Raw genomic sequence first — 56,360 nt, 5'->3', positions numbered from 1 at the left:
GAGAACGACCAGGCCGTGCAGATCATCCGCGGGGTGGACCGGGACTGGCTGAACTACGAGTTCTGCTTCCCCCACGCCTATCACCTGGGCCGCGGCGCCCGGGATGTGCGGGAGATGATGGATTACGCGGGCGACCGCCTGCAGCACCTGCACGTCGCGGACGTCTTCGACCACACCGCGAACGTCGGCAACCGCTACATCATGAACCCGCCCGGGGTGGATGCCCGCATCCACCAGCACAACGAGATCGGCAACGGCGAGATCGACTGGGACGACGCGTTCAGCTACCTGCGCGAGCGCGAGTACGACGGCACGGTGACGGTGTGCGTGTTCGGCTGGGAGGAAGAGGCCGATGCGATCAACGTGCGCATGCGCGAGCGGATCCTCGCCGAGCTCGGTGGGCGGTGAGGGAACCGGATGAGCATGCGTGACCTCGCAGTGGCCGTCGTCGGCCTGGGCTGGATGGGTCGTCTGCATTCGACCTCCTACCAGCGCATCCCCTCTCGGTACCCCGAGCTCGGCCTCCGCCCGCGCCTGGTCGCCGTCGCGGACCCGGTGCCCGCGAACCGGGCCGCCGCCCTCGAGCAGTTCGGGGCCGCCCGGGCCGTGGACTCGATCGACGAGGTGCTCGCCGATCCCGAGGTCGAGGCCGTCTCGATCTGCTCGCCGAACTTCCTGCACCGGGATCTGGCCATGGCGGCGGCCCGGGCCGGCAAGCCGTTCTGGATCGAGAAGCCGATGGGGGTCTCGGCGCAGCAGTCCCGCGAGATCCACGATGCCGCCGCCGCGGCGGGCGTCGCCACGGCCGTGGGCTTCAACTACCGCCACGCCCCCGCCGTCCAGCACCTGCGCGAGCTGGTCTCCTCGGGACGGCTGGGGCGGATCACGAACCTGCGCTGCTGGCTGATCGCCGACTACGCTTCCTCCCCCGACGGACCGCTGACCTGGCGCTACGACCGGGACAAGGCAGGCAGCGGAGTGATCGGGGATCTCCTCTCGCACGGCGCCGACCTCGTCCAGTACGTCACCGGCCAGCACATCGCCGAGGTCAGCGCCGTCAGCGACGTGTTCATCCCCGAGCGCCCGATCCCCACCTCGGCGGGCGTGGGCCACAGCGGCATCGAGGTCGGCAGCGAGCGCGGCCCGGTCCGGAACGAGGACTGGGTGGCGGCGATGGCGCGGCTCGACGGCGGCGCGCACGCGACCCTGGAGTCCTCTCGGGTGGCCCGCGGACACCGCAGCGACTACGCGCTCGAGCTGTTCGGCACCGAGGGCTCGGCCCGCTGGTCCTTCACCCGGATGAACGAGTTCGAGGTGATGCTCGAGGACGGCGGCACCGAGCACGGGTACACGACGGTGCTGGCCGGGCCCGGTCACGGCGACTACGCCCGCTTCCAGCCGGGGCCCGGCATCCCCATGAGCTTCGACGACCTCAAGACGATCGAGGCCGCCGCGTTCCTCTCCGACGTCGCCGGCGGCACGCATCTCGCCCCGAGCGCGGCCGACGGGCTCGAGGCCGCCGAGGTGTGCGAGGCCGTGGTGCGCTCCGCGGCGAGCCGGGCATGGGAGGCCGTGGCGCGCTGAGCCGAGGCCCTCAGCTCCGCGCGTGCCAGCACGGCGTGCCTGGCCCCGGCGTGCCTGGCCCCAGCGTGCCTCACCCGGATGCGTCACCCCGGCGTATCTCCTCGGCGTGCGTCACGATGGTCAGTTACTGGCGCGTCAGCATGCGCACTGGTGATATCGCCAGAGCACATGCCCACGCGCCAGTACTCGACCATCACTCCGACAGATACGCCACCACCCGACCGGCTCACCATCACCCGACCGGCCCGCCCCCACCGAGACAGATGCGCCATCACCCGATGGTCAGTTACTGGCGCGTCAGCATACGCACTGGTGATATCGCCAGAGCACATGCCCACGCGCCAGTACTCGACCATCACTCCAACAGATACGCCATCACCCGACCGGCCCGCCATCACCCACCGGCACGGGCCGGCTTCGGGGCCCAACTCCGCGGCGGTGCGGTCCATGCCCCGAAAAGTGCCACCTCAGCGGTACCTTCCGCGTCGCAGCTGGTCGCGAGGTCGAGGGGCGGAGTCAGCGCCCCGCGACGGCGGTGGTGAGGCGATCGACCACGTCGGCCAGCGCCTGCTCGCCGCCCACATTGCCGGGGAAGACGACGTAGGGAACGCCCAGCACCTCCTCGGGAGCCTCCTGCGCCGAGAACATCGAGACCTGGCCGGGCCAGAACTGCCCCGCCACCCGGGCCCGGCGGATCCCGAGACCGTTCGCGGCCACCTCGTGGGAGGTGATCCCGCCCTTGGCAACGACCCAGGCCGGCCGTGCCGCGCGCACCCGCCGGACCACCTCGACCACGGCGTCGGAGACGCTGCGGGCGATGGCGAGGGATTCGGCGGGGTCGTCGGTGCGGACCAAGTCGCGACTGGTGTAGAGCACGCAGTCGTCGGCCTGGAGCGCCTCGCGCACGCAAGCGGCCACCTCCTCCAGGTGCTGCTCGCGCCGCTCGTCGAGCAGGGAGGGCACGTCGAGCTCCACCTCGACGAGGGTGCCGCGGTCCTGGACGGCGCGCAGCTGCGTGGTGGTGAGCCCGACGTGGGAGCCGACGACGACGAGGCCGTGGTCCAGGCGCCCGTCGGGGATCGAGATCGACTCCGGCCCCACCACCTGTGCGCCGCTCTGGCCGGCGAGGGGCCGTACGAAGGAGGGCCCGCAGCGGGTGATGAGCGTGCGGCCATCGGCCTCGCGCCGAGCCACGGCGGCCGCGACGACCTCCATGTCGGAGTACTCGGTGGCGTTGACGACGACCCAGCGCCGGTCCCGGGCCCCGGCGAGGATCTCCTCGACGCGGTCCACCCCGCCGGTCCGGATGTCCTCGAGGCCGATGCTCAGCACGTCGGCCGCCCGCACCGCTCCCCCGGACCGCTCCTCGAGGAACTCCCGCAGGTCGGAATGAGCAAAGCCGAAGGTGGCGTCGCGGGCGAAGTCGGTGTCCTCGACGCGGAGGGCCCGGCCGTCGACGACCGCGTAGTGCACGTCGCCCTCGGTGAAGCGACCGGCCTCGAGCATGGCCGGGACCAGCAGGATCGCGTCGACCTTGTGGCCGTGGGCGGCGAGCTCCTCGGCGATGGCGGTCGGTTCGGCGATCACGTGGCCGCGCAGCGTAGAGTCCGAGCGGGAGACGACGTGCAGACCCTCCGGGGCGCCGGGCCCGGCGAGCACACCGGCGAGGATCCGGCGGTTCAGGGACACGGCCTCCGCCTCCCCCAGGGCGCGGGTGTTGGTGAGCACGAAGCAGGTGGCCCCGGGCTCGGCCAGGACGCCACGAGGGATCTCCGGGTCCAGGTCGAAGGCGACGTCGACGTGGGCGACGCACTGCGAGCCGGTGGGGTCGTCGTCGAGGACGAGCAGACGGCGGTCGGCGTTCTCGGGCACAGGGACCAACTTCCGGGTTCGAGGGACTGACGTCGTTCGGGTTCCGGGCCAATCCTCGCGCAGTCGCGGCCCGGAACTCGACCGTCGCCGGTGTGGCGGGGTCCGCTCTCAGGCGGCGAGGACGAAGACGACCGCCGACAGCGCGAACGCGACCAGCGAGATCGTGGTGCCGACCACCGACCAGGTCTTGAAGGTGGTCGCCGTGTCGAAGCCGCAGAACTTGCCGATCAGCCAGAAGCCGGAGTCGTTCACGTGCGACCAGCCGATCGAGGCCGCGCCGATGGTGATCACCATGGCGGAGACGGCGATCGAGTTGAAGTCGCCGCCGAGAATCGCCGGTGCCATGATCGAGGCGCCGGTGGTGGCGGCGACCGTGGCCGAGCCCTGCGCGATGCGCATCGCCATGGTGACCAGGTAGGCGGCGACGATGAGCGGGAGCCCCATCGCGTCGAGACCGTTCGCGACCTCCTCGCCGATACCGGTCTCGGTGAGGATCGCTCCGAAGGCGCCGCCCGCACCGGTGATCAGGATGATCGAGCAGACAGGTGAGAGGGCGTCGTCCACGAGCTCCTCGAGGACCCCGCCGGTCTCCTCGCCCCGACGACGTCGAGGGATCACGTAGAGCACGAGCATCGCGAGCAGCGCGGAGAGCGCGAGGGCTACAGGGGTCTCCCCGATCAGGCGGGACACCTGGTAGAAGACGTTGTCCGCGCTCACCGCGCCGGACTGCTCGGCCGTGGAGAAGGCGGTGTTGAAGAAGATCAGCACAAGCGGGAGCAGCAGCACGATCACGATCGCGCCGAACTTGGGACGCTCGTCGACCGGCACGTCGCGGGGCTCGCCGAGCAGGGCCGGGACCGGGGTGTCGGGGAAGCGCTTGGAGATCGCGCGTGCCACCAGGTAACCGCCGAAGTACCAGGTGGGCAGGCCGATGAGCAGTCCCATCAGCACGACCAGGCCGATGTCGGCGCCCATCACGGTGGCTGCGGCCGTGGGCCCGGGGTGCGGGGGAAGCAGCGCGTGCATCATCATGAACGACGCGATCGAGGGCAGTGCGTAGAGCATGAACGAGCCGCCGAGGCGGCGGGCCACGGTGTAGATGACTGGCAGCATGACGATGAAGCCGGCATCCAGGAAGATCGGGAACGCGTAGAACAGCGACGCGACCGAGAGCGCGAGCGGCGCCCGCGCCTCCCCGAAGGTGTTGAGCATCTTGTCGGCGAGCACCTGGGCGCCGCCGGTGACCTCGATGAGTCTGCCCAGCACGGCACCGAAGCCGACCAGGAGGGCGACGGTGCCTACCGTGGAGCTGAAGCCGTCGATCACCACCTCGATGACGTCGCCGACGCCGATGCCGGCGGCGAGGCCGGTGGCCACGGCGACGATCAGCAGGGAGAAGAAGGCGTGCAGTCGGGCCTTGATGATGAGGACCAGCAGGACGGTGATCGCGACGACGGCGATCGACAGGAGCAGCCAGACGGGCCGGTCCGCGAGGACGAGTTCTTCCACGGGGTGGATCTCCAGTGATCTGTGTGGTGCCCGCGACGGGCGCGGTCAGGGGTGTAAGGACCCGGGACCCTGCGCGCAGGCACAGGGTCCCGGTCCGGGAGGGCGCCGAGCGTCGGGCCCGGCGGGAGGTCAGTCGGCCTGCGGGGCGGCCTTCGGCGCCGGGCCGAGCTCGGCGAGCAGCTGCGACATCTTCGCGTAGGCCTTGTTGCGGTAGGCGATCAGCTCGGCGGAGGCGTTCTCGTCGTAGTCGCCCAGCAGGCCCTTGCCGTTCTTGACGCCCTTGCGGTCCCCGGCGACGGCGTCGGTGAGGAGCTGCGGGGTCGCCAGTCGCTCCCCGAAGGCGTCCTCGAAGGTCACGAAGCAGTTCGCGTAGACGTCCAGCCCCGCCTGGTCGGCGATCGCGAAGGGCCCGAAGAAACCCAGGCGGAAGCCGAAGGTGGTGCGCACGATGGTGTCGACGTCCTCGGCGGTCGCGACGCCCTCCTCGACGACGGAGGTGGCTTCCTTCAGCAGCGCGTACTGGAGGCGGTTGAGCACCATGCCGGGAGTGTCGGCGACCTGGGCACCCTGGTTGCCGGACGTCGCCAGCAGCTCCTTGACGGCCTCGACGGCCTCCGCGGTGGTGGAGGCCCCGGCCACGAGCTCGACGCCGGGGATGAAGGGCGCCGGGTTGGAGAAGTGGACGGTGAGGAACCGCTCGGGATGCTGCACGGCGCTCTCGAGCTCCTTGACCGGGATGGTCGAGGTGTTGGTGCCGATGATGGCGTCGGGCCGGGCGTGCTGGGAGATGGTCGCGAGCACGTCGCGCTTGACGTCGAGGCGCTCGAAGACGGCCTCCTCGATGAAGTCGACCTCGGCGACCGCTTCCGCGAGAGGCTTGCCGGCGGAGATGTTCTTCGCGACGAGGTCCGCGCTGCCCGGCGAGTACAGGCCCTGCTCCTCGAAGTCGCGCGCCTCCTTCTGGAGGCGCTCGAGGGAGGCGTTGGCGGTCTCGACGCTGACATCGGCGATGGTCACGTCGAAGCCGGCGATGGCGAGCACCTGGGCGATGCCGCCGCCCATGTAGCCGGCGCCGACGATGGTCACGGTGGAGATGGTCATGGAGAACTCCTTCGTCCGAGCTGTGCGCCGCCACGGAGGAGGGCGCCTGTGCCGCCAAGGGCCGCTCCGGGGCATCCCGGGCGGCCACCTGGCCCTGCTGATGTCTCACAATCCTATTGGATATTGCCGAGCGGTGCGAGAGGGTCAGTCCCAGCCGGGCGCTCCCGACCGGTCGGCCCCGACCGACGGCGGGCCGTCCGCGCAGCAAGCCGTCATCCTCCATTCTGCCACCACTCCCCTCGCGTCGACGAGGACACTCGAGCGCACGACGGAGAGGCACCTCTCGTCAGGGCCTCGGTGCCACGCGTCATCTCTTCCGAAGGTCGGACGCAGCTCTCGCGACCTTGCTCGATCCACGATCCTGTAGGAACTGGTTGACACGGGCCGCTGCACGGCCTAGGTTCGCCACGAATGTGAGCCAGGTTTCACCTGGCTGGAGCGAGGGCGCTTCCGGATGACACCGGGGACGGGCCGCACGATCGTGGCGCGTCCCGGCCGACGACAGCGCTCTCCCCCGGAGACATCCGACGACTGGCCCAAAGGAGGACCAGCTGACATGACCACAGGACAGCCTGAGAAGCTCGGGCTCGGGGAGCTGCGCTTCCCCGAGGCGGACCCCCGACTGAAGAAATGGAGCTTCGGGAACCTGCTGGCCTTCACCGGGCCCGGCATGATCCTCGCCTCCGTCACCATCGGCAACGGCGAGGTGTTCTCCGCCTCCCGCGGCGGCGCCGTCTTCGGCGTGGCCATCATCTGGACCTTCGTGCTCTGCGCGATCATGAAGGCCGCCATCGTCTATTCCGGCGCCCGCTACATCACCCTCACCGGCGAGCACCCGTTCCAGCGCTGGGCCCAGATCATCCCCGGGCCCCGGAACTGGCTGGCCTTGCTGCTCGGAGTCCTCGCCGTGGCCTGCTTCCCCTCCTGGGCCGTGGCCTACTTCAAGGGGCTCGGACAGTGGTCGAACTGGACCTTCCACACCGACATCGATCCCATGATCTGGGGAATGATCTGGGGTGTCATCGGCTTCGTCACCGTGTTCGTGCGCAGCTTCAAGATCGTCGAGAACTTCCAGACGGTCGTGGTGGGACTCATGATCGTCTTCGCCTTCGTCGCGGTCTTCGTCTCCAACCCGCCGTGGGTCGAGGCCCTGCACGGGCTGATCCCGAACATTCCCAGCGAGTATCCGGCGTGGGTGCGGGAGGGCTATCCCGACGTCGCGGCCCGGCCGATCCCGCTCGAGATCATCGCCTACCTCGGCGCCCTCGGCGGCGGCAGCTACGACTACATCGGCTACGTCGGCTCGCTGCGCGCGAAGCGCTGGGGCATGCTCGGCACCCCGAATCATGCCGAGCTCGAGGAGAAGCTCAACCGCCTGGACACCGACCAGGCCCGCATCCCGCTGGCCGAGGACGCGGAGAACGTGGACAACGGCCGCGCCTGGCTGCGCGCCGTCAAGCTCGACGTGCTCGCCTCCTTCGTCTCCGTGACGATCCTGGCGCTGACCTTCATCATCCTGGGCGACATCGTGCTGGGCACCGGTGCAGGCCAGGAGGTCCCCGCCGACGACAACATCCTCACCAACCAGGCGGCCTTCTTCTCCGTCATCTCCCCGGTGCTGGTGTACCTCTACCAGCTCGCGATCTGGGCGGCGTTCTTCGGCTCGCTGCAGGCCCTGTTCTCGACGATCTACCCGTACACGGTCCGTGAGGCCTTCGCCCCATCGTTCAAGTTCCTGCGCGAGGAGAAGCACTGGCACCGGATCCGCATCGCGGTCGCCACGTACACCTTCGTCGGAGCGACCTTCCTGCTGTTCAGCGGCGTCAGCTACACCGCGGTGATCTCCTTCGCCGGCATCCTCGGCGGCGTGCTCTCGCTGGGCGTGTGGGGCTTCGCGCAGCTGTGGACGGAGCACAAGGTGCTCCCGAAGCCCTACCGGATGCATGTGGTGCTGCGGGTGATCGTGCTGATCAGCTCGATCTTCCTGTTCGCCGCCGGGGCGCTCGCGCTGGTCCAGTTCTTCGTGAACTTCCTGGGATGAGCACGATGACCGCCCCCGCCGCCGTGAGAGGATCCGGGACCATGCGGACCCCTGTGTACCTGATCGCGATCGGGTCGTGCCTCGTGCTGTCGTGGCTCTTCGCCTCGCGGGAGAACTGGCTCGGCTTCGCGCTGGTGCTGGTCGCCGCCGTGGCGTATGCGGCACGCCTGGTCATCACCACGCGCGCCGATCGGAGGGCCTCCGCCGAGGCCGCCCGCGGACCGCGGGCCGAGACCTCCGCGGAGCAGGCGCAGCTGAAGGCGGAGCTGAGCGAGATGCGCGAGGCCTACGAGCGCAGTCGCCGGGTGATGCTGCTGCTGACCGTGATCATCGCAGGGCTGGCCGCCGTGGCCTGGCCCTGGAACCCGGCCCTGGCGCTGGCTCTGCTGATCTTCTCGGTCCCCACGCTGGTGCTCGCCTGGCGCAGCACCAGGGCCATCCGGAAGATCGACGGCGGTCTCGCCTCCGCCCGCTGATCCCCCTCGTGCCGGCGCCCCGGCAGCCGATCGGCTGCCGGGGCGCCGGCCGGTCCGCGGGTTCGGCTCAGGCGCGCTGGACGAACCGCTGACGCTGCTCGCCGAGACCCTCGATGCCCAGCTCCACCACGTCGCCGTCGGCGAGGTACGGGAAGCGACCGGACAGGCCCACGCCCTGCGGGGTGCCGGTGTTGATCAGGTCGCCGGGCGAGAGCACCATGTACTGCGAGAGGTGATGGACCAGCTGGGCGACGGTGAAAACCATGTCGGCCGTGGTGGAGCCCTGCCGGGCCTCGCCGTTCACGCTGGACCACAGCCGCAGCCGCTGCTGCTCGATCTCGGCGGCCGGCACCAGGGCGGGGCCGACCGGGTTGAAGTTCTCCGCGCACTTGCCCTTGGACCACTGCCCGCCGGACTCGGCGATCTGGAAGTCGCGCTCGGAGACGTCGTGGCTGGTCACATAGCCGGCGATGGCGTCGAGCGCGGTGTCCTCGTCCTCCAGGTACGAGGCACGCTTCCCGATCACCACGCCGAGCTCGACCTCCCAGTCGACCTTGGTGGCGCGCGGCGGGATCGGGACCTCGTCATGCGGCCCGACCACCGTGTTGGGGTGCTTGAAGAAGACGATCGGGGTGGTGGGCGGCTCGGCGCCGGACTCCGCGGCGTGCGCGGCGTAGTTCTGGCCGATGCAGATCACTGCTTCGGGACGCGCGATAGGGGCGCCGATGCGCTCGGCCTCCGCCCCCTCCCAGACCGGCAGCTCGCCGGCGGCCAGCGCCGCGGCGGCCCTCCCGATCCCGTCGTCGGCCAGGAAGGCCCCGGTGACGTCGTCGGTGACCGCCTCGAGGCGGTAGGTGACGCCGTCGCTGACGAGGGCGGGCTTCTCCTGGCCGCTCGGGCCGAGTCGTCGCAGCTGCATGGTTCTCCTTCGAAGGGGTGGGGCGGGCCGCGATCCCGCCGACGGCGGCGGGTCGGTCGATGGCGGACGCCGAGGCGCCCTGGACGCGTCGTCCACCCCCACTGTGCCAGGATCCGAGGCCTTCCGATCTTCGGGACCGCACCGTGATACCTCCGATGTCTCGGGGCGGAGTGGGGCGGGCAGTGGGCGCGGGTCCGGGGCTCAGTGGGGGAAGGGGCGCTCCCGGGGGATCTCGGGGTTGAACTCGACGCCGAAGCCCGGGGTGTCCGGGACCCGGATCCTGCCGTCCTCCGGCACCGGCTCGCCGAGCAGCATCGGGGAGAACATCGGGACGATCTCCTCGGCGCTCGGGTGCATCATGAGGAACTCGCTGAAGGGACTGTTCGTCCTGGTGAGGACGAAGTGGTAGGAGTACACGGAGGAGCCGTGCGGGACCACCATCGCCCCGTGGGCGTCGGCGAGCGCGGAGATCTTCAGCAGCTCGGTGATGCCGCCGCACCAGCCGACGTCGGGCTGGATGATGTCGGCCGCACCCATCTCGAGCAGCTGCCGGAATCCCCAGCGGGTGGCCTCGTGCTCGCCGGTGGTGATCAGCATGCCCGGCGGCGCATTCCTCCGCAACTGCTGGTAGCCCCAGTAGTCGTCGGGGATCAGCGCCTCCTCGAGCCAGCGCAGCCCGTACTCGTGGGCGCGGTGGGCGAGACGGGTCGCGTAGTCCACGTCCAGCGACATCCAGCAGTCGTACATGAGCCAGAAGTCGGCCCCGACCCTCTCGCGCATCTCGGCGAGGAGGGCGATGTTCTTCTCCATCCCCTCCTCTGCGTCGGCCGGGCCGTGGTGCAGGGGCATCTTCCCGCCGAGGAAGCCCAGCTGCTTCGCGACGTCGGGCCGCGCGCCGGTCGCGTACATGGTCAGCTCATCGCGCACGGGCCCGCCGAGCAGGGCGTACACCGGCTCCTGGCGGAGACGCCCCAGCAGGTCGTAGAGGGCGAGGTCGAGGGCGCTGATCGTGTTCAGCACGATGCCGCGGCGGCCGTAGAAGAGGGTCGAGCGGTACATCTGGTCCCAGATCCGCTCGATGTCGCTCACCCGCGCCCCCTCGAGGAAGCGCACCAGGTGCTTCTCGACGATCCAGGCGCCGAGCTCGCCGCCGGTGGAGACGGCGAAGCCGACGGTGCCGTCGTCGGCCTCGATCTCGACCATCAGCGTGCCCAGCACGTTGAGGCCGAAGGACTGCCGGGAGTCGGCGTATCCGGGGTATCCGGACATCGGGGTGGCGATGTGGTCGTCGATCCAGTGGTCCGCGCCCTGGTCGTGGTAGTCGGCGCCGCCGCCGGAGACGGTGTAGGCCCGGACGTGGGCGATGGTGCGGTGGTGGGTGTTCATGCGCCGAGCTCCTCCTGGTCGAAGCGGACGAGGATCTTGCCGGCAGGGCCCTGTCCGGCCGCGAGCGCGGTGAAGGCCTCATGGGCCTGCGCGGGATCGATGACACTGCTGACCAGCGGGGTGGCCTGCTCCACGTGCTCGCCGATCCAGGTGGCGGCCGCGGCGAAGTCACGCGCGGAATAGGTGAAGGAGCCGATGATCGCACGCTCCTCGGTGCTGATCGCGAAGGCCGGCAGCTCGAGCCGGGGCGAGCCCATGCCGACGAGCACCACGCGGCCGCCGAGCGCGGTCGAGGCGAGGGCATCGCTCATGGTGGGGCTGAGGCCGACGGCGTCGATCGCGAGATCAGCCGCGCCGCCGAGCACCTCGCCGACCTGCTCCGCGAGGGGCCCGGCCGACGGGTCGAGCGCGGTGACGCCGAGGGCCTCGACCAGCTCCCGGCGGCTCGGATCCCGCTCGGACAGCACGATGTCCCGAACGCCGGCGCGCTGCAGCGCGAGCACGACGCTCTGCCCGATCGGACCGCCGCCGACGACCAGGACCGTCTCGTCGGTCCGGGGGCGGGCCAGGCCCACGGCGTGCACCGCGACGGCGAGCGGCTCGATGAGGGCGCCGAGGTGCAGCGGCATCGCCGCATCCAGCAGCAGCACGTTGCGCGCCGGCACCATGACGTAGTCGGCGAAGGAGGCCTGGACCTGCTGGGCGACTCCGATGACCTGCTTGCCCGGGGCGTGCTGCTCCCGATCGCGGTACCGCTCGAGAAGTTCCTCGGGCACCACGACGGGATTGAAGGTGGCCGGGGCTCCGAGCGGCAGGACCGAGGCGTCGACCCCGTCCCCGAGGGCGGCGATCGTGCCGGAGGATTCGTGGCCCATGACCTGCCCGGGGGCTCGCCGGCCGTTGTCCCCGGTGAAGCCGTGGACGTCGGAGCCGCAGATGCCGGTGGCGCAGACGCGCAGCAACACCTCGCCGGGGCCGGGCTCGGGACGCCAGGTCTCGACGAGGTCGAGCTGGTGGAAGTCGGTCAGGACGAGTGCTCGCACGAAAGCTCCTCCAAGATGGGGTGGTGGAGAGACGGGGCGATCCGGCCGCGACGCGGGTCGGCACATTCCGTGCCCGAGCCATCACGACCACGAGACATCGGAGGTCAGAGCGCCCGCAGTCCTCGCGCACGCCTTTCGTATCGCCTGCTCCGAACGCTATCAACGCCGCGGAGCTCAGGTCCCCTGCGCGCGATCCGCGTTCCGGGATCCCCGTATCCGATTTCGGCAACGTCTTTTCCCGACGCCTCTCACCGGCAGCGATGCCTCTCCCTGCCGCCCCGACTTCCCATGGCGACCAGGGACCCGGCACTGACGACGACGCGCGTGGCGGGCGCCCCGACACGCTCGACGCCCGGTCCCATATCCTGCAGGGAAGACGACTCGACGAGGAGAACACCCCATGACTGCAGCGACGGATGCTGAATTCGCCGGACTCACAGCCCTGATCACCGGGGGCGGCGCAGGCATCGGCGCGGCCACGATCCGTGCCCTCCAGGCCCGCGGCGCGGCGACCGCGGCCCTCGATCTCGACCCCTCCGACGCCCCCGAGGGCGCGATCCGGATCCAGGTCGACGTCACCGACACCGCCGCCGTGCAGGCCGCGGTGGACCGTGCTGCCGAGGAGCTGGGCGGGATCGACATCGTCATCAACAACGCCGGCATCGGCGCCCAGGGCCAGGTCGAGACGAACGACGACGCCGAGTGGCACCGCGTGCTCGACGTCAACGTGGTCTCCGTGGCTCGCGTGACCAGCGCGGCCCTCCCCCACCTGCGCCGCTCCGAGGCCGCCGTGGTGGTCAACACCGCCTCGATCGCATCGATGCTGGGCCTTCCCGACCGTGTGCTCTACGGCGCCTCCAAGGGCGCGGTGCAGGCGATGACCCTGGCCATGGCCGCGGACTGGGTGGCCAAGGGCATCCGGGTCAATGCCGTGGTGCCGGGCACCGCGAACACCCCGTGGATCGGCCGGCTGATGGAGAAGGCCGAGGATCCCGCGGCCGAGCGCGCCGCGCTGAACGCGCGCCAGCCCCACGGCCGCCTGGTGGAGCCCGAGGAGGTCGCCGAGGCGCACTGCTATCTCGCCTCTCCTCGCAACCGCTCCACGACCGGGGTGCTGCTGCCGATCGACGGCGGCATGACGACTCTGCGCACCCGGTCCTGAGGCCGCAACGGACCCCGGGGGCCCGCCCCGGTGGCCCCAAAGGACGGAGGACGCGATGGCGCGGATAGAGCAGACGGACTGGCTGGAGACCTTCGTGGCGGTCATCGACCACGGCAGCTTCTCCGCCGGCGCCCGTGCCCTGCACCGGGCACAGTCCCGGGTCAGCACGCACGTCGCCGCGCTGGAGCGGACGCTGGGCGGAACCCTCGTCGATCGCAGCCATCGCCCGATCGGGCCGACGGAGCTGGGCACCGCCTTCCTCCCCCACGCCCGCGCCGTGCTCGAGGCGCTGGAGAAGGGCGCGGAGGCCGTCGACGCCCACACCGGGACGCCGCGCGGACGGGTCGTGATCGGCTGCCATCCCAGCGTCAGCGCCGGCTTCCTGCCCGGGGTGCTGGCCGCGGTCCACGCCGAGCACCCTTTCCTGCGGGTCGAGCTCACCGAGCACACCACCGGGGACCTGGTCTCCGGGATCGTCTCCGGCCGCTTCCACATCGCGATCCATTCCCTCGCGGCCGATCCCCCGTCGGAGGATCTCCGCAGCGTCCACCTGTGGACCGAGCGCTACGTCGCGATCGTCCCGCCGGCACACCCCGTGCTGGTCGAGGGCGACGCCGCGAGCGGCGGGCTGTCTCCGCACGCGCTCCAGGCGCACCCCCTCATCGCCGTCGCCCAGCCCGGTGCCGCCGTCGACCCCGACACCGGCAGCGCACTGCAGGCCTGGGCGCTCGAGATCCCGCTGGCCTGGCAGTCCGAGCAGCCGCAGACCGTCGTGAACCTGGCCCGGGCCGGATTGGGCGTCGGGCTGCTGAACGCGCTCGCGGCGACCATCTGCGACACCGCCGGGACGGTGGTGGTGCCGGTGGGCACGGCGGCGGAGGGACGGCAGGTCGCGGCCACCCGGGATCGTCGCACCACCTCACCCAGCGTGGACGTGGTCTACCGCGCGATCCTCTCGGCGGCACCGCCGCCGGGGGTGCAGCCTGCACGCGCGGCGGCGAGGCGCGACGCTCCCGAGTGACGGGACGACGCGGTCGCTGCTTGACCGCCCGACACGGGACGTAGATCCTATAGGGCAAGCCCAGCCGGTCACTTCGGGTTTCCCGGCGTGCGTCAGCACCACCGGGACGAACTGCTCGACCGCGGCGATGCCCCCTTCTCGTGACGAGGCCAGAAGGAGCCCCTCCGTGCCCGACCCCACCCCGCCCGACCCGACGACGCTGCGCTCCCCGCTCTACGGGACCATGGACAGGATCCCCGGTGGGACCATGGTGATCCCCCTGGTCCTCGGCGCCGTGGTGGCCACCACGGCTCCCGGGTTCCTGGAGCTCGGCAGCTTCACCACGGCACTCTTCGCCACCCCGATGCCCCTGATGGCCCTGGTCATCTTCGCCACCGGCATGCAGATCACCCCTCGCAGCATCGGCCCCGTCGCCGGCACCACCGGCGCGCTCCTGCTGGGCAAGACCCTCGTTCCCGGCCTGCTCGTGGTCGCCCTCGGTGTCGCCGTGGGACTGGACGGCATCCTCGGGATCTCGATCCTGGCGCTGCTGGCGACCTTCGACAATTCCAACGGCGGCATCTGGCTGGCCTTCACCGGCAAATACGGCACCCGGACCGACCGCGGCGCCTACGTCGCCTCCGCGATGAACGACGGTCCGTTCTTCACCATGCTGTTCATCGGGGCCGCCGGTCTCGGGTCGATCCCGCTGGACGCCTTCGCCGCTGCCATCATCCCCCTGGTCCTGGGCATCTTCGTCGGCAACATCGACCACCGTTGGACCGAGATCATGCGCCCGGTCCCGAACATCGTGATCCCGTTCTTCGCCTTCGGCCTCGGCACGGGCATCGACCTCAGCGCGATCCTCACGGGCGGCGTGACCGGCATCGTCCTGGGACTGGTCGTCACGCCGTTCACGGGCGGCACGACCTACCTGGCGTACCGCTTCCTGCTGCGGCGGGGCAAGCGCTCGGGCATCGGCTTCGCGGCGGGCACCACCGCCGGGAACTCCATCGTGACCCCGGCGATCATCGCGTCGGCCGATCCACGTTTCGAGCAGTACGTCGACGTGGCCACGGTGCAGGTCGCCACGGCCGTCCTGATCTCCGCCCTCACCGCACCCCTCGTCGCCGCCTGGTTCCTGAGGCGGAACGGGACTCTGAGCGATCCCGACCAGGACGGGCTCGACGCGCGCGGAGAACCCCGACCGGCCTCCGCCTCCGACTCTCCCGAATCCGCCTCGTCGACCCCCAGGTGAGCCAGCTTTCATGACCTCTGCCGCACCGCGAGTGACCCGCGCCCACCTGGTCTGGGCGGTCGGGGTCTTCGCCTATCTGTGCGCCGTCTCGGGGCGCGCCTCCTTCGGGGTGGCGAGCGTCGAGGCCTCCGCCCGCTTCGGGGTCGACGGGGCAGTGCTGAGCCTGTTCGGGGTGGTGCAGCTGGGCACCTACGCGGCCGCGCAGATCCCTGCCGGGCTGCTGCTGGACCGCATCGGCCCCCGGCGCATGATGGTCCTCGGCGCGGTGACCATGGCCGCGGGCCAGCTGCTGCTCGCCCTGGCGAGCGACGTGCCCACCGCCCTGGTGGCACGGATGCTGACGGGCATCGGCGACGCGGCCACCCTGATCAGCGTGGTGCGGCTGATCGCGACCTGGTTCCCGACCGGCCAGGTCCCCGTGTTCACGCAGCTCGCGACCATGATCGGGCAGTTCGGCCAGGCCGTGGCCGCGGTGCCCTTCCTCGCGGTCCTGGTCTCTCTCGGCTGGACCGCGGCGTGGTCCTCACTGGCATTCCTGCTGCTCTTCAGCGTGCTGCTGGTGCTCGCCGTGGTGCGCGACGAGCCGCCGGGGGAGGAGGGCACCCCGGCGCGGGAATCGCCGCGCGCCGGGCAGGTGCTGCGCGACGTATTCACCTCCCGGGCGGCGTGGTCGGGCTTCTTCCTGCACGCCCTGACCTTGGGGACGGTGAACACCTTCCTGTTCCTCTGGGGCGTGCCCTACCTGACCCACGGCCACGGTCTCGAACCCGCCCAGGTGGGCGCCCTGCTCACCCTCAACGTGGTGGTGATGGTCGCGATCGGGCCGCTGGTCGGCGTGGCCACGGGGCGCTTCCCCCACCATCGTGCCCGGCTGGGCTGGATCGCCGGGGGCGTGCTCGCCCTCGCCTGGACCGGGACCCTGCTGGTCCCCGTCCCCCTCACCGCCTGGCAGCTGCTGCCGCTGATCCTCGCCCTCTCGGTCGGCTCGGCGACCTGCTCGGTGGGCTTCGACCTCGCCCGCACCGGGGTGCCCCGACGGGCGATCGGCACCGCCACCGGGATGGTCAACATCGGCGGGTACACCACCTCGCTGCTGGCGGTGCTGACGATCGGACTGCTCCTGGACGTGCTGGCGCCCGACGGCCGCACCGGGCTCGACGAGTACCGGCTCGCCTTCACCTCGATGGGCCTCTTCCTGGCCCTCGCGGCCATCGGCCTGTTCCTCACCACGCGGCAGGTCACGCCCGGCTCCACGTCGATCAGCCCCCGCCCGACCGGCTGATCTCCTCCCGACTCGTCCCTCCTCAGCACGTCGATCAGCCCACCCGCAGACCGCCGTTGAGGTTGTAGGTCGCTCCGGTGGTGAAGCCGCCGTGCGGGCCGACGAGGAAGGCGACCAGCTCGCCGAGCTCCCGAGTGGTGCCCAGGCGACCCACCGGGGTGCGGGCGACGAACTCCTCGCGCCGCTGCCCCACGAGGGCTCCGCCCATGATGTCGGTATCGATGTTGGCCGGCGCGATCGCGGCAGTGGTCACCCCCGTGCCCGCGACCTCCTTCGCCAGCCCCCGGATCAGGCCCTCGACCCCGGCCTTGGAGGCGGCGTAGGCGGAGGTCGAGAAGTTTCCGCCGCCGTCCTGTGCGGCGGTCGAGCTCATGGCGACGATCCGTCCCAGCCCTTGGTCGAGCATCCCCGGCAGCACGCGCCGGGCGAGATGGAAGAGGCCCAGGGTGTTGATCGCCAGGGTGCGCTGGAAGCCGGAGCTGGTCATCTCGAGGAACGGGGTGGGGTCCGCGACGCCGGCGCAGTGGACCAGGGCCCCGATCGGCGGCAGCGGGCCGGTCGGCGAGGCGCGCGCCGACTCCACCGCGGAGATCGCCGCCGCGACGCTCGCCTCGTCCGCGACGTCCACCTCGGCGGTCACGACGGCGGGGGAGCCGGCGGCGCGCACGGCCTCGGCGGCGTGGGCCAGCCGGGCGCCGTCGAGGTCGAGCAGGGCCAGCGGCCGGCCCTGGCCGGCGAGGGCCAGCGCGACCCCGCGGCCGATGCCGCGCTCGGAGGCTGCGCCGGTGACGACGCAGGTCAGATCGGTGAGCCGGGATTCGTCGGCCGCTGAGCGCTCACTCATGACCCGGCCGGTCCTCCGGGGCGTTCACCACGTGGCTCGGGGCGGTCCCCTGGGCCATGGCGATCACCTCGCCGAGCACCTCGGCCCCGGTCGCCTCGGCGAAGTCCGCGGTCCAGCACAGCGAGTGCGGGGAGAGGACCACGTTTTCGAGGGCGATCAGCGGGCTGTCGGCCGGCAGCGGCTCGACCTCGAACACGTCCAGCCCCGCCCCGGCGATGGTGCCCTCATTCAAGGCGGTGACCAGGGCAGGCTCGTCGACCACGGCGCCGCGGGCGATGTTGATGAGGAACGCCGAGTCCTTCATCGCGGCGAGCTCCCGCGCGCCGATCAGGTGTCGGGTCCCGGCGTTGGCGGCGACGGTGACGATGAGACAGTCGCTGCGGGCGATCACCTCCTCGAACGCGAGCTGCTCGATGCCAGTCTCGACGCAGAACTCGGGGCGCGGGGAGCGGTTCCAGGCGATGACCGCGAGGTCCAGAGCGCGCAGCTGGCGCACCGTCTCCTGGCCGATTCCCCCGAGGCCGACCACGCCGATCGTGGCCGAGGCCAGGCCCGGGCCGCGATGCTCGGCCTTGCGCTCCCAGGCCGCCTCGCGGACCAGGCGGTCCTTGGGCAGCAGGGAGTGCGCGAGGGCGAACAGGAAGGTCAGCGCCGTGTGGGCCATCGGTACCCGTAGCCCGGTGGGGGCATTGGTGACGGTGATGCCGCGGGTGTCACAGGCGGCGAGGTCCACGGAGTCGAAGCCGGCGCCGAAGCGGGCCACGTGCTTCAGGGTCGTGACGCCCTCGAGCTGGGCGCGGCCGAAGGGGGTGCCGCTGAGCAGGACCACGGCGTCGAAGCCCTCGAGCTCGTCCCCGCGCAGCTCACGCTCGCCGTCACCGACCAGGGACCACTCGATGTCGTGTTCGGCGAGGGTGCCCAGACCGATGTCCCCGTAGATGGTCGAGCCGTCGGCCTCGGCGTAGTCGGCGGTCACGGCGAGCTTCCAGGGGGCGCTCATGGGGCGGGCTCCTCGGTGGGCGGAGTCGGTCCGGTCGGCTGGATGGCCTGCTCGGGCTCGGGCACACGGTGCAGACCTGCGCCGTGCCAGGCCTCCGGGTAGTCGACGAAGCTGCGGTCCAGGGCGCCGATGCTGGTCGCGCCGAGCTGGCCCATGGCCAGTTCGAGCTCCTCGTCGAGGATCTCGAGCACGCGCAGCACGCCCTTCTCCCCGGCGGCGGCGTTCCCGTATCCCCAGGCGCGGCCGATGGAGACCAGGTCCGCCCCCACCGCGAGAGCCTTGGCGATGTCGTCCCCGGTGCGCACGCCGGAGTCGAACACGACGGTCATGTCCTCCCCGACCGCGTCGACGATCGACGGCAGCACGCTGATGGTGCTGGGCGAGGAGTCGAGCTGGCGTCCGCCGTGGTTGGAGACGTAGATGCCCTGCGCCCCGACCGAGCGGGCGCGCACCGCGTCCTCCGGAGTGAGGATGCCCTTGATGTACAGGGGACCGTCGAACTGCCGCCTCACGTCTGCGATGTTCTCCCAGGTCAGAGTGAGGTTCGCGAGATACTTGGCGACGAACTCCTGGTGGGAGACGGCGTTGTCGCCCTGGATCTCGCCGGCGAGGTTGCGGAAGCCGATCGTCGGGGGCCGCATGATCGCGCGGGTCCAGTCGAGGTGGCGGATCGCCTGGACCGCGTTGCGCGGGGTGATCTTCGGGGGGATCGACATGCCGTTGCGGTGGTCGCGGTAGCGCTTGCCGTTCAGCGGCACGTCGACGGTCACCACGAGCGCCTCGGCACCGATGGCCTTCGCCCGGGAGATCAGGCGGGAGACGATCTGGTCGCTCTTGTACATGTACAGCTGGTACCACAGCGGCCCGGTGGCCTCGTCGGCGAGCTCCTCCATCGACCAGTTCGAGGCGGTGGAGACGGTGAAGGGGATGTTCGCCTTCCCCGCGGCGCGCACCGCACCCAGCTCACCCTCGCCGCCGATCATGCGCTGCAGACCCAGCGGGCCGAGCACGTAAGGGCGGGGCAGCGTCGTGCCGCCGACGGCGACGGAGGTGTCGATGTGCGAGATGTCGGTGAGCCAGCGGGGCCGGAAGCGGACGTCGCGCAGGTCCCGCGTGTTCGCGTCGAGGGTGATCTCGTGGTTGGAGGCGCCGTCGATGATGTCGAAGGCCATGGTGGGCAGGCGCTTCTTCGCCAGGCGGCGGATGTCCTCGATGGACGGGGCGGAGGCCACGGGGTCCAGGCGGAAACCGCCCGCGGCGAGCATCTTCGCGAATTCGAGGGCGCCGGAGAGTGTCGAGTCGGCAGTCATGAGACTCCTTGGAGGGTTTTCGGAGACGTGTCGTCGCTCTCGCGACGAGCGCGGATCGTGCGCAGGATGACAGGGGCGGCGCCGAGGACCAGGGCGAGCACCAGGATCACCACCGCGACCGGCGAGCCGAGGATGATCGACAGGTCCCCCCGGCCGAAGGCGGAGGTCTGCACCAGCGCCTTCTCCGTCATCGGCCCGAGGATGAGCCCGAGGATCAGCGGCGCGCTCGGGTAGTCGAACCTCTTGAGGAAGTATCCCAGCAGGCTCGCCAGGACCACCACCACGAGCGCGAAGGAGTTCCCCGCGACCGCGAAGGCCCCGATGAGGCTGAAGAAGATGATGAACGGGTACAGGTAGTTGTACGGCAGGCGCAGGATCTGCGCGAACAGCGGTGCCATCGGCAGGTTCAGCACCAGCAGGATCACGTTGCCGATGAAGAACGACGTGATCAGGCCCCAGACCAGCACCGGCTCCTCCTCGAACAGGAGGGGTCCCGGCTGCACGCCGTACATGATGAAGGCACCGAGCAGCACGGCCGTGGTCGAGCCGCCGGGCACGCCCAGGGAGAGCGTGGGGATGAAGTTGGCGTTCGCCGCCGCGTTGTTCGCGGATTCCGGTGCCGCCACCCCGCGGATCGCTCCCTTGCCGAACTCCTCGGGACGCTTCGAGACCGACTTCTCCACGCCGTAGGCCAGGAAGGACGCGAGCGTGGAGCCGGCGCCCGGGAGGGAGCCGAACAGGAAGCCGAGGCCGGTGCCGCGGCCGATCGCCGGTGCCGCCTCCTTCAGCTCCCGTCGGGAGATCACCAGATCGCGGAAGCGCGCACGGATCGGCGCGGCGCCGCCCTGGGAGACCTGGGTGAGCACCTCCCCGATCGCGAAGACGCCGATCATGACGACCACGAAGTCCAGACCGCCCAGCAGGTTCACCGAGCCGCCGGTGAAGCGTGCGGTGGTGAATCCCATCGCCACGCCCACGGTGGACAGGAAGATGCCCAGGCCCGCCATCATGAGGCCCTTGGACACGCTCCCGCCGGAGAAGGAGACGATCGTGGCCAGGGCGAACACCATGATGGCGAAGTTCTCGACCGGTCCGAAGTCCAGCGCGAGGTCGGCGATCGGGGCGGCGAGGGCCGCGAGCAGCAGCACCGAGACGATGGCCGCGATGAACGACCCGATCGCCGAGATCGCGAGCGCCGCCCCGGCGCGTCCGTTGCGGGCCATCGCGTAGCCGTCGAGCACGGTGGAGACCGCGTTCGCGTCGCCCGGGGTCGCGATGAGCACGGCGGAGATCGTCGACCCGTACTGGCAGCCGTAGTAGATGCCGGCCAGCATGATGAGCGCGGTGAGCGGGTCCATCCCGAGGGTGAGCGGGATGAGGATCGCGATGCCGGTGGTGGCCCCGAGGCCCGGGAGCATCCCGATCACGGTGCCGGCGACGACGCCGATCAGGCACCAGAGCAGGTTCTCGGGAGAGAGGGAGGCCGCGAAGCCGGTGGCGAGGTTCTCGAGCATCGTCATCCCCTCAGATCAGGCCGAGCAAGCCGGTGGGCAGGGGCACGTTCAGCAGCGTCGCGAAGACGAGCCATCCGAACCCTCCGGCGGTCACCGCGGCGATCAGCGCGGCCCGGGGCCGGGTGCGGTCATTGACCAGGAACAGGGCGCCGACGAGCAGCGAGACCGCGATCAGCATCCCCACGAGGAAGGTGGCGGCGACCGCCAGCACGATCAGGGCGAAGATCAGGGCGACCAGCCGCGCATCCGGTCTGGCGTCGGGAGCGGGCCCGTCCGGCGGTCCGGCGTCGTCCGCGGGGGCGGGCGCGGGCTCGACGACGGGTGCACGCAGCCGACGACGGGCCTGCACCGCGACGGTCAGGAGCATCAGCACCCCGGCGGCGAAGGGCATGACCCCGGGGCCGACGCGCCCCTCGAGCTCCAGCCCGTAGCCGAGGCCGCCGACGACGGCGAGGATCCCCAGGACGGTCATCACGGCGAGGAAGATCAGCTGCTCGCGCTTCTCGTGGGCGGTCTGTGTCATGTAAAGGCCTCCGCGAGCTCCTCGTTGTACTGCTCGAAGTACTCCCCCAGCTCCTTGTCGTAGAGCGGGGCCTCGACCAGGAAGTTGTCCGCGAGGTAGGTGCGGTACTCCTCGGTTCCGGCGTACTCCCGGGCCGCCTCGACCCAGCGCTGCCTGGCCTCCTCGTCGATGCCGCCCGGGGCGATCACGGCGCGGAACTGCGCGAACGCCACGTCGAGCCCCTGTTCCAGGCCCGTGGGGATGTCAGCCAGCTCGTCGGCCTCGTAGCGCTCGTAGGCCAGCGCGCACAGCGCCTTGAGATCTCCCGACTGCAGCTGCCCGAGGACTTCGCTGGGGTTCAGCAGCCCCGCCTCGATATGACCCCCGAGCAGGGCCGCCAGCACCTCGCCGCCGGATTCGTAGGGGACGCGGTCGAACTCCATCTGCTGGTCGCCCTCGATGAGGGAGAAGAGGATCTCGTCGAGGCTCGTCGCCCCGGAGACCCCGACGAGGATGCTCCTCTCCCGGGCCGCGTCGACCAGGTCCATCCCGGTCCCGTAGTCGGCGTCGGGCCGAGTCACCAGGATCGCGAAGTCGTCCCCCGCCTTGAAGATCGGCGTGAAGTCCTCGTAGGAGAAGCGGACGTCCTGGGTGAGCGCGAGCGCCATCAGCGCCGTCTCGGTGGCCAGGAGCTTCGAGCCGTCGCCGTGCATCCCGAGGAACTCGGAGTACCCGATCGCGCCGGAGCCGCCCTGGATGTTCTCCACGGAGACGGTGTCGCCGGTGGCGCGCTCGAGACCGTCGGCGAGAGCGCGACCGGACTGGTCGGAGCCCCCGCCCGGGGCGAAGGGCACGATCATCGTGGTGCTGCCGCCGGAGGCGCTCTCACCGCGCGAGCAGCCCGCCAGCGCCGCGGCGGTCAGGGGCGCTGCCGCCAGGGCGTGTCGTCGTGTCAGGTGCACCGATGCCTCCTTGCCTCGGGTGACGGGAAGGCCAGCGCTCAGCGTGCGCGGCGCGAGGCCGTCTGCGCCGCGAGACCCGACGCGATGTCGAATGCCCGCTGGCTCGGCCCCAGCCCCGCCAGGTTCTTCCCGACGATCTCGTAGGCGGTGCCGTGGGCCGGGGTCGAGATCGGCACCGGCAGGCCGCCCTGGACCGTCACGCCGTCCGAGAAGCCCAGGAGCTTCATGGCGATCTGGCCCTGGTCGTGGTACATCGTCACGACGCCGTCGAAGTCCCCGTCCCACGCCTTGAGGAAGAGCGTGTCGCTCGGGTAGGGGCCGCTCACGTCGATCCCGTCGACCTCGTGGGCGAGCTCGACCCCCGGGGCGATGTGGTCGATCTCCTCGCGGCCGAACTGGCCGTTCTCCCCCGCGTGGGGGTTCAGGGCGGCGACGGCGAGGCGCGGGGATCCGATGCCCGTCCCGCGCACGACGTCCCGGAGGAGCCCGATCGCCTGGCGCACCCGCGCAGCGCTGATGCTCCGGGCGACGTCGGAGATCGGGACGTGCGAGGTGACGCGGGAGGTGATCAGGCCGGGGATCACGTTCACCTCGCTGGTGAAGCCGTCGAAGTCGAGCTGCCGGGCGAACCAGCGCAGCTCGTCCTCCTCGTCCATCCCCGCGAGGTGCAGTGACGTCTTGTTCAGGGGGAGGAACATGATCGCGTCGGCCTCGCCGTCCTCGAACAGCCGCAGTGCCTTCTCGAGGTCCCGGATGACGCGGGTCCCGGCGGCCACCGAGGTCTCGGCGATCGGTACGGGGACGTCCTGGAGATCGGAGCCGACGAGGTGCACCGCGCCCGTGCGCGGCTCGTCGGTCGTGGGCACCTCCACCCCGGCGGCCGCGCAGGCGGCGGCGAACTCCTCCGGGGAGACGAGCGCGGAGACCCGCACCGTCTCGAGGTTCTTCGGCTCGGCGAGCAGGCGTACGGCGAGCTCGGGACCGATGCCGGAGAAGTCTCCGAAGGTCAGGGCGATCCGGGGTGCGGGTGCGGGCATCATCGTCCTCCAGCGGTGTCGAGAGCCGACGGGGCGCGGGGTCCCTCGGCACGCCAGGTCGCTCTCGATATCAAATAGGATGTGGCTACAGTCAAATGATCTACCTCACGCCTGTCAAGTGCTCGACGGTGCGCGGAGGCGGACCATCGGTCGACGTCACAGGGCAGGGCGGCGCCGGAGACCGCGCACGCCGCAGCCGCATGCTCTGCCGTCGGCACGGACTCGCCGCGAAGGATCCAATGGGATCTGCGCCCCGGGACGCGCCGCCCCGGGGCCGACGCACCTCAGTGCATGTGCTTCCCGCCGTCGACGCTGATCGAGGTGCCGGTGACGTAGCTGGAGTCCTCGCCGACCAGGAAGGCGATCAGGCCCGCGACCTCCTCGGGCTGACCCACGCGCTGCAGCGGGATGTTCGAGCTCATGCCCTCCTTGCGCTCGTCGGTGAGGGTCCCGCCCATGATGTCGGTGTCGATCGGGCCGGGCAGGATCACGTTGGCGGTGATGCCGTACTGCCCGAGCTCGCGGGCAGCGCCTCGGGTCAGACCTTGCACGGCGGCCTTCGCCGCGGCGTAGCCGGTCTTGGAGAAGGTGCCGCCGCCGTCGAGGGCGGTGATGGAGGAGGTGTTCACGATGCGGCCACCGAAGCCGCCGTCGACCATGCGCTTCGCCGCGGCCTGCATCATCAGCAGCGTGCCCTTGCCGTTGACGTCCATGACCCGGTCCCAGATCTCCGAGGTGAGCTCGAAGATCGAGTGCGGGCTGGGGATCCCGGCGAGGTTCACGAGCGCCGCGATCGGCGGCATCTCGGCGTCGACGCGCGCGAAGGCGGCGTCGACGGCGGCCTGGTCGCTGACGTCGACCCCGACGCCGAGGACCTTCTGGCCCGAGTCCGCGGGCAGTTCGGCCGCGAGCTCCTCGGCGAAGGCCTCGACGGCCGCGGCGTCGAGATCGGCGGCGACGACGCTCCAGCCTTCGGCGGCGAGCTTGCGGGCGACGCGACGGCCGATGCCGCGCGCGGCGCCGGCGCCCGTCACGATCGCGGTGCGCTGCTCGGGGAAGGGCTGGATGCGGGTGATCTCGAGGCTCATGGGGTTCTCCGTTCGTTCGGGGGTCATGGGGGGGGGTGGAGCAGAGGTGTCAGGTGGTGGTGGATCGGGTGGTCAGCCGCTCGCGCCGAGTACGAGGCTCAGCACGAACAGCATCGGGATCGAGGCCGCCCACATGACGGTGGTCAGCCCGGAGTGGGCCTTCAGGGCCGCGGTTCCCTCGAGTCCGAGGAAGCGGGTGACGACCCAGAAGTAGGAATCGTTGAAGTAGCTGCACACCATGGCGCCGGCCACGCAGGCCATCACCGCGACCAGCGGGTCGAGCCCGATGGTGGCCATCACCGGGGCGGTGACGGAGGCCGCGGTGATCATCGAGACCGTCCCGGAGCCCTGCGCGATCCGCACGATCGAGGCGATGAGGAAGGGCAGCAGGAACGACGGCAGGGGGAGGCCGCCGATCGCCTCGGCGAGCGCGTCGCCGATGCCGGTGTCGCGCAGCACCTGGCCGAGACCGCCGCCGGCACCGGTGATCAGCAGGATCAGGCCCGCGTCGGCCGCGGCGTCGCCGAGCCACCGGTGACTCGTCCTGCGCGGGGTCCAGCGGGGCAGCAGCAGGTACACGGCCAGGACCAGGCCGATCAGCAGTGCGATCACCGGATCCCCGATGAACACGAAGGTTCCGGCCCAGGCGGAGGGCTCGTAGTCGTCGGGCAGGGCCGTGCCCTGCGCACCCATGTCGATCGCGGAGACGACCGTGTTCAGCACGATCAGCACGATCGGGACGACCAGCGGCAGCAGGCCGACGAACGCTCCGACCCGGTGGGGCGGGGCGCCCTCCGGTCGCTCCCCCAGTTCGGGGTTCTCCGCGGAGAGGTCCTCGAGGTCGGTGGCGGCGTCGGTCCGCGAGACCCCGGCCGCACCCCCGGTCGCCACGGCCACCGCGGAGCGGTCCCTGCGCACGTCCCCGTAGACGGTCTCCTGGATCTCCTCGGAGACGAGGTCCTCGACCTGGGGCCCGACCCACTTCGCGTACAGCGTGACCACCGGGATCATGAACACGGTGAACACGAGGCCGGTGATGATCACCGAGCCGACGCCGACGCCGAGGATCCCGGCCACGCCGAGCGGGCCCGGAGTGGGCGGCACGAAGTGGTGGGTGATCACCATGCCGCCGGCGAGCGCGATGCCCAGCGTGGCGTAGCCGTAGCTCTTGACCCGGGCGATCGCCCTGGCCAGCGGATTCATGATCACGTAGCCCGAGTCGCAGAAGACCGGGATGGAGATCAGGGCGCCGATGCTGGTCATGGCCCAGGGTTCGCGGCCCTTCCCGAACAGGCGCAGGAAGGCGACCGCGATGGACCGGGCGGCACCGGAGACCTCGAGGATCTTGCCGATGGCCACGCCGAGACCGATCACGATGCCGATCGACGCCAGGGTGTCGCCGAAGCCCGTCTTGATCGACTCGACGATGGCGGGCAGCGACTGCCCTGCGATCAGTCCGATCACGACGGAGGCGATCAGCAGCCCGGCGAAGGCGTCCAGGCGGGTCCTCAGGACGATGACCACGATGAGCGCGATGCCGACGAGCAGCGCGACGAGGAGGATCGGATCCATCAGAACTCCTTCGTTCTCAGGGGATCAGGGGCCTCGACCCCGGGCCTCAGGCGAGGGCCGAGGCCAGGACCTGCCGGATGTAGTGGACGTTCTCGGCGACGACGCCGAGGGAGTCGGAGCCGTAGTGCTCGCAGCAGAACGGTCCGGTGTAGCCGAGCTCGAGGGCGCGGCGGATGACGGCGCGATAGTTGACGTAGCCGTACTTCAGCGGCATCGGGGCGGTGGCGTACGCCCCGGTCGCCGGATCGTAGTCGCGGGTGTAGTTCTTGATGTGCCAGAAGTTCGCGTGCGGGAGGACCTTCTCGAACATGTCGGTGACCGGCTCGATCTCGCGGTGCAGTCGCACGAGGTTGCCGAGGTCGGGGTTCAGTCCCACCGAGGCGTGGTCGACGTCCTCGAGGAAGGCGACGGCCTCGTCCGCGGTGCCGACGTAGGTGTCCTCGTACATCTCGAGGCTGAGCTCGATCCCCTGGTCCCGGGCGGCGTCCCCGAGGGCGCGCACCCGCTCGACGGCGAGGTCGCGCAGCGCCGGGTCGTCGACGTGCCCGTCGGCGAGCCAGAACCAGATCGCCTCCTGCTGGATGGGGGTGATCGCCTGCATGAAGCCGGTGTTGACGACGCCCACACCGAAGCTGGGGGCGATCTCGAGGAAGCGCAGGGCGTCGGCGAGGTTCTGCTCGCCGTGGCGGACGTCGACCACGGAGTTGCGGGTCATGGAGATCGAAGAGAGCGTCATGCCCTCGCCGTCGAGCACCCGACGGAACTCCTCGATGCGCTCGTCGCTCAGCTTCGCCAGGGGCAGCCAGGCGTCGGTGGGGTCGATCTGGTCGACTCCGAGCTCCTTGACCTGCCGCAGCTGGGCGGCCCAGACGGCGGCGGAGGCCTCCACGGTGGGGGTGCCGTCCGGGGTGGTGCTCCCGAAGGAGAGCATGTTGGCGCCGATGGGCCAGGTCTCCGCTGTGAACATCGTTGTCCTTCCGTGGTGATGACGTCTCCCCTCGATCCTATAGGATCAGCGTACGTCGAGGGAAGCGCTTCGCACAGATCCGAGGTGCTCCGACGAGATCGCCGGCCTCAGTCGCTCTCGGGGCTCTCGCGCAGGATGCGCTCGGCGGCGGTGGCCATGTGCCGCTCCATCGCTTCCCCCGCGGCCGCGGCGTCCCCGGTGCCCACGGCCCGGGCGATCGCCTCGTGCTCGTCGATCGCCCGATCGATGTCCTCACGGTTGTCCACGGCCCGGTCGAACCAGACGCGCAGCAAGGTGCGTGTGGTGGCCAGGAGTTCGCTGACCAGACCGTTCCCACCCACCTGCGCGAGCACGCGGTGGAAGGCGACGTCGGCCGCGACGTAGCCCTCGGGATCATCCGCCGCCTCACGCTGCTCCTGCACGAGGCGGCTCAGCTCGGCCTTCTGCTCCGCCGTCGCGGTGAGGGCGGCGAGCTGAGCGGCGGAACGCTCGAGCGCCCCGCGCACGACGCTCAGCTCGGCGGTGCGCTCCTGGTCCATCAGCAGTGACCACGACAATGTGCTGGGCAGCAGCTCGGAGGTGCTCGAGCGCAGGTAGGTGCCCGATCCGGCGCGGGTCTCGACGACCCCGAGCACCTCGAGCGCGGAGATCGCCTCGCGCACGGCGCTGCGACCTACGCCGAGCTCCTCGGCCAGTGCCCGTTCCCCCGGCAGGCGGTCGCCGGGGCGCATCGACTCCCCGAGCAGCAGGTCCAGCAGGCGGTAGGTGACGGCGCTGCTCGGCGAGCGGTTCAGGCCCTCCGGCACAGCGCGCCCGGGACCGAACCGCGGGGGTGCCGACCCGTCGTCCGCCGCAGGGCCGGTAGCGGCAGGGGATGAGGTGCTCACAGCGCCACACAGTACCGGCCGTGCCCACCCGTCCAGCGCCGGCCCGCAGATTGGCCAACCGGTTGACCGCTTTGCGGGACTCCGGCTAGGGTCTGGGCATCGCCCGGGTCGACGCCCCGCCCCGGCCCCCGCAGACCGCGACCCCACGACGGAGTGACCCGCGCATGAAGATCGGTATCGGCACCTACGCCCTGTACTGGGAGTTCCAGGACCGCGCCCCGCAGCCCCTGTCGATCGCCGGCATGATCGACCGCGCCGCCCAGCTGGACTGCGACGTGTTCCAGATCTGCGACGATCCCCGCATCGAGTCCGAGGACGCCGACGGACTCCGCGCCCTGCGCGAGCGCGCCGAGATCCTGGGCGTGGAGCTCGAGCTCGGCACCCGCACCATCGGCCGCGACCACCTGGCCCGGTACCTCGACCTCGCCGAGGCGCTCGGCGCCCGCACCCTGCGCTCGATGATCCAGGCCCCCGAGATCGCCGAGGGCGTCGACGCCGCCGTCGAGGAGCTGGCCGCGACCCTCCCCCGTCTGGAGCGCACCGGCACCACCCTCGCCCTGGAGACCTACGAGCAGGTGCCCACGGCGACACTGCTGCAGGTGATCGGCCGGGTCGATTCGCCGCTGGTGGGAATCTGCCTGGACCCCGCGAACTGCGTCTCCGCCCTCGAGCACCCGAAGCAGGTCGTCGCCTCCTGCGCGCGGGACACCGTGAACCTGCACGTGAAGGACTTCGCCTTCGCCCGCCAGGAGGGCTGGGTGGGCTTCACCTACTCCGGCGCCCCGCTCGGCGAGGGCCTGCTGGACCTCGACCACGAGCTGCAGGCCGTCTACGCAGAGGACTCTCCCTCCACGGGCCGACGCGCTGCGGCCGCCGACAAGGGCACCACCCGCACCGACCGCCGCGCCCCCAGCGCGATCGTCGAGCACTGGCTGCCCTGGCAGGGAGACCTCGAGATGACGCTCACCGCCGAGCGCGCCTGGACCGACCGCAGCCTCGCAGCCCTGCGCGCCTGGCGCGACGCCCGGACGGCCTGATCCCGATCCTCGGCCCCCGTCGGCCGATCGACCCGGCCCCGCAGGGGCCACCCACACCCAAGGAGTCATGACATGACCAAGGAACTGAACCCCCTGTTCGGCAAGACCGTCGAGCTCGATCCCTCGATCAGCGTCGCGGTGGTCGGCGCGGCCGGCAAGATGGGCACCCGCGTCTCGAACAACCTCGACCTCACCGACGCCCCGATCTTCTACGTCGAGGCCTCCGAGGCCGGCCGGCAGCGACTGGCCGAGCTGGGCCGCGAGGTCACCGAGCTCGAGGACGCCGCGAAGGCCGCCGACGTGGTCATCCTCGCCGTGCCGGACGTCGTCCTCGGAAAGATCTCCGCGCAGGTCGTCCCACTCATGAAGGACGGCTCCGTGCTGCTGACCCTGGATCCGGCCGCGGCCTACGCCGGGCTGCTCACCGAGCGCGGGGGCGTCCACCAGGCCTGCGCCCACCCGGCGCACCCGTCGGTCTTCCTCGAACGCACCACGCAGGAGGAGTGGGCCGACACCTTCGGCGGGATCGCCGCCCCCCAGGAGGTCGTGGCGGCGTACGAGGGCGAGGACCAGGAGATCCGCGAGCGCACCGCGAAGGTCATCCGCGCGATCTACGCCCCCGTGATCGACGTGCACTGGGTGACCATCAAGCAGCTCGCCCAGCTCGAGCCCACCCTGGTCGAGACCACCGGGTGCATGATCGGCCAGTTCCTCAAGGACTCGATGGACCACGCGATCCACGAGGTCGGCATCCCGGAGAAGGCCGTCAAGGCGCTGTTCTACGGGCACATCTACATCTCGCTCACCAACGCCCTGCGCGGCTCGAACCCGTTCTCCGACGCCTGCCTGCGCGCCATGGACTACGGCCGCGAGTCCATCATCAACCCCGACTGGACGAAGATCTGGGACGACGAGCAGCTGGACAAGGTCCTGGCCACCATGCTCGAGATCGACCCGATCCAGCGCTGAGCAACCGCGCCCCCTTCACGAGAAAGGCCCGACGATGGACCCTCTCCTTCTCATCGGCATCGCGGTCGCCGCGATCGCGATCCTCCTGGTCACGGTCATCGCCCTGAAATGGCCGGCGTACGTGTCGCTGCTGGTCATCTCCGTGCTCACCGCCCTCGCCGCGGGTGTCGCGATCCAGGACATCGTGCCCCTCATGATCGAGGGGATGGGCGGCACCCTCGGCAGCGTGGCCCTGCTGGTCGGCCTCGGCGCCATGCTCGGAGGCATCATCGAGAAGACCGGGGGCGCCGAGGTCATCGCCCACCGCGCCGCCGCGGTGCTCGGGGAGAAGCGTCTGGCCCAGGCACTGCTCATCGCCTCGGGTCTGGTGGCGATCCCGATCTTCTTCGACGTCGCTTTCATCATCCTGGTGCCGATCATCTTCGCGTTCGCGAAGGCCGCCGGTCACCGCGCCCCCGTCGCGGTCGGCATGCCGGTGGCGGTGTTCATGGTGTTCATCCACAACACCGTGCCGCCGCATCCCGGCGTGGTCGGCTCCACCACCCTGCTCGGTCAGCACCTCATGGGACTGGTGACCCTCCTCGGCATCGCGCTCGCGATCCCCATGGGGTTGCTCGTGCACCTCGTGGGCAAGCGCCTCATCGGCAACCGCTCCTTCGTGCTGGAGCCAGCGGTCGCGGCGAAGTACGCAGCCGCCGGCGAGGCGAGCTTCCACTCCGAGCGAGTGACCGCGGCCGTCGGGGGATCACCCGACAGCAGCGGCGCCGACGACAGCGGCGGTGGCGACTCCCCCGCCGAGGAGGAGCTCTCGCGACGCCCGCCGGCCTCGCTGGTGGTGGGCCTGATCCTGCTGCCGATCCTCATGATCGCCTGCGGCACCGTGGGCGCGCTGGTGTTCGAGCAGGGCGGCACCGCCGCGAACGTGCTCTCCTTCATCGGCGCCCCCGCCTTCGCACTGCTGGTGTCCACGCTGATCGCGATGTACCTGCTGGGCATCATGCACGGCTGGGGCAAGCAGCAGATCAGCGAGGTCATGGACGGGGCGCTCGGACCGGCAGCGATCGTCATCCTGGTCACCGGGGCCGGTGGGGTCTTCGCGGAGGTGCTCACCGAGACCGGGGTCGGGGACGCCGTCTCCGGGCTGATGCTCGAGGCGGGCGTGCCGATCCTGCTGCTGGCGTTCCTGGTGGCGCTGGCCTTCAAGGTGGCCCAGGGCTCGGGAACGGTGGCCACGCTCTCCGCCGCGGGCATCGTGCAGTCCACCGTGGTGGGCGGGGACTACTCCTCGCTGCAGGTCGCCCTGATCATCCTGGCCATCGGCCTGGGATCGGTCTCGATGTCGCACATCAACGACTCCGGCTTCTGGATCGCGACCAAGTTCCTCGGGATGTCGGTCCCCGACGGGCTGCGCACCTGGACCGTCATGACGACGGTCCTGGGCTTCACCTCGATGGTGATCCTCGGCCTGCTCTGGCTGATCATCTGACCCGTCACCGCTTCCCTCATTTCCTATAGGATCATGGAACCGCGGGGAGATCGCCCCGTTCCGGTTCGACACCGACTGCGCGCCGCCGGTCCCCCGTTCGGACGCCCGTGGAGGAAACCCCCGATGACGTATCTGTTCAACGACCCCGCCGACTTCGCCACCCAGGCGGTCACGGGTCTGGCCCGCTCCCATCCCGACCACGTCGCCGTCGTGCACGGCGGGGTCGTGCGCTCCACCGAGACCCCGCGGGGCCAGCCCGCCCTCGTCATCGGCGGCGGCTCGGGCCACTACCCGGCCTTCGCCGGCTGGGTCGGGCCCGGAATGGGCCACGGCGCACCCTGCGGCAACGTGTTCGCCTCCCCGTCGGCCTCGCAGGTTCACTCCGTGGCCCGCAACGCCGAATCCGGCGGCGGCGTCATCCTGGGCTTCGGCAACTACGCCGGCGACGTCCTGCATTTCGGGGCGGCCGCGGAGAAGCTGCGCGCCGAGGGCATCGACGCGCGCCTGGTCACGGTCAGCGACGACATCGTCTCCAACACCCCCGAGAATCACCGCGACCGTCGCGGCATCGCCGGTGACCTGCCCGTGTTCAAGATCGTCGGCGCCGCGATCGAGGCCGGCGCGGACCTGGACGAGGCGGAGCGGATCGCGCAGGCGGCGAACGATGCCACCCGTTCCTTCGGCGTCGCCTTCGACGGGCCGACGCTGCCCGGGGCCGCCGAGGCGCTGTTCCACGTGCCGGACGGCCAGATGGGCGTGGGCCTGGGCATCCACGGCGAGCCCGGCGTGCGCGAGGAACCCGTCGGCTCGGCGGCCGAGATCGCGAGGCTCCTGGTCGAGGGGGTCCTCGCCGAGCAGCCCCCGCGGGCGGAGGGCGGCTACGCGGGCCGCGCCGCCGTGGTGCTCAACGGCCTGGGCACGGTGAAGTACGAGGAGCTGTTCGTCGTCTACGCGACGGTCGCCGAGCTGCTCGAGGACGCGGGCATCACGGTCGTGCGCCCCGAGGTCGGCGAGCTCGTCACCAGCCTCGACATGGCCGGCCTGTCCCTGACCCTCGTCTTCCTCGACGAGGAGCTCGAGCAGCACTGGCTCGCCCCCGTCGACACCCCCGCCCTCCGCCGCGGTGCGATGCCGGTGCGCGAGCGTCCCCGCCGAGCGACCTTCTGGGAGCCCGGGGCCGACGAGACCCCCACCTCGACCGAGGAGTCCCGCGCCGTCGCCGCCCGGATCGGTGGCGTGCTGGAGCTGTTCGAGGCGGTCTGCGCGCGGGAGGAGGCCGAGCTCGGCCGGATCGACGCGATCGCCGGCGACGGCGACCACGGCCAGGGCATGGCCTACGGCTCCGCGGGCGCCGCGAACGCGGCCCGGGCAGCGCTCGCCGACGGCGCCGGTGCCCGCACCCTGCTGGTCCGCGCCGGCGAGGCCTGGTCCGAATCCGCCGGTGGCACCTCCGGGGCGCTGTGGGGCGCGGCCCTGATCGCCGCGGGCGGCGTGTTCGCCGACGACTCCGGCAGCTCGCCGCGCACCGTGGTCGACGCGCTCGACGCCGGCATCGACGCGGTGCTGCGCCTGGGCGGGGCGGCGGTGGGCGACAAGACCATGGTCGATGCCGCCCTCCCCTTCCGCACCACGCTGGACAGAGCCTTCACCGGGGACGACGCCGCCGCCGCGATCCAGGAGGCCGCGAGGACGGCCCGCGCCGCCGCCGACGCCACCGCGGACATCACCGCCGCGCTCGGCCGCGCCAGGGTGCTCGGCGACCGGTCCCTCGGCACCCCCGATCCCGGCGCGATCTCCTTCTCCCTCCTCATGGCGGAGCTCGGCGAGCACCTGTCCTGACCCCCGACCCCTGATCCCCTGTCCTCGCCGCGCGCCGAAAAGTTCCGCGGATCCGGTACCTTTCGGCGCACAGCAGGCAGAACACCGGCACGCACCGCGGAAGGAACACCGATGAGCACCCTGTGGGTGGGCACCAGCTGGAAGATGACCAAGAACCTCGCCGAGGGACGCGCCTGGGCCGGCGGCCTCCGCGAGCACCTCGAGGGCAGCGCCCCGACCGGCGTGCAGCCCTTCGTCATCCCCTCCTTCACCGCCACCACCACGGTGCGCGGGATCCTCGGTGAGGGCTCCCCCGTGCTGCTCGGGGTGCAGAACGCCCACTGGGAGGACGCCGGCGCATGGACCGGGGAGGTGTCCGTCCCGCAGGCGCAGGACGCCGGCGCGCAGATCGTCGAGATCGGCCATTCCGAGCGTCGCGAGCACTTCGGCGAGACCGTCGCGACCACCCGGCTGAAGGTCGCCGCGGCCCTGCGTCACGGCCTCACCCCCCTGCTGTGCATCGGGGAGAGCGCCGCGATCAAGGCGGCCGGAGGCTCCACGGAGCACATCCTCGAGCAGGCCGCCGGCGCGCTCGAGGGTCTCGGCACCGAGGAGCTCTCCCGCGTGGTCATCGCCTACGAGCCGATCTGGGCGATCGGCGAGTCGGGCCGTCCGGCGACCGTCGAGGAGCTGATCGAGCCCTTCGCCTCGCTCGGCAGGGCGTACTCCGACCGCGTCACCGGGATCCTCTACGGCGGCTCCGTGAACCTCGACAATGCCGCCGACCTGCTCGGGATCGAGCACGTGACCGGCCTGTTCGTCGGTCGCACCGCCTGGCGGCTCGAGGGCTACCTCGAGCTGCTGCGGATCGCCGAGGCGCACGCCGCGCGCTGACCGGGCAGGACCGCGCGCCGACCGAGCGCTCGGCCCACCCCCAGCGGGGGCTCGGGTGCGCGGGATACCCTGGCCCCAGCTCCGTTCCCGAGAGGTCTGCGGGTAACCATGAGAGACCAGCGTCCATCGCCCAGTGCTCGACCGGTGTGGAGGGGCCGCTCCCCCTTCCGCCCTCGCACGTCCGCAGGCGGGAGCCCCTCGCTCGTGGGACAGGTCCATGCCCCGGTCTCGACGAAGCTGACGATGCCGCGCCGCCGTGGCCGCTGGCTCACCGTCGGGGTTCCCACCGTCCTGGGTGGCATCGTCGGGATCAGCAGCTTCCTCGTGCTCGGGGTCGGCAGCCTGATCGGAGGGGCCGGGCTCCTCGCTCCCCTGGCGGCCGGCCTGGGGGTCGGGCTCGTCGTCGGCGGCGGCACCGGCTTCCTGCTGCGCGACCGGGCACCGCGACCGGTGCGGTGGAGCGCGGCCTCCGGGGAGGTGCCCGCGGGCACTCGCCCGCTGCTCGAGAAGATCGTGCGATCCACGAAGCTCCAGCGCCGACGCCTGGCCCGGATGCGCCGTCGGCGTCCCACCCGGGCGGTCCGGCCCGTGCTGCACCGCGCCGAGTCGCTGCTGCAGAGGATCAACTCCCTGGTGGGATCCGAGTCGCTGCAGTCCCGCCGTCCGTCCGACGAGGACGTGATGGTGCTGGAGGGGATGGCCCGACGCTATGTCCCGGATCTGGTGAGCGCCCTGGAGGACACGGTCGGCTTCCTGGGCCCCTTCACGGGCAGCGCCCGCGACGAGGCGTTCGCGAATCTCACCAGCATCGACCATCAGCTCCAGGAGCTCGGCACCAGGCTCGACCGGATCGAAGGCGATGTGATCGCGGGGGTCACCCGGTCCCTCGACGTCCATTCCGAGTTCCTCAGGCGTCACCTGCACGACCGCAGCGCGGACTCGCTCCTCGATCGCTGACCCGCGCGGCGCCGGAGCTCAGCCGGCCGTCGCGACGTCCTCGTCCCCGACCGACGGCAGGGACCGCCCCAGCACCGCATCGAGGTGCGCCGAGAGCGCCAGCAGCGCCCCGTCGTGATGATGCTGGCGCACCTTCTGGAGGATCAGCCCGTGCTCGTGGTGCGCGGTGTGGCCGTCGAAGGTCCCGGGCCCGCCGGACCAGGTCTGCCGCATGCGATGGGAGTAGGTGCTGAGGTTCTCCACCATGGTGCGCAGGTAGCGGTTGCCGGCGTGGGCGAAGAACACCTGGTGGAAGGCCCAGTCCGCGCGGAAGTGCTCGTTCAGCAGCGCGTAGTCCTCCGGGGCCGCGCCGTCGATGCGCTCGAGCACCTCGGCGTGATGGCGGTGGGCCTGCTCGAGGTCGGCGACCAGCGCATCCCATTCGGTGAAGGCGCGGCCGAGGGCGGCGGACTCGACGACCTTGCGCGCATCCAGCAGCTCCCGCATGTGCGCGGCGTCCAGCGGCGGGGCGACCACGTAGCCGCGCAGGGCCACGTACTCGACCAGACCGGAGCGCTCGAGGGAGACCATCGCCTCGCGCACCGGCGTCGGGGAGACGTCCAGGTCCCGTGCCAGTCCGTCGATGCTGAGGCGGGAACCGGGGGCCCACCGCGACTCGAGCAGCCGCTGGAGGATGAGCTCCTCGACCTCGTCGCGCAGGACCTGTCGTCTGACGGCCATCGCGGCGCTCCCTTCCTCGGCGATCATTCATCCAATAGGGTACTGGCCCGCTCTCAGCCCGTGAGCGCCTTCGCGAATCCCAGGTGCCGCGCGATGATCGCCAGCTGCACCTCGCTCGAGCCCTCGCCGACCTCGAGCACCCGGGAGTCGCGATAGTGCCGGGCGACCACGTTCTCGTTGAGGAATCCGTTGCCGCCCCAGATCTGGCAGGCGCTGCGGGCGTTGTCGACCGCCGCCTCGCTGCTGACGAGCTTGGCCAGCGCCGCCTCGCGCCCGAAGGGCATCCCGGCCTCCAGTCGGTGGGCGGCCTCGTGCATCAGGGCACGCGCACCGGCCACCCGCGCCTGCATCCGGGCGAGGGTGAAGGCGATGTGCTGGTTGTCGCCGAGGGGACGATCGAAGACGATCCGCCGCTGCGCGTAGTCCACCGCCTGCTCCAGGCACCCCTGGGCCGCGCCCACGCACAGCGCGGCCAGCGCCACCCTGCCCGCGTCGAGCACCGACAGGAAGTTCGCGAAGCCGCGGCCGCGCTCCCCCAGGAGGTTCTCCTCGGGCACCCGGACGTCCCGCAGCGTCAACGGGTGGGTGTCGGAGGTGTGCCACCCCACCTTGTCGTAGCCCGGCAGCACCGTCAGCCCCGGGGTGTCGGTCGGCACGATGATGCTGGACAGCTCCGGTTCGGTGCGTCCGTCGCGCCTGCGGCGCTTCCCGGTGACGGCGGTGACGGTCACGAAGGACGTGATGGGGGTACCGGAGTTGGTGATGAACTGCTTGGAACCGTTGAGCACCCAGTGCCCGTCCCTGAGCTCGGCCGTGGTGCGGGTGGCCCCGGCGTCGGAGCCGGCCTCCGCCTCGGTCAGTCCGAAGGCGGCCAGCTCCTCGCCGCGGGCCAGGGCGGGCAGATGCCGTTCCTGCTGAGCTCTGGTCCCGAAATTCAGGATCGGCATCGCCCCCAGGCCCAGTCCGGCCTCCAGGGTGACGGCGAGGGACTGGTCCACCCGGGCCAGCTGCTCCACCGCGACGCACAGCGAGAGGTAGTCCCGCCCCTGGCCCCCGAACTCGACGGGGATCGGCAGTCCGAACAGCCCCATCGACCCCATTTCGGCGATGATCTCCATCGGCAGCCGGCGTGCGGTGTCGTAGGTGTAGCTGGCCGGCGCCACGACCTCGTCGGCGAAGTCGCGGACCTGCGCGGCGAGCTGCTGGTGCTCGGCGGAGAGCAGTTCGGTGCCGGGAACGGGGTCACTCATCGGTCCTCCTGGGGGATGCAGCGGGACAGCAGCGATCGGGCGTGGCGCAGGGTGGGTGCGTCGACCATGCGGCCCTCGTGCTCGAACACCCCCGGCCCCGCCTCCGCGGCGGCCAGCACCCGGTGGGCCCACTCGGCCTCGGCGTCGGTGGGGGCGTAGGCGGCGCGGACGATGGGGACCTGGGCGGGATGGATGCAGGCGGTGGCGCTGAAACCGCTGGCGGCGGCGTCCTCGGCCTCGGCGCGCCATCCGTCCTCGTCGGCGAGGTCGGTGTGGATCGCATCGACGGCGCTGCGGCCGTGGGCCCGTGCGGCCAGCAGCACGGCGGAACGGGCGTGGCGGACGACGTCGCGGTAGCCGCCGTCGGGTCGCCGCGAGGACGTCCCGCCGAGCGAGGAGATCAGGTCCTCCCCGCCCCACATGAGAGCTGCCACGGCGGGGTGGGCGGCGATCTCGCCGGCAGCGAGCACGCCGCGGGCCGTCTCGCACAGCGCCAGCACCGCCACACCGGGCAGCGCGGAGACCAGGCGGTCGACGTCCTCGGCGCTTTCGGCCTTGGGCAGCATCACCAGCTGCGGACGCAGCTCCCCGAGCGCGGCGACGTCGGCGGTGAACTCGGCCTCGCCCGGAGGGTTGACCCGGATCACCGTGCGGGCAGGGTCCAGGCCATGGGCGCCGATCGCTGCCCGCGCCGCGTCCTTGTGGGCCGGCGCGACGGCGTCCTCGAGGTCGAGGATGACGGCGTCGGCCCGGGCGGCGGCCTTGGCGAACCGGTCCGGCCGGTCCCCGGGGCAGAACAACAGCGCCGGTCCCGGCGGGAGCATCTCCTGGTAGCTCATGGCTGCTCCCGGTGCATCAGCGTGGTGCGCACGGCGCGGGCGACGACGTCGCCGTGCTGATTGCGGCCGGTATGGACGAGGGTGACGACGGCCTGGGTGGGCCGGGACCGGGAGGGACGGACCTCGCGGACCTCGGTCTCGCTGTAGAGGGTGTCGCCCAGGTGCAGCGGATGGGGGAAGGTCACCTCGTCGAGCCCGAGGTTCGCCACCAGGGTGCCCTGGGTGATCTGGGCGACGGAGGCGCCGACCAGGGTGGCGAGGGTGAACATCGAGTTGACCAGGCGTCGGCCGAACTCGGTGGACTCGCTCCAGGCGGCGTCGAGGTGGAGGGCCTGCGGGTTCATCGTCATGGTGGAGAAGAGGACGTTGTCGGCCTCGGTGACCGTGCGGCCCGGCCGGTGGAGGTAGACCGCCCCCACCTGCAGCTCCTCGGCGTACAGCCCGCGCTGCACGATCCGGTGTCCCTCCTGCTCAGCGGTCATCGCTGGGTCCTCTCCTCGTGGATGGTCTCCTCGGTGAGCACCTGCGCGAGCTCCTCTCCGCGCCGCACCCTCCGGCCGACGGCCGTGTGCAGGCGCACGGTCCCGGCACTCGGCGCGAGGAGGGTGTGCTCCATCTTCATCGCCTCCACCACCAGCACCGGGTCCCCGGCGGCCACCAGGTCCCCCTCGGCGGCCGGCACGGCGGTCACCGTCCCGGGCATCGGGGACGCCAGGGCCGGGGCCGTCCCCTGGCGACCGTCGCGGCGGCGCGGCCGATGCAGCGGCAGCTCACGGTCCTCGCCCGCCAGGGCGATCCACACCGACGTCTCCGTGCAGCGGCTGAGCAGCGGCAGGCGCCGACCCTCGACGGTGATTGCCCCGGGATGCAGAGCCACGGCGAACTCCTCGCCCCCGACCCGGGCGCGCGCCGCGGCCGGAGAGCCGGTCAGCTCGACGACGGTCGGCGCCCCGTCGGCCCCCGCGAAGCGGACCACGAACGGGGCCGGGCCGCCCAGCCGCCAGCCGGAGGGGGCGTGCCACAGGTCGTCGGGGCGGCAGCGGGCGACATGGTCCCAGCGCACCAGGGCCGCGACCGCCTGCATGCGCGGGCTGAGCGGTGGGCGCGCGAGGTGGCCGAGGCGGCGCTCGATCAGGCCGGTGTCCGCCGCTCCGGCCACCACCTCCTCCTGGGCGAGCAGGGCCCGCAGGAACGCGGTGTTGGTGACCACGCCGAGGACGTGCGTCGCGGACAGGGCGCGATCCAGCGATGCCAGGGCCTGCTCTCGGGTGGGCTCGTGGGCGATCACCTTGGCCAGCAGCGGGTCGTAGCTGCTGGAGACGGTGGTCCCGGCCGACAGGGCGTGGTCCACCCGCACCCGCGCGGGCAGGGCGAGCTCGAGCACAGTCCCGCCGGTGGGCAGGAAGCCGGCGTCGGGGTCCTCGGCGTAGAGGCGGGCCTCGATCGCGTGCCCCTCGGCGCGGACCTGGCCCTGCCCGATCGACAGCGGATGCCCGTCGGCGATCCGGATCTGCTCGGCCACCAGATCGAGCCCGGTGATCGCCTCGGTGACGGCGTGCTCGACCTGCAGGCGGGTGTTCATCTCGAGGAAGTACGGCTGCTCCGGGGCTGCGGCGTCGACCAGGAACTCGACGGTCCCGGCGCCGACGTAGTCCACGGCGCGCGCAGCGGCGATCGCGGCCTGTCCGTACTGCTCGCGCAGCGTGGGGGTCAGCAGAGGGCTGGGCGCCTCCTCGATCACCTTCTGGTGGCGACGCTGCAGGGAGCACTCGCGCTCTCCCAGGTGCACCACGTGGCCGTGGATGTCCGCGAGGATCTGCACCTCGAGGTGCCGGGGCGAGGCGATGCAGCGCTCCAGGAACAGGGAGTCGTCGCCGAAGGCGCCGGCCGCCTCCCGTCGCGCTGCGGCCAGGGCGGCCGGCAGCTCGGCCGGCTCCTCCACCCGGTGCATCCCCTTGCCGCCCCCGCCGGCGGCGGGTTTGACCAGCAGCGGGAATCCGACCCCTGGCGCGCCCTCGAGCAGGGCGGCGTCGTCCAGGCCCGGCGCCGCCAGGCCGGGCACCGTGGCCACCCCGCGGGCGGCGACCGCGGCCCGGGCGGAGATCTTGTCGCCCATGGTCTCGATCGCGGCGGCGGTGGGGCCGATGAACACCAGGCCCGCCGCGGTGCAGGTGCGCGCGAAGTCGGCGCGTTCGGAGAGGAAGCCGTACCCGGGGTGGACCGCCCGTGCACCGGCCTCCGTCGCGGCGGCCGCGATCGCCCGGCCGTCGAGATAGGAGCCGATCCGGATCGCCGCGTCGGCCGCCGTGACGTGGGCGGCGCCGGAGTCCTCGTCGGTGTGCACGGCGACCGCGGTGATGCCGAGCTCGCGCAGGGTGCGGAGGATCCGCATCGCGATCTCGCCGCGGTTGGCGATCAGGACGGAGGCCGGCATGCTCGCGCTCACATCCGGAAGACGCCGTGGCCGGGCTCGGCCAGCGGGGCGCGGGAGACGACGTCGAGGGCCAGGCCGAGCACGGTACGGGTCTGCGCGGGCTCGATGATCCCGTCGTCCCACAGCCGGGCGGTGGAGTAGTACGGGTTCCCCTGGGCCTCGTAGCGCTCGGTGATCGGCCGGCGGAAGTCCGCCTCCTCCTGCGCGCTCCAGGTGCCGCCCTCGGCCTCGATCCTCTCGCGCGTGACCGTCGCGAGCACCGCGGCGGCCTGGGCCCCGCCCATCACCGAGACCCGGGCGTTCGGCCACAGCCACAGGAAGCGGGGCGAGTAGGCGCGCCCGCACATCGAGTAGGTGCCGGCCCCGAAGGATCCGCCGATGACGACGGTCAGCTTGGGCACGCGGGCGCAGGCGACGGCGGTGACCATCTTCGCGCCGTCCTTGGCGATCCCACCGCGCTCGTACTCGGCGCCGACCATGAACCCGGCGATGTTCTGCAGGAAGACCAGCGGGATGGCGCGCTGGTCGCACAGCTGGACGAAGTGGGCGCCCTTGAGCGCGGACTCGCCGAACAGCACCCCGTTGTTGGCGACCAGGCCCACCTGGTGGCCGTGGATCCGGGCGAAGCCGGTGACCAGGGTCGGGCCGTAGCCCGGCTTGAACTCGGAGAACTGCCCGGCGTCGATGATGCGGGCGATGACCTCGTGCACGTCGTAGAGGGTGGACAGGTCCGCCGGGACCGCCGCCCCCATCGTCTCCGGGTCCACAGCAGGGTCACGGGACTCGGCGGGCGGCAGGACGGGTTCGGGGCGGGGCAGGGTCCCGACGATGTCGCGGACGATCGCCAGGGCGTGCTCGTCGTCCTCGGCCAGGTGATCGGCGACCCCGGAGACCTCGGTGTGCATCTGCCCGCCGCCCAGCTCCTCGGCGGTGACCTCCTCGCCGGTGGCGGCCTTCACCAGCGGCGGCCCGCCGAGGAAGATGGTGCCCTGCTCGCGCACGATGACGGTCTGGTCGCTCATCGCCGGCACGTAGGCGCCGCCGGCGGTGGAGGAGCCCATGACGGCGGCGATCTGGGCGATCCCGGCGGCGCTCATCCGCGCCTGATGGAAGAAGATCCGCCCGAAGTGGTCGCGGTCGGGGAACACCTCGTCCTGCATCGGGAGGTACGCACCGCCGGAGTCGACCAGGTACACGCACGGCAGGCGGTTCTGCTCGGCCACCTCCTGGGCGCGCAGGTGCTTCTTGACCGTCATCGGGAAGTAGGTGCCGCCCTTGACGGTAGCGTCGTTGGCCAGGATCAGGCAGTGGCGGCCGTGGATCATGCCGATGCCGGCGAGGACCCCGGCGGCCGGGGCGGCGTCCTCGTACATCCCGTCCGCGGCCAGCGGGGCGAGTTCGAGGAAGGCGGTGCCCTCGTCGACCAGGTGGTCGATGCGCTCGCGGGCCAGCAGCTTGCCGCGGGCCCGGTGCTTCGCGCGGGCGGAGGCCGGGCCCCCGGTCGCGGTGGCGGCGAGCCGCGTGCGCAGCTCGTCCACGAGCGCGGCCATGGCCGCGGCGCGGGGGTTTGCCTCGTCCGCGTCGACCGTGCTGCTCAGGACGTCCATGGGCTACCTCGTCAGCAGGATCGCGGGATCGGACAGGACGTCGGTGATGTCGGTGAGGAAGGCCGAGGCCTCGGCGCCGTCGAGCACCCGATGGTCGAAGGACACCGTCAGCGTCACCACTTTCCGCAGCGCCATCTCGCCCCGGTGCTCCCACGGCTGGGTGCGGATCGCACCGACGGCCACGATCGTGCTCTGCCCGGGGTTGAGGAGCGGGATCCCGCCGTCGACGCCGAACACCCCGACGTTGGTGACGGTCAGGGTGGAGCCGGTGAGCTCGCCCGGGGGCAGCGAGCCGTCCCGGGCCCGGGCGGCCTGGGTGGCGATCTGCTCGGTGAGCGCGGCCGCGTCGGCGGCGCCGGCCTCGGGCAGGGAGGCCACCAGGAGACCGCGGTCGGTGGCGACGGCGATGCCGAGTTCGACCTGCGCGAACTGCTCGATGTGCCCGGCCTCGGCGTCGAAGCGGGCGTTGGCGGCCGGGGTGCGCCCCGCGGCCGGCAGGATCGCCCGGCAGACGGCCGCGAGGAACGACGGGGGTCGCCCGTCGCGGCCCGCCCGGGAGAGGTGCTCCAGGGTGGTGGTGACGTCCACCGTGGAGAACACCGCCGCCTGCGGGGCGGTCCGGGCCGATTCGGTCATCGCCCGGGCCGTCTCCCGCCGCAGCCCGGTGACGGGGACGAGGGTGGAGCGCCGCTCCCGGGTCCCGGCGCGGGCCTCGACGTCGGCGCGCAGGATCCGGCCGCGGGGCCCCGTGCCGTGCACGGAGTCCAGGTCCACCCCCAGGTCGCGGGCGCGCTTGCGCACAGGCGGCATCGCGCGGGGCCTGGCGTGGTCGGCCTCCTCCTCGCGGCGTCCGTGGAAGGGGACGGTCTCGAAGGAGCGGGGCCGGCGACGGGGCCGGTCGGTGCCGGGCAGGGCCGGCCCGTAGCCCACGAGGACCGCCTGGCGCTCCCCGGCGGGCGGGGCGAAGCCCACCAGCGGTGCCCCGACGGCGAGGGTCTCGCCCGCGGCGGCGTGCAGGGTGAGGATCCTGCCCGCGCGGGGGCTGGGCAGCTCGACCACGGCCTTGGCGGTCTCCACCTCGGCGAGGGTCTGGTTGAGCTCGACCTCCTCGCCCTCGGCGACGTGCCAGGAGACGATCGTGGCCTCGGTCAGGCCCTCGCCGAGGTCGGGGAGCAGAACGTCGCTCATCACGCCACCTCCCGGGAGCTGCGCCGTCCCAGCGTGCGGTCCACCGCATCGAGGATCCGGTCGAGGCCCGGCAGGAAGGCGTCCTCCAGCGCGGAGGGCGGATAGGGCGTGTCGTAGCCGGTCACCCGTTCCGGCGGGGCCTCGAGCTGCTCGAAGCAGTCCTCGACCACGGCGGTGATCACCTCGGCGGAGACCGAGACGCTCGCCTGCGCCTCGTGGGTGACGACCAGTCTCCCGGTGCGGCGCACGCTCGCGGCGACGGTCTCCCGGTCGATCGGGGAGAGCGAGCGCAGGTCGATCACCTCGAGGTCGATCCCGTCGTCCTCCGCCGCGGTCGCCGCCTCCAGCGCGGTGGTCACCATCGACCCGTAGGCGACCAGGGTGGCGTCCCGACCGGGCCGCAGGACACGGGCGGAGACGAGGTCGGCGCGGGCCCCGGTGTCCACCTCGGCCTTGGTCCAGTAGCGGCGCTTGGGCTCGAGGAAGAGCACCGGGTCGTCGCAGGCGATGGCGGCTCGCAGGGTCGAACAGGCGTCCTGCGGGTCGGCGGCGGTGACCACCCGCAGCCCCGGGGTGTGCGCGAAGTAGGCCTCGGGGGACTCGGAGTGGTGCTCGACGGCGCCGATCCCGCCGCCGCAGGGGACCCGGATGGTCAGCGGCATCCGCACCACCCCGCCGGTGCGATAGTGCAGCCGGGAGAGCTGGGCGATGATCTGGTCGAGGGCCGGATGGACGAAGCCGTCGAACTGGATCTCGCAGACGGGCCGCAAGCCGCGGTAGGCCATGCCGACGGCGGTGCCGACGATCCCCGCCTCCGCCAGCGGGGAGTCGATCACCCGGGCGGGGCCGAACTCCTGGAGCAGGCCGTCGGTCACGCGGAACACCCCGCCGAGGGTGCCGATGTCCTCCCCGAGGAGCACGACGTCGTCGTCCTCGGCCAGCGCGTCGTGGAGCGCAGCGTTCAGGGCCGCGGCCATCGTCGACTCTCCGGTCATGACGGGGATCCCGGGCTCTGCTCAGGCTTCTCCGGCGCCAGCGACGCCTCGAAGGCCCTCCACTGCTCCCGTTGCCTGCTCAGGGCGGTATCCTCAGTGGTGTAGACGTGCTCGAACAGGCTGTCCGGAGCGGGCGGGGCCAGCTGGTCGATCGCCGCCCGCAGCCCGGCGGTCGCGGCATCGGCCCGGATCGTGACCTCCTCGCGGAGGGAGTCGACCGGGGCGCCGAGCTGTTCGAGGTGACGCTGAAGACGCAGCACGGGGCAGCGCCGTCGCCACCGCGCCAGTTCTTCCTCGTCCCGGTAGCGGGTCGGGTCGTCGCTGGTCGTGTGAGGCCCGAGACGATAGGTGACCGCCTCGAGGAACACAGGGCCCTCACCGGAGCGGATGCGCTGCGCCGCCAGGCGGCTCGCGGCGCGCACGGCGAGGACGTCGTTCCCGTCCACCCGCAGCACGGGGATGCCGAACCCGGTGGGGCGCAGGGCGATCGGGACGGGGGACTGCACCGTGACCGGTTCGGAGATGGCGTACTGGTTGTTCTGGCAGAAGAAGAGCACGGGAGCGCCGAAGGAGGCGGCGAAGACCATCGCCTCGTGGAGGTCGCCCTGGCTGAGGGCGCCGTCACCGAAGCAGGCGACGGCTATCTCGCTGCCGCCCTGAGCCCGGGTCGCCATCGCGTAGCCGACGGCGTGCAGGGTCTGGGCTGCGATGATGACCTGCGGGGTGGCCATGTGCCGCTGGTAGGGGTCCCAGCCGGACAGCGCGGTCCCCCGCCAGACGGCGAGCATCTCCTGGGGCGTCACGCCCCGGCACCAGGCCAGTCCGTTCTCCCGGTACGAGGTGAACAGGAAGTCCGTCGCGGGCAGCGTGCGGCCCAGCCCGATCTGGGCGGCCTCCTGCCCCCGCAGCGGCGGCCAGAGTCCCAGCTCGCCCTTGCGCTGCAGGGCGACGGCCTCGTCGTCGAGGGCCCGCAGCACGGACATGTCGACGAACAGGTCGGTCAACAGCGCCTCGTCGACGTCACCAAGATGGGGGTCGAGCACGGCATCGGCGTGCCTGGTCCCGTCCTCGGCGAGCACCTGCAGGGGCTGGTCGAGGCCTTCGACCAGGTGGTGGTCGGGGGCTGACATGGTCGTCGACATTCGGACCTCCCTGTTCCGAAGCGCCTCGTGGGCGCGGGTGGACGACAGCGTCCACCGTCACGGTACGTCGACGGTGCATGACGAACAACAGAATTTCCCCAACTTGAGCAGAATGCTCAATATCGACGGCCGGCCCCCGCTAGGATCATGCAGTATGCGTACCGTGGATGACACCGACCGACGGATCCTGCTGGCCATGACGGAGAATCCGCGCACGACGATCGTGGCGCTCGCCGAGCGGCTCGGGCTCTCCCGCAACACCGTGCAGTCCCGCGTCGCCGCGCTCGAGGCATCCTCTGCGCTCCAGGGCTACGACCGGCGCCTGCACGCGGCGTCCCTGGGGTATCCGCTGACGGTCTTCATGGTCACCCAGGTCGATCAGCCGCACCTGGAGCACGTCATCGCGCAGCTGCGGGAGATCCCCGAGGTGGTCCAGGTGCACGGCCTGAGCGGTCAGGGCGACATCCTGGTGCGCTGCGTGTGCCGCGACACCGATGACCTCTATCGGGTGAGCAAGCTGGTGCTGGGCTGCGACGGCGTGATCCGCACCGATACCTCGCTCGCGATGGGCGAACTCATCCCCTTCCGGCTGGCCCCGGTGCTCGAGCGCGATCTGGAGCGCTGAGTCCGGCCGCCGCGGGAGTGCTCAGAGGCTGGCCAGCGTCACCGGCTGCCCCGTGCGCACGGACTCCTGGGCGGCGGCGACCACCCGCACCGTGCGCAGGCCGACGTCACCCGTGGGCTCGACGGCCTCGCCCGCCCGCACAGCGTCGAGGAAGGCGTCCAGCAGCGAGCTGTCGGGATCGGCGCCGTAGGGCAGCCACTGCCCGGGACCGCCGACGTGCTCGGCGAAGGCGTCGATCTGCATCTGTCCGCCGGTGCCCACGGCCTGCAGCCGCAACCCGCCCCAGGTGGGTGCCGTGGCCGGCTGGGACCAGGAGCAGTCGATGGTGGCGAGGAGGCCTCCGGCATAGGTGAGGGTGACCAGCCCGCCGGTCTCCGCGCCCTCGCCGGCCCGGTCGGCCCACAGGATGCGGTTGACGGTGGCGTGGACGGTCTCGGGGGCGCCGAACAGCGAGTCGAGGATCTCGGCGAGGTGCACGGTGTGGTCCACCAGCGAGCCGCCGCCGGCGAGCTCGACATCGGTGAACCACGCGCGGGTGTCGGGCAGTTTGCCGTTGTTGGTGCCGGTCAGCCCGATGACTTCGCCGAGGGCCCCGTCGGCGATCGCGGTGCGCAGGGCCGCGACGGCCGGGGCGAAGTGCACCGGGAAGGCGGTCATGAGCACGACGCCGGCCTCGCGGCAGGCGTCGACCATGGCCTCGGCGTCGGCCACGGAGGTGGCCAGGGGCTTCTCGCACAGCACGTGCGCGCCGCGCCGGGCGGCCTCGAGCACCAGGTCCCGGTGGTGGGCGTTGGCGCTGGTCACGACGATGGCGTCGGGGCCTTCGGGCCAGGCGTCCCAGGCCTCCTGGTAGGAGCCGACGACCCGCCGGGCCTCGACGTCCCCGTACCCGTCGGGGTCCGCCACCACGAGGTCGACGTCGGCGCGCGGATCGAGCCGGGCGGCGTAGGAGCCGGCGTGGGTGTGCGCGCAGCTCATCAGGGCGATCCGCAGCGGTGCGGCAGGGGTCGGTGACTGGTTCAGCATGCGATGCTCCGTCCGGTGCGCAGGGACTCGAGGGCGGCGCGGGAGATCTCGACGGCGTAGGCGCCGTCGGCCGCGTCGACCCGGGTGGGGCCGCCCGTGCGCAAAGCGGCGGAGAACTCGAGGATCTCCTCGGCGTAGGGGCTGCGCAGGCCCGTGAGGTCGGGCAGGAAGCCGTCGCCGGCGGTCTGCCGCGTGGAGGCGACGTCGTCGAGCACCACCCCGGGGTCGCCGGCGGAGTCGTACTGCAGCCGGCCGCCGTCCCCGGCGAGGTCGAAGGTGTAGCGGAACTGCGTCCCGGGAGGGCCCCACAGGCCGCGGCAGTGGCTGATCGCGCCGGAGGTGTGGGTGAGGACCGCATGGGCGGTGCGCACGGTGTCCGTCTCGGTCGAGGTCGACTGCCGGGCGTAGACCCGCGCGACCGGCCCGGCGAGCCAGACGGCCTGGTCGATGTCGTGGATCATCTGGTCCATGACGATGCCGCCGGAGAGGGACTCGTCGGCGAACCAGGGCTGGGTGGGGAAGGACCCGGTGCGCTCGAAGCGCAGCACGGCGAGGCGGCCGACGGTGCCGGCCGCGACGGCGCGGTGGGCGGCGGCGTACTGCGGGAAGTACCGCACGACGTGCGCGGGCAGCAGCTTCCGGCCCGCCCGCTCGGCGTGCTCGACGACGCTGCGGGCGTCCTCGGCCGTCAGGGCCAGCGGCTTCTCGCAGACCACGTCCCTGCCGGCGTCGAGGGCTCGGTGGGTGATCTCGGCGTGCACGGCGGTGGGGGTGCACACGTCCACGGCGTCGACGGCGGCCAGCAGCTCCTCGAGGCTCGGGTGGACCGTGGCACCGAAGGTCGCGGCGAAGTCGTCGGCGCCCTCGAGGCTGTAGCAGTGCAGCCGGGCGCCGGCCTCGAGCCATCCGGGGGCGTGGGCGCGGGAGATCCCGCCGGTGCCGATGATGCCGATGTGCCACGGCCGCGGGCGGTCCTCTGGGGGCATGGGGGGTCTCTCCGTCGCTGGAGCGGTCAAGGGGCCACGTCGATCGTAGTCAGTTCCCCCCGCGCAGCGCACCCCGGGGCCGGAGCCCGGGATCCTCAGCGCAGCGGTGCGGTGCTGCCGCGCTCGACCAGCCCGTACGGGGTGTCCACCACGCGCGGCGGCCAGTCGTACCCGTCGATCCGCTCCAGCAGCAAGTCCAGCGCGGTCGCGGCGAGGGTGCGCTTGTCCGGGTCGATCGTGGACAATGGCGGGGTGGTGAAGGGGGCCTCGAGGATGTCGTCGTGCCCGATCACCGCGACCCGACCCGGCACCTCGATCCCCGCGGCGTGCAGTCCCAGCAGCGCACCGCGGGCGAGGTCGTCGTTCCCGCAGACGATCCCGTCGACCTCCGGATGTTCCTCCAGGAGCGTGCGCACGGCGGCGAGACCCCCGTCCAGGCTCCAGGTCCTGACCGCCTGGACCGTGGACCTGGCCTCCTCGAACCCTTCGAGCGCCTGGTGGAACCCGCCCAGCCGCAGCCGGCTGGTGGAGTGCTCCTGCTGGGCCTCGGTCGATTCGAGGGCACCGAGATAGGCGAGGCGGCGCCGACCCTGGCGGAGCAGGTGCGCGGTGGCGTCATGAGCGGCACGCCGGTTGTCGGTGCGGACGTAGTCGCTGCCCGCGGGCAGTCCCGCCTCCTCGACGTGCTCGCCGATGAACACGGTGGGCTGGATGGTGCGGCCGAGGTCCGTCAGCAGGTCCTCGCCGATCTGCAGGGGGTTGAAGACGACGCCGTCGCCCAGCACACGGGTGAAGCCGGCGAGGACGCTGTGCTCCTCCTCGCGGCCTGCCGCGGTGCTGTGGAGCATGATGCTGCGGCGGCGCCGCTGGGCCTCGTCGGCGAAGGCCTGGGCGAGCTCGGAGAAGTAGGTGCCGGCCAGGGAGGGGATCGCGAGGGTGATCAGGCCGCTGGTCCCGGTGCGCATCTGCTGCGCGCCGACCTGCGGGCGGTAGTTGAGCTCGCGGATCGCCTCCTGCACCCGTTCCCGGGTGCGCGGGCCGACGTTGGGGCGGTCGTTGACGACGTTCGAGACGGTCTTGATCGAGACCCCGAGCCGTTCGGCGATGTCCCGCATGGTGGCGTTGCGGGGCCGGGGAGGGGAGGTCATCACCGCTCCCCCGTCGTGGCGGCGTCGAGCCGGGACTGCCAGGGACGGACGAGGACGAAGGTGGTCACGGCCACCAGGATCCCACCTCCGCACGCCAGGGCGACGGGCTGGATGACCGTCGAGATCAGCAGGGTCGCCACGAGCGTGACGGTCCAGGAGGCGGTGGCGAGGGGGAGCAGGAGGATCCCGGCGAGCGCGCCGCGCCAGATCATGGGTTCCGGGGCCGATGGCCGCAGCGCGTGCAGGGCCAGCGCGTGGACCGCCGCGAGGGAACCGATCACCACCAGCACCAGGGCGGCCCCGAAGCCGAGGGGGAAGAACCACCCGGGCAGCGCCCCGGCGACGCCGAGGACCACGTTCAGACCCGCGGCCAGGGCGATCACCACGAAGGGCCCGGCGGCGCGGTTGGCCGGGACCAGCTCGTCGCGGTACCGGCGCAGCACCGCGGCGGCGAGGGCGCGGGGTCCATCGGTGGCCGCGAGCTCCTCGTCCCCGTGCAGCAGCGCGATCAGGGTGGCGGTGGCCGGGGCGATCCCGCCGATCACCGCCCCCAGCAGCACCAGCAGCACCCAGGCCAGGTGCAGCAGGACCAGCCGCGGGATCCAGGCCAGGGCCTCCATGACGGTGCCCGCCGCTCCCGTCGGGGTCACGTGATCATCCCTTGTTGCCGGTCAGCGCGATGGATTCGATGATCTGGCGCTGGAAGATCAGGAACACGCCGAGCACCGGCAGCAGGGAGACGATCGAGGCCGCCATGATCAGCGGGTAGTCGGTCTGGACCGCGTAGGTAGCGTTGAAGTTCGCGATCACCAGCTGCAGCGTGTGCACGTTCTCGGAGTTCAGGTAGATGATCGGGCCCAGGTAGTCGTTCCAGGTGCCCATGAACCACAGGATCACCTGGGCGGCGATCGCGGGCCGGATCAGCGGCAGCACGATCCGGCCGAAGATCTGCGGGTGCCTCGCCCCGTCGATAACGGCTGCCTCGATCAGCGAGTCCGGCACGCTCATCAGGTACTGACGCAGGAAGAACACCATCATGAGGTTGCCGAACAGGCCCGGCACGATGAGCGGCAGCAGGGTGTCCACCCAGCCGATCTTCGAGAACAGCATGAAGGTGGGGATCATGAGCGCCGGGAACGGGATCATGATGCCGCCGAGCAGGGCCAGGAAGATCGCGTTCTTGCCGGGGATCTTCATCTTGGAGAAGCCGTAGGCCGCGAAGCAGGAAGTGATGGTGCCGATCGTGATGACCGTCAGGGAGATGATCGAGGAGTTGACGATGCCCGTCAGCAGCGGACCGGCCTCCCAGATCCGCAGGTAGTTGCCCCATTCCACGGGGCTGGGGATCCATTGCGGGGGCAGCAGGAACACGTTCTGCTGGGTCTTCAACGAGGTCGAGAGCATCCAGGCCAGCGGCAGCAGCATGGTGAGGGCGCCCAGGCACAGGACGACGAAGACGACGACGTCGCCCGTGGTCCGGAAGCGTCGATCGCTCTTCCTCCGGCGGGTGCGCGCGGCGTCGGGCTCGACCCCGGAGGTCTGCAGGGGCGCGGTCGGGATGGCACTGGTGGCAGCCATGTCGGGCCTCCTCATTCCACCGTGAAGACGTTGCGGGAGTTCAGGTAGAACTGGATGGCCGTGACCAGGAAGATCATCAGTCCCAGGACGAGGCTCATGGCGGTCGCGTAGCCGAGCTGCAGGTTCTGGAAGCCCTGCTGCCAGATGTACCAGACGATGGTGGCGGAACCGAACTCGGGGCCGCCCGTCGGGGTCATGATGTTGATCTCCGCGAACATCTGCGCGCCGCCGATGATCCCGGTGACGACCAGGAAGAACGTGACGGGGCTGAGCATCGGGAGCGTGACGTGGCGGAACCTCCGCCAGGCCCCGGCGCCGTCGAGCATCGCCGCCTCCAGGAGCGTGCGTGGCACGGACTGCAGCGCGGCGAGGTAGAGCAGGGTGGAAAAGCCGATGCCCTTCCACACGCCCATCAGGATCAGGGCGGGCTTGACCCACATCTTCTCCGCGAGCCAGTTCGGCCCCTCGATGCCGACGGTCGCCAGCAGCTGGTTGACCAGGCCGAAGTCCCCGTTCAGCGCCCATTGCCACAGGATCGAGATGGCGGCCACGGAGGAGACGCCCGGCAGATAGTAGATGACGCGGAACGCGGCGCGGCCGGGCATCTGCCGGTTCAGCGCGAGGGCCAGAGCCAGCGAGATCGCGAGCCCGATCGGGATGCCCAGCATCAGGAACAGGGTGTTCCACAGCGACTGCCAGAACTGGGGGTCCGTAGCCATGGTGCGGAAGTTCGTCAGCCCGGAGAACAGCGGGGCCGACAGGCCGTTCCAGTGGGTGAAGGCCGCGTAGAAGGAGAAGATCAGCGGTGCGAGGGCGAACAGGGCGAAGCCGATCACGGGCGGGGCGATGAAGACCCGGCCCCAGATCCGTTCGGAGCGGTGCAGCCGGCCGTCGCCGGGCCGGTGCCGGGAGGTGCCGCCCTGGCCGGTGAGGCGCACGGACGCGGGCGCGGGGGTGGTCGTCGTGGCACTCACTGCGCGTTCGCCTCCTGGTCGATGCGGAACTGCTCGTACCCGTCGTCCAGGAAGTCCTGCATCACGGGCTGGGTGGCCGCGAGGTATTCGCTGACGTCCTCGCGGGCCTCGAGCACCGGCTGGAGGTTGGTGTGGAAGGCGTCGAGCCATTCGGGGGTGTAGGTGACGGTGTTGGGGACGAACCGGCCGTAGTCCTCGACGATGTCGATGTACTCCTGCTTGTTCTGCGGTTCGAGCGAGGTGTCCTTCACCCATTCGGCGGCGTGGGAGCGGGTGTTGGGGATGGTCTGCCCCTCGCCGACGATGATCGCCTGGGCGTCGGGATCGCAGGCCAGGAACATCGCGAGCTCGGCGGCGCGCTCCGGCCGACGGCTGGTCGCGGAGACGCCGATGCCCAGGGAGCCGATGTTGGTGGCCGACTCCCCGCCGCGCCCGGCGGGGTAGGGGCACAGGTCGAACTCGAAGTCGAGGGTGCGGTACAGCGTCAGGTCCCAGGGGGCGACGGGGAAGAAGCCGATCTGCCCGCGCAGCCAGCGCTGGTATCCGTCCATGCCCTCGGTCTCGTTGATCGACGGGGTCACGCCGTGCACCTCGCGCAGGTCGACGATGTACTGCAGGGCCTCGGCGAACTCCGGGGTGTCGATGGTGACGGTGCGGTGGTCGTCGCTGAGCCAGTTGCCGCCGTTGGACCACATGTAGGAATGGATCTCGGCCGCGACGTTCACCGAGGTCCCCCAGGAGTCGGTGGCGCCGTCTCCGTCGCGGTCGCCGGTGAGCGCCTGGCAGCGTTCGAGGAACTCGTCCCAGTCCAGCGGCACGTCGGGATCCGGCGGCTCCACCCCGAGCTCGGCGAAGAGGGTCTTGTTGTAGCCGAAGGAGAAGGGGCCGAGGTCCTTGGGCATCGCGTACTGCCTCCCGCGCCCGATCCGCTCTCCGTCGAAGCGGTACAGGTCCAGGCCCGCGGGCCAGATGTCGTGGACGGGGAGGTCGGTGGCCTCGATGTAGGGCGTGAGATCGGCCAGCACGCCGTTGACCACGTAGGCGGTGGTCATCGGCGCGTCGAAGTAGAACACGTCGGGCACCGAGTTGCCGAGGATCGCCGTCTGCAGCTTCGTGGAGTACTGGTCCACGGCGGTGGAGATCAGGTTGACCCGGTGCCCGGTGCGCTGGCGGAAGAGCTCGACGGCCCGGCCGAACACCTCCCGCTCCTGGGTGGAGCCGCGGAACATGAACGTCAGCACGTCGGGGTCGGCGGAATGGAGGTTGCCGCAGCCGGCAGCGGCACCCGCCGCGACGGTCGCGGCGGCGCCGGCGGCACCGGTGAGGAATCGTCGTCGTCTCATCGTGCTCCGATCTGTCTCGTCCTCGAGACCACCCGGCCGGCACCTGCCGCACCGAGGTACCACGTCGGGGCCCCATCGGCCGGCCGACCCTTCTCGCCCGACGATGGACGAAAGATGAGCGCTAAGGTACATCGTTGAACTAGTGTCGGCAAGCACCTTTCCCGCCGCTGGTCCGTCACCGGTCCTACCGTCGGATCGCGCTCGTCCCCCAGGCCACGTATGCGGCACTCCCCGCGAGACAACAGGCAGCGCCGCAGGTCAGAGCTACAGCGGCATGCCGAGGATCGAGCAGGAATCCGAGCCCCCACCACTGCGCGGGGCTGAACACGGTCAACATCGCCGCGACAGTCATCGCCAGCGACGGCCCCGCCGCCCACATCGGCCCGAGCACCACCGCCGCGAACATCGCCGCTCCCCAGGTCACGAGGAACAGCGAGATCGCCGGAGACCCGAGCGCTCCGTGGGCCGCGAACACCACCGAGGCGCCTCCCGCGCTCGCCCCGAACAGGACGACGCCCCACACGAGGCGGGCCACGACATCGCGGAAGGGGTCCCAGGCGCGCCAGAACGGCCCGTCCATCCCACCCGCCAAGGCGGCGACACCGCCCAGGAGCGTGCCGGCGAAGCAGAGCAGTCTGCTGTCGCCGATGGACCCGACGAGCGGAACCGACGTCCCGCCCAGGAGCAGCAGGAACACCAGGGACCCGACCGCGGCGACGATCAGCGGCCACGGCAGCAGCAGCCGCGCCCACAGCCACAGGGGCGGAGGGGAGAGCCGTTTCGTCATCTCAGAAGTCGCACTGCTGCAGGCCGGGAGTGATCTCCTCGATGTCGGCGGCTGCGGCCTCCTGATCCGCCGAGGAGGCTTCCTCGTCGACGAGGGTCAGATAGGCGTCGGTGAGATCGTTGTAGTCCTTCCAGAAGGCGTCCGAGGGCGGCACATCGGCCGAGACCTGTGGACAGTGGGAGGGCATGGCCAGCTCCTCGGCCACCGACTGCCGGCTCACCTCCGGGTCTGCCGCACCGAGCTCCTCGTTCGTGGGACGCCAGTCCGCGACATCTCCGGAGATCCTCAGATTCGACTGCACCGTGTCGGTCCTCGTCAGGGTGTACGACTCGACGACCGTGTGCGGCAGCGCATCCTCCACGCCCGCATCCTGTGCCGCGGCTCGGAACTCCTCGAACCTCTCGTGGAGGGGATCGAGGAGCCGCTCATGCTGTTCCGCGACGCAGGTGCGCATGCCCTGGCCACCGTCGCCGTAGCACATGAGCCGCCCGTCGGTCGTGGGGACATAGAGCGTCAAGGCGAGCGCCGGCGAAGCGGCGAGGATGACGAGCACCGCGAACGCACCGATCCTGCGCCAGGAGAGGCCCCTGATGGAGGGGGCCCAGGTCGCGACAGCCCACGTGCTCACACCGATCGCGATCACTGAAGCAACGGCTTGCGCGGCGAGAGATCCCCACGATGGAGCGAATCCGAGCATCGACCCGGTGGAACTGCCGATCGTGACGAGACCGCCTTCGCCGAGGGCGGTCACTCCGAGCCACAGCGCCGCCAGCACTCCGACGATGGGCCCGACGATGCCTCCGGCGACGGCGACGCACAGCACCACGGAGAGGATCGCGAGCGTGGAGAGCAGCGAGACCAGCAGGTGCACCGTCGACGCCATCGGCGAGTACCCCCAGTACTCCGGCCAGGTGAGGGACACCAGAGCGCCGGCCACGAGAACCGGTGCCACGAAGCACGCGGCCGTCGTCGCGGCGTAGCGCGTCACGTACCGAGCCCGCAGATCCCCCGTCGCCAGCAGATTCATGCGCTGGGGATCGATGGCCACCCTCGCGTCCACGCAGACGGCGACCGCGGTGATCAGCAGCGCAGGAAGCATCCCTGCCTCCACTGTGATCAGTGACCAGAAAACCTCTCCCCGCCACGGCATCCCCTCCTGGCCCAGGATGACGATCTGGCTGATCGTCATGGCGATCAGAGCGGCCCAGGGTGCGGCCATCCTCCTGCTCATGAGACCTCCTCCACCGAGCTCGCGAGCAGACGCTCGTAGGCAGATTCCCACGGACGCTCGGCATCGCCGTCCGCATGGCCGAGGAACTCCCCGGACGACCCGTCGAACACCGCCTTCCCGTCGCGCAGCAGCAGGACCCGATCGGCAAGAACATCGATGTCGTCGACGATGTGCGTGGACATCAGGACCGGCGTCGTGCGCGCCACGGCGCGAATCACCTCTCGCAGCCCTCGCCGCTGGCTGACATCCAGCCCGGTGGAGGGCTCATCGAGGACGACGACCTCCGGGTCGCCGATCACCGTCAGGCAGATTCCCAATCGGCGGTGCATCCCGCCGGAGAGTCGGCGAGTGGACAACTGCGCCTGTTCCGTGAGCCCGGTACGGGCAAGGGCCTCCTCGATGGCCGCGCCGCGCTGCTCACGCTCGTCGATTCGTCGTTCGGCGACGAAGCGGCATACGTCGCGCACCCGCGCGAACGGTGGGAACGTGAAGGTCTGAGGCAGGAAGGCGATGCGCCGTCCCTCTGCCCGTGCCGTCCGGTCGAGCTCGCGGAAGAGGGTCGATTTCCCGCACCCATTGCCCCCGGCGACAAGGGTGACGCCAGACTCGACCGCTCCGATCTGCACCGGCCCCAGTTCGAACGTGCCGGACCGGACGTGGAGGGGCGCTTGCACGATGAAACTCATGTACTGCACTTTCCATGGGGAGCGGAGGGGGCACCGCTCGTCACAGAGCCCGGACGTCGTGACACTCGGAGACCTGAGGGTCCCAGAGGTCCGGCGGATCCCACAATTCACGTCCTCCATCGGCCGAGAACCGAGGTGAGGCACGTTCGCCCGCGAAGGTTTCCTGCTCTCGGGGTCTGGCCACACGTACATCGTTGAACTAAGGTCTGCGAACACCCGCCCGTGGACCTCTCCCACCCTCGATCCCCGCGGGCCCAGGAGTCACCGATGACCCTCCGCACGGCAGTCCACCTGCACCCCGCCCACCGCGTCGGCCCGGTGCGC

The 56,360-nt window shown here is 71.4% G+C and carries 52 protein-coding genes (2 of these 52 only partly in view); 16 read left to right on the top strand and 36 right to left on the bottom strand.

What is annotated here, in order from left to right; all coding sequences use genetic code 11:
* Positions 1-408 carry the 3' end of a sugar phosphate isomerase/epimerase family protein gene (locus tag JOF43_RS04325; protein WP_209899599.1) on the top strand. Its footprint begins 462 nt before the window's first position, so 408 of the gene's 870 nt are visible here — the last part of the coding sequence; its start codon lies off the left edge, out of view; its stop codon occupies positions 406-408.
* Between the two features lie 15 nt (positions 409-423).
* Positions 424-1,584: a Gfo/Idh/MocA family protein gene (locus JOF43_RS04320; protein WP_377783901.1), complete on the top strand. Its 1,161-nt coding sequence runs from the start codon at positions 424-426 to the stop codon at positions 1,582-1,584.
* Between the two features lie 516 nt (positions 1,585-2,100).
* Here JOF43_RS04320 and JOF43_RS04315 read toward each other — a convergent pair.
* The 3 genes from JOF43_RS04315 to JOF43_RS04305 form a co-directional block, all read right to left on the bottom strand.
* Positions 2,101-3,456 carry a four-carbon acid sugar kinase family protein gene (locus JOF43_RS04315; RefSeq protein ID WP_209899593.1) on the bottom strand — a complete coding sequence of 452 codons (1,356 nt, stop codon included), beginning with the start codon at positions 3,454-3,456 and terminating at the stop codon, positions 2,101-2,103.
* A gap of 108 nt (positions 3,457-3,564) precedes the next feature.
* Positions 3,565-4,965, bottom strand: a complete 1,401-nt coding sequence (locus JOF43_RS04310; protein WP_209899590.1) for a GntP family permease — start codon at positions 4,963-4,965, stop codon at positions 3,565-3,567.
* A gap of 129 nt (positions 4,966-5,094) precedes the next feature.
* Positions 5,095-6,066, bottom strand: a complete 972-nt coding sequence (locus tag JOF43_RS04305) for a 3-hydroxyacyl-CoA dehydrogenase family protein (RefSeq protein WP_209899588.1) — start codon at positions 6,064-6,066, stop codon at positions 5,095-5,097.
* A gap of 556 nt (positions 6,067-6,622) precedes the next feature.
* Between JOF43_RS04305 and JOF43_RS04300 the strand changes: the two genes are divergently transcribed.
* Together JOF43_RS04300 and JOF43_RS04295 are read left to right on the top strand one after the other, a co-directional pair.
* On the top strand, positions 6,623-8,107 hold the full coding sequence (locus JOF43_RS04300; protein WP_209899585.1) for an Nramp family divalent metal transporter: 1,485 nt from the start codon (positions 6,623-6,625) through the stop codon (positions 8,105-8,107).
* A gap of 41 nt (positions 8,108-8,148) precedes the next feature.
* Entirely contained in the window at positions 8,149-8,583 is a 435-nt protein-coding gene (locus JOF43_RS04295; RefSeq protein WP_209899582.1) for a hypothetical protein, read from the top strand.
* Between the two features lie 67 nt (positions 8,584-8,650).
* On the opposite strand, the gene JOF43_RS04290 is transcribed toward JOF43_RS04295, so the two are convergent.
* The 3 genes from JOF43_RS04290 to JOF43_RS04280 all read right to left on the bottom strand — a co-directional run bounded on the left by JOF43_RS04290 (position 8,651) and on the right by JOF43_RS04280 (position 11,931).
* Complete coding sequence (locus JOF43_RS04290) at positions 8,651-9,502, bottom strand: fumarylacetoacetate hydrolase family protein (RefSeq protein WP_209899579.1); 852 nt, start codon at positions 9,500-9,502, stop codon at positions 8,651-8,653.
* Between the two features lie 201 nt (positions 9,503-9,703).
* On the bottom strand, positions 9,704-10,888 hold the full coding sequence (gene rhmD, locus JOF43_RS04285) for an L-rhamnonate dehydratase (protein ID WP_209899576.1): 1,185 nt from the start codon (positions 10,886-10,888) through the stop codon (positions 9,704-9,706).
* A complete protein-coding gene (locus tag JOF43_RS04280) occupies positions 10,885-11,931 on the bottom strand; it encodes a zinc-dependent alcohol dehydrogenase (protein ID WP_209899573.1) in 1,047 nt (348 codons plus the stop codon). Before JOF43_RS04280 ends, rhmD begins: the two co-directional genes overlap by 4 nt.
* A 400-nt stretch (positions 11,932-12,331) precedes the next feature.
* On the opposite strand from JOF43_RS04280, the gene JOF43_RS04275 reads away from it, so the two are divergent.
* The 4 genes from JOF43_RS04275 (at position 12,332) to JOF43_RS04260 (ending at position 16,633) form a co-directional block, all read left to right on the top strand.
* Positions 12,332-13,093: an SDR family NAD(P)-dependent oxidoreductase gene (locus tag JOF43_RS04275; protein ID WP_209899570.1), complete on the top strand. Its 762-nt coding sequence runs from the start codon at positions 12,332-12,334 to the stop codon at positions 13,091-13,093.
* Positions 13,094-13,148: 55 nt separating this feature from the next.
* Positions 13,149-14,114 carry a LysR family transcriptional regulator gene (locus tag JOF43_RS04270; RefSeq protein WP_209899566.1) on the top strand — a complete coding sequence of 322 codons (966 nt, stop codon included), beginning with the start codon at positions 13,149-13,151 and terminating at the stop codon, positions 14,112-14,114.
* Between the two features lie 166 nt (positions 14,115-14,280).
* The gene (locus JOF43_RS04265; RefSeq protein ID WP_342592083.1) at positions 14,281-15,351 is read left to right on the top strand and encodes a 2-keto-3-deoxygluconate permease; all 1,071 of its coding nucleotides are present in this window, start codon (positions 14,281-14,283) and stop codon (positions 15,349-15,351) included.
* 10 nt (positions 15,352-15,361) lie between these two features.
* Positions 15,362-16,633, top strand: coding sequence for an MFS transporter (locus JOF43_RS04260; RefSeq protein WP_209899559.1), 1,272 nt, complete (start codon positions 15,362-15,364; stop codon positions 16,631-16,633).
* A 34-nt stretch (positions 16,634-16,667) separates the two neighbouring features.
* Here the strand turns inward: JOF43_RS04260 and JOF43_RS04255 are convergent, their stop codons facing one another.
* From JOF43_RS04255 to JOF43_RS04205, 11 genes are all read right to left on the bottom strand, one after another.
* The gene (locus tag JOF43_RS04255; protein WP_209899556.1) at positions 16,668-17,477 is read right to left on the bottom strand and encodes an SDR family NAD(P)-dependent oxidoreductase; all 810 of its coding nucleotides are present in this window, start codon (positions 17,475-17,477) and stop codon (positions 16,668-16,670) included.
* Positions 17,470-18,477, bottom strand: coding sequence for an NAD(P)-dependent oxidoreductase (locus tag JOF43_RS04250; protein ID WP_209899553.1), 1,008 nt, complete (start codon positions 18,475-18,477; stop codon positions 17,470-17,472). The genes JOF43_RS04255 and JOF43_RS04250 overlap by 8 nt, the downstream gene beginning before the upstream one ends.
* Positions 18,474-19,787 (bottom strand): alpha-hydroxy acid oxidase, encoded by a 1,314-nt coding sequence (locus JOF43_RS04245; RefSeq protein ID WP_209899550.1) that lies wholly within the window; start codon positions 19,785-19,787, stop codon positions 18,474-18,476. The genes JOF43_RS04250 and JOF43_RS04245 overlap by 4 nt, the downstream gene beginning before the upstream one ends.
* Positions 19,784-21,301, bottom strand: a complete 1,518-nt coding sequence (locus JOF43_RS04240; RefSeq protein ID WP_209899548.1) for a tripartite tricarboxylate transporter permease — start codon at positions 21,299-21,301, stop codon at positions 19,784-19,786. Before JOF43_RS04240 ends, JOF43_RS04245 begins: the two co-directional genes overlap by 4 nt.
* Before the next feature lie 10 nt (positions 21,302-21,311).
* Positions 21,312-21,824 (bottom strand): tripartite tricarboxylate transporter TctB family protein, encoded by a 513-nt coding sequence (locus tag JOF43_RS04235; RefSeq protein WP_209899545.1) that lies wholly within the window; start codon positions 21,822-21,824, stop codon positions 21,312-21,314.
* Positions 21,821-22,765 carry a tripartite tricarboxylate transporter substrate binding protein gene (locus JOF43_RS04230; RefSeq protein WP_342592082.1) on the bottom strand — a complete coding sequence of 315 codons (945 nt, stop codon included), beginning with the start codon at positions 22,763-22,765 and terminating at the stop codon, positions 21,821-21,823. The genes JOF43_RS04235 and JOF43_RS04230 overlap by 4 nt, the downstream gene beginning before the upstream one ends.
* 38 nt (positions 22,766-22,803) lie before the next feature.
* Positions 22,804-23,805: a 4-hydroxythreonine-4-phosphate dehydrogenase PdxA gene (locus JOF43_RS04225; RefSeq protein ID WP_209899542.1), complete on the bottom strand. Its 1,002-nt coding sequence runs from the start codon at positions 23,803-23,805 to the stop codon at positions 22,804-22,806.
* A 281-nt stretch (positions 23,806-24,086) separates the two neighbouring features.
* A complete protein-coding gene (locus JOF43_RS04220; RefSeq protein ID WP_209899539.1) occupies positions 24,087-24,890 on the bottom strand; it encodes an SDR family NAD(P)-dependent oxidoreductase in 804 nt (267 codons plus the stop codon).
* A 72-nt stretch (positions 24,891-24,962) separates the two neighbouring features.
* Complete coding sequence (locus tag JOF43_RS04215) at positions 24,963-26,462, bottom strand: GntP family permease (protein ID WP_209899536.1); 1,500 nt, start codon at positions 26,460-26,462, stop codon at positions 24,963-24,965.
* A 46-nt stretch (positions 26,463-26,508) separates the two neighbouring features.
* Positions 26,509-27,429 (bottom strand): sugar phosphate isomerase/epimerase family protein, encoded by a 921-nt coding sequence (locus JOF43_RS04210; protein WP_209899535.1) that lies wholly within the window; start codon positions 27,427-27,429, stop codon positions 26,509-26,511.
* Between the two features lie 107 nt (positions 27,430-27,536).
* Positions 27,537-28,316 (bottom strand): FadR/GntR family transcriptional regulator, encoded by a 780-nt coding sequence (locus tag JOF43_RS04205; RefSeq protein ID WP_209899532.1) that lies wholly within the window; start codon positions 28,314-28,316, stop codon positions 27,537-27,539.
* Between the two features lie 164 nt (positions 28,317-28,480).
* Here JOF43_RS04205 and JOF43_RS04200 point away from each other — a divergent pair, with 164 nt between their 5' ends.
* The 6 genes from JOF43_RS04200 to JOF43_RS04175 all read left to right on the top strand — a co-directional run bounded on the left by JOF43_RS04200 (position 28,481) and on the right by JOF43_RS04175 (position 35,477).
* Entirely contained in the window at positions 28,481-29,353 is an 873-nt protein-coding gene (locus JOF43_RS04200) for a sugar phosphate isomerase/epimerase family protein (RefSeq protein ID WP_209899530.1), read from the top strand.
* 72 nt (positions 29,354-29,425) lie between these two features.
* A complete protein-coding gene (locus JOF43_RS04195) occupies positions 29,426-30,322 on the top strand; it encodes a phosphogluconate dehydrogenase C-terminal domain-containing protein (protein WP_209899527.1) in 897 nt (298 codons plus the stop codon).
* Positions 30,323-30,356: 34 nt separating this feature from the next.
* Positions 30,357-31,808 carry a GntT/GntP/DsdX family permease gene (locus JOF43_RS04190; RefSeq protein WP_209899524.1) on the top strand — a complete coding sequence of 484 codons (1,452 nt, stop codon included), beginning with the start codon at positions 30,357-30,359 and terminating at the stop codon, positions 31,806-31,808.
* 123 nt (positions 31,809-31,931) lie between these two features.
* Entirely contained in the window at positions 31,932-33,647 is a 1,716-nt protein-coding gene (locus JOF43_RS04185) for a dihydroxyacetone kinase family protein (RefSeq protein ID WP_209899521.1), read from the top strand.
* Positions 33,648-33,758: 111 nt separating this feature from the next.
* Positions 33,759-34,520: a triose-phosphate isomerase gene (locus JOF43_RS04180; RefSeq protein WP_209899518.1), complete on the top strand. Its 762-nt coding sequence runs from the start codon at positions 33,759-33,761 to the stop codon at positions 34,518-34,520.
* 204 nt (positions 34,521-34,724) lie between these two features.
* Positions 34,725-35,477, top strand: coding sequence for a hypothetical protein (locus JOF43_RS04175; RefSeq protein WP_342592080.1), 753 nt, complete (start codon positions 34,725-34,727; stop codon positions 35,475-35,477).
* An 18-nt stretch (positions 35,478-35,495) separates the two neighbouring features.
* Here JOF43_RS04175 and JOF43_RS04170 read toward each other — a convergent pair whose 3' ends face one another.
* Genes JOF43_RS04170 through JOF43_RS04130 form a run of 9 tightly spaced genes read right to left on the bottom strand, consistent with a single transcriptional unit; the run spans position 35,496 to position 45,652 of the window.
* Positions 35,496-36,197, bottom strand: a complete 702-nt coding sequence (locus JOF43_RS04170) for a GntR family transcriptional regulator (RefSeq protein ID WP_209899515.1) — start codon at positions 36,195-36,197, stop codon at positions 35,496-35,498.
* Between the two features lie 53 nt (positions 36,198-36,250).
* Positions 36,251-37,447, bottom strand: a complete 1,197-nt coding sequence (locus JOF43_RS04165; RefSeq protein ID WP_209899512.1) for an acyl-CoA dehydrogenase family protein — start codon at positions 37,445-37,447, stop codon at positions 36,251-36,253.
* Positions 37,444-38,286 (bottom strand): HpcH/HpaI aldolase/citrate lyase family protein, encoded by an 843-nt coding sequence (locus JOF43_RS04160; RefSeq protein ID WP_245354009.1) that lies wholly within the window; start codon positions 38,284-38,286, stop codon positions 37,444-37,446. Before JOF43_RS04160 ends, JOF43_RS04165 begins: the two co-directional genes overlap by 4 nt.
* A complete protein-coding gene (locus JOF43_RS04155) occupies positions 38,283-38,768 on the bottom strand; it encodes a MaoC family dehydratase (RefSeq protein ID WP_209899509.1) in 486 nt (161 codons plus the stop codon). The genes JOF43_RS04160 and JOF43_RS04155 overlap by 4 nt, the downstream gene beginning before the upstream one ends.
* A complete protein-coding gene (locus tag JOF43_RS04150) occupies positions 38,765-40,720 on the bottom strand; it encodes an ATP-binding protein (RefSeq protein WP_209899506.1) in 1,956 nt (651 codons plus the stop codon). Before JOF43_RS04150 ends, JOF43_RS04155 begins: the two co-directional genes overlap by 4 nt.
* Before the next feature lie 8 nt (positions 40,721-40,728).
* Positions 40,729-42,327: a carboxyl transferase domain-containing protein gene (locus tag JOF43_RS04145; RefSeq protein ID WP_209899503.1), complete on the bottom strand. Its 1,599-nt coding sequence runs from the start codon at positions 42,325-42,327 to the stop codon at positions 40,729-40,731.
* A gap of 3 nt (positions 42,328-42,330) precedes the next feature.
* Complete coding sequence (locus JOF43_RS04140) at positions 42,331-43,515, bottom strand: dihydrolipoamide acetyltransferase family protein (protein ID WP_209899500.1); 1,185 nt, start codon at positions 43,513-43,515, stop codon at positions 42,331-42,333.
* Positions 43,515-44,510: an alpha-ketoacid dehydrogenase subunit beta gene (locus JOF43_RS04135; protein WP_209899497.1), complete on the bottom strand. Its 996-nt coding sequence runs from the start codon at positions 44,508-44,510 to the stop codon at positions 43,515-43,517. Before JOF43_RS04135 ends, JOF43_RS04140 begins: the two co-directional genes overlap by 1 nt.
* Entirely contained in the window at positions 44,507-45,652 is a 1,146-nt protein-coding gene (locus JOF43_RS04130) for a thiamine pyrophosphate-dependent enzyme (RefSeq protein WP_209899494.1), read from the bottom strand. The genes JOF43_RS04135 and JOF43_RS04130 overlap by 4 nt, the downstream gene beginning before the upstream one ends.
* A 154-nt stretch (positions 45,653-45,806) precedes the next feature.
* Here JOF43_RS04130 and JOF43_RS04125 point away from each other — a divergent pair, with 154 nt between their 5' ends.
* Positions 45,807-46,277 carry an Lrp/AsnC family transcriptional regulator gene (locus JOF43_RS04125; protein ID WP_209899491.1) on the top strand — a complete coding sequence of 157 codons (471 nt, stop codon included), beginning with the start codon at positions 45,807-45,809 and terminating at the stop codon, positions 46,275-46,277.
* A gap of 21 nt (positions 46,278-46,298) precedes the next feature.
* Here the strand turns inward: JOF43_RS04125 and JOF43_RS04120 are convergent, their stop codons facing one another.
* From JOF43_RS04120 to JOF43_RS04075, 10 genes are all read right to left on the bottom strand, one after another.
* Positions 46,299-47,303 (bottom strand): Gfo/Idh/MocA family protein, encoded by a 1,005-nt coding sequence (locus JOF43_RS04120; protein WP_209899488.1) that lies wholly within the window; start codon positions 47,301-47,303, stop codon positions 46,299-46,301.
* Entirely contained in the window at positions 47,297-48,289 is a 993-nt protein-coding gene (locus JOF43_RS04115) for a Gfo/Idh/MocA family protein (RefSeq protein WP_209899485.1), read from the bottom strand. Before JOF43_RS04115 ends, JOF43_RS04120 begins: the two co-directional genes overlap by 7 nt.
* A gap of 95 nt (positions 48,290-48,384) precedes the next feature.
* A complete protein-coding gene (locus JOF43_RS04110; RefSeq protein ID WP_209899482.1) occupies positions 48,385-49,437 on the bottom strand; it encodes a LacI family DNA-binding transcriptional regulator in 1,053 nt (350 codons plus the stop codon).
* Complete coding sequence (locus JOF43_RS04105) at positions 49,437-50,087, bottom strand: DUF624 domain-containing protein (protein WP_209899479.1); 651 nt, start codon at positions 50,085-50,087, stop codon at positions 49,437-49,439. The genes JOF43_RS04110 and JOF43_RS04105 overlap by 1 nt, the downstream gene beginning before the upstream one ends.
* Positions 50,088-50,091: 4 nt before the next feature.
* Complete coding sequence (locus tag JOF43_RS04100; protein ID WP_209899476.1) at positions 50,092-51,015, bottom strand: carbohydrate ABC transporter permease; 924 nt, start codon at positions 51,013-51,015, stop codon at positions 50,092-50,094.
* 11 nt (positions 51,016-51,026) lie between these two features.
* The gene (locus JOF43_RS22455; RefSeq protein WP_209899473.1) at positions 51,027-51,989 is read right to left on the bottom strand and encodes a carbohydrate ABC transporter permease; all 963 of its coding nucleotides are present in this window, start codon (positions 51,987-51,989) and stop codon (positions 51,027-51,029) included.
* A complete protein-coding gene (locus JOF43_RS04090; RefSeq protein ID WP_209899470.1) occupies positions 51,986-53,332 on the bottom strand; it encodes an ABC transporter substrate-binding protein in 1,347 nt (448 codons plus the stop codon). Before JOF43_RS04090 ends, JOF43_RS22455 begins: the two co-directional genes overlap by 4 nt.
* A 184-nt stretch (positions 53,333-53,516) precedes the next feature.
* Positions 53,517-54,119 carry a hypothetical protein gene (locus JOF43_RS04085; RefSeq protein ID WP_209899466.1) on the bottom strand — a complete coding sequence of 201 codons (603 nt, stop codon included), beginning with the start codon at positions 54,117-54,119 and terminating at the stop codon, positions 53,517-53,519.
* 1 nt (position 54,120) lies between these two features.
* Positions 54,121-55,350, bottom strand: coding sequence for a hypothetical protein (locus JOF43_RS04080; RefSeq protein WP_209899463.1), 1,230 nt, complete (start codon positions 55,348-55,350; stop codon positions 54,121-54,123).
* Positions 55,347-56,036, bottom strand: coding sequence for an ATP-binding cassette domain-containing protein (locus JOF43_RS04075; protein WP_209899462.1), 690 nt, complete (start codon positions 56,034-56,036; stop codon positions 55,347-55,349). The genes JOF43_RS04080 and JOF43_RS04075 overlap by 4 nt, the downstream gene beginning before the upstream one ends.
* 267 nt (positions 56,037-56,303) lie before the next feature.
* On the opposite strand from JOF43_RS04075, the gene arfA reads away from it, so the two are divergent.
* Positions 56,304-56,360, top strand: the start of a protein-coding gene (gene arfA / locus JOF43_RS04070; RefSeq protein ID WP_209899459.1) for an arabinosylfuranosidase ArfA. 1,482 nt of this gene lie beyond the right edge of the window; the window shows 57 of its 1,539 coding nt (coding positions 1-57); it begins with the start codon at positions 56,304-56,306; its stop codon lies off the right edge, out of view.

It is taken from the genome of Brachybacterium sacelli, assembly GCF_017876545.1.
In the GTDB taxonomy this organism is placed as follows: Bacteria; Actinomycetota; Actinomycetes; order Actinomycetales; family Dermabacteraceae; genus Brachybacterium; species Brachybacterium sacelli.
This window is presented reverse-complemented; position numbering and strand designations above follow the sequence as displayed.

Bases quoted from the DNA above. Each gene is read 5' to 3' on its own strand.
- JOF43_RS04075 (WP_209899462.1), bottom strand. From the start codon at position 56,036: ATGAGTTTCATCGTGCAAGCGCCCCTCCACGTCCGGTCCGGCACGTTC.
- JOF43_RS04300 (WP_209899585.1), top strand. From the start codon at position 6,623: ATGACCACAGGACAGCCTGAGAAGCTCGGGCTCGGGGAGCTGCGCTTC.
- JOF43_RS04165 (WP_209899512.1), bottom strand. From the start codon at position 37,447: ATGAGTGACCCCGTTCCCGGCACCGAACTGCTCTCCGCCGAGCACCAG.
- JOF43_RS04120 (WP_209899488.1), bottom strand. From the start codon at position 47,303: ATGCTGAACCAGTCACCGACCCCTGCCGCACCGCTGCGGATCGCCCTG.
- JOF43_RS04235 (WP_209899545.1), bottom strand. From the start codon at position 21,824: ATGACACAGACCGCCCACGAGAAGCGCGAGCAGCTGATCTTCCTCGCC.
- JOF43_RS04145 (WP_209899503.1), bottom strand. From the start codon at position 42,327: ATGGACGTCCTGAGCAGCACGGTCGACGCGGACGAGGCAAACCCCCGC.
- rhmD (WP_209899576.1), bottom strand. From the start codon at position 10,888: ATGAACACCCACCACCGCACCATCGCCCACGTCCGGGCCTACACCGTC.
- JOF43_RS04115 (WP_209899485.1), bottom strand. From the start codon at position 48,289: ATGCCCCCAGAGGACCGCCCGCGGCCGTGGCACATCGGCATCATCGGC.
- JOF43_RS04180 (WP_209899518.1), top strand. From the start codon at position 33,759: ATGAGCACCCTGTGGGTGGGCACCAGCTGGAAGATGACCAAGAACCTC.
- JOF43_RS04275 (WP_209899570.1), top strand. From the start codon at position 12,332: ATGACTGCAGCGACGGATGCTGAATTCGCCGGACTCACAGCCCTGATC.
- JOF43_RS04125 (WP_209899491.1), top strand. From the start codon at position 45,807: ATGCGTACCGTGGATGACACCGACCGACGGATCCTGCTGGCCATGACG.
- JOF43_RS04250 (WP_209899553.1), bottom strand. From the start codon at position 18,477: ATGAGCGCCCCCTGGAAGCTCGCCGTGACCGCCGACTACGCCGAGGCC.
- JOF43_RS04185 (WP_209899521.1), top strand. From the start codon at position 31,932: ATGACGTATCTGTTCAACGACCCCGCCGACTTCGCCACCCAGGCGGTC.
- JOF43_RS04085 (WP_209899466.1), bottom strand. From the start codon at position 54,119: ATGACGAAACGGCTCTCCCCTCCGCCCCTGTGGCTGTGGGCGCGGCTG.
- JOF43_RS04290 (WP_209899579.1), bottom strand. From the start codon at position 9,502: ATGCAGCTGCGACGACTCGGCCCGAGCGGCCAGGAGAAGCCCGCCCTC.
- JOF43_RS04270 (WP_209899566.1), top strand. From the start codon at position 13,149: ATGGCGCGGATAGAGCAGACGGACTGGCTGGAGACCTTCGTGGCGGTC.
- JOF43_RS04210 (WP_209899535.1), bottom strand. From the start codon at position 27,429: ATGTTCACAGCGGAGACCTGGCCCATCGGCGCCAACATGCTCTCCTTC.
- JOF43_RS04150 (WP_209899506.1), bottom strand. From the start codon at position 40,720: ATGCCGGCCTCCGTCCTGATCGCCAACCGCGGCGAGATCGCGATGCGG.
- JOF43_RS04200 (WP_209899530.1), top strand. From the start codon at position 28,481: ATGAAGATCGGTATCGGCACCTACGCCCTGTACTGGGAGTTCCAGGAC.
- JOF43_RS04220 (WP_209899539.1), bottom strand. From the start codon at position 24,890: ATGAGCCTCGAGATCACCCGCATCCAGCCCTTCCCCGAGCAGCGCACC.
- JOF43_RS04090 (WP_209899470.1), bottom strand. From the start codon at position 53,332: ATGAGACGACGACGATTCCTCACCGGTGCCGCCGGCGCCGCCGCGACC.
- JOF43_RS04170 (WP_209899515.1), bottom strand. From the start codon at position 36,197: ATGGCCGTCAGACGACAGGTCCTGCGCGACGAGGTCGAGGAGCTCATC.
- JOF43_RS04155 (WP_209899509.1), bottom strand. From the start codon at position 38,768: ATGACCGCTGAGCAGGAGGGACACCGGATCGTGCAGCGCGGGCTGTAC.
- JOF43_RS04080 (WP_209899463.1), bottom strand. From the start codon at position 55,350: ATGAGCAGGAGGATGGCCGCACCCTGGGCCGCTCTGATCGCCATGACG.
- JOF43_RS04110 (WP_209899482.1), bottom strand. From the start codon at position 49,437: ATGACCTCCCCTCCCCGGCCCCGCAACGCCACCATGCGGGACATCGCC.
- JOF43_RS04320 (WP_377783901.1), top strand. From the start codon at position 424: ATGCGTGACCTCGCAGTGGCCGTCGTCGGCCTGGGCTGGATGGGTCGT.
- JOF43_RS04190 (WP_209899524.1), top strand. From the start codon at position 30,357: ATGGACCCTCTCCTTCTCATCGGCATCGCGGTCGCCGCGATCGCGATC.
- JOF43_RS04215 (WP_209899536.1), bottom strand. From the start codon at position 26,462: ATGGATCCGATCCTCCTCGTCGCGCTGCTCGTCGGCATCGCGCTCATC.
- JOF43_RS04130 (WP_209899494.1), bottom strand. From the start codon at position 45,652: ATGTCGACGACCATGTCAGCCCCCGACCACCACCTGGTCGAAGGCCTC.
- JOF43_RS04305 (WP_209899588.1), bottom strand. From the start codon at position 6,066: ATGACCATCTCCACCGTGACCATCGTCGGCGCCGGCTACATGGGCGGC.
- JOF43_RS04160 (WP_245354009.1), bottom strand. From the start codon at position 38,286: ATGAGCTACCAGGAGATGCTCCCGCCGGGACCGGCGCTGTTGTTCTGC.
- JOF43_RS04100 (WP_209899476.1), bottom strand. From the start codon at position 51,015: ATGGCTGCCACCAGTGCCATCCCGACCGCGCCCCTGCAGACCTCCGGG.
- JOF43_RS04295 (WP_209899582.1), top strand. From the start codon at position 8,149: ATGCGGACCCCTGTGTACCTGATCGCGATCGGGTCGTGCCTCGTGCTG.
- JOF43_RS04195 (WP_209899527.1), top strand. From the start codon at position 29,426: ATGACCAAGGAACTGAACCCCCTGTTCGGCAAGACCGTCGAGCTCGAT.
- JOF43_RS04135 (WP_209899497.1), bottom strand. From the start codon at position 44,510: ATGACCGGAGAGTCGACGATGGCCGCGGCCCTGAACGCTGCGCTCCAC.
- JOF43_RS04260 (WP_209899559.1), top strand. From the start codon at position 15,362: ATGACCTCTGCCGCACCGCGAGTGACCCGCGCCCACCTGGTCTGGGCG.
- JOF43_RS04240 (WP_209899548.1), bottom strand. From the start codon at position 21,301: ATGCTCGAGAACCTCGCCACCGGCTTCGCGGCCTCCCTCTCTCCCGAG.
- JOF43_RS04225 (WP_209899542.1), bottom strand. From the start codon at position 23,805: ATGATGCCCGCACCCGCACCCCGGATCGCCCTGACCTTCGGAGACTTC.
- JOF43_RS04245 (WP_209899550.1), bottom strand. From the start codon at position 19,787: ATGACTGCCGACTCGACACTCTCCGGCGCCCTCGAATTCGCGAAGATG.
- JOF43_RS04140 (WP_209899500.1), bottom strand. From the start codon at position 43,515: ATGAGCGACGTTCTGCTCCCCGACCTCGGCGAGGGCCTGACCGAGGCC.
- JOF43_RS04255 (WP_209899556.1), bottom strand. From the start codon at position 17,477: ATGAGTGAGCGCTCAGCGGCCGACGAATCCCGGCTCACCGATCTGACC.